We start from the raw sequence: 55,619 nt of genomic DNA, 5'->3' as shown, positions 1-55,619 counted from the left end.
CTCCCGCACCGCCGGGACGCACACCGCCGCCATGGACAGGCTCGTCACCCCCAGGCCCACCAGCAGCGGCGCGAGCAGCGGGTCGCCCGCCGCCTCGCCGCACACCCCGACCGGCTTGCCCGCCTGCCTGCCCGCCTCCGCGCACAGCGCGATCAGCTCCAGCAGCGCCGGCTGGCGCGGGTCCAGGAGGTCGGCCAGCGCCGAATGCTGACGGTCGGCGGCGAAGGTGTACTGGGCCAGGTCGTTGGTGCCGATGCTGAGGAAGTCGACCTCCTGCAGCAGCCTGCCCGCACGCAGCGCCGCCGCCGGCACCTCGACCATCACGCCCACGTGCGCGATCCCCTTGGCCCGGGCCCGGCGGGCGAAGTCGCTCGCCTCCCCGACCGTGGTGACCATGGGCGCCATCACCCACGGCTCGGCGCCCGCCCGGCGCGCCGCCTCGGCGATCGCGTCGAGCTGGGTGTCCAGCACCTCGGGCAGCAGCCGGTCCACGCGCAGGCCGCGCACGCCCAGCGCCGGGTTCTGCTCCTGCGGCAGGCCGAGGAAGGGCAGCGGCTTGTCGGTGCCGGCGTCGAGCGTGCGCACGATCACGTGCTCCGCCCGTCCGAACACCTCCGCGTACGCGGTCACCTGCTCCTCGAACGACGGCGGCTGCCTGCGATCGAGGAACAGGAACTCCGTCCTGAAGAGCCCCACCCCTTCAGCACCCGTCCCCCCGACGCCCGCTTCCGCCCCGCCCGTCTGCTCGGCGCTGGTGCCCCCGGAGGCCGGTTCCGGGTCGTGCGGTGCCAGGTCCTCGGCTGAGCCGATGTTGAGCAGGAGCTTGACCGCATGCCCGTCCGCGGTCCGGCCCGGGCCCCGGCTCGTGCGGAGGCGGGCTCTGCGGGCGGCCTCGGTCCGGGCGACCTCGGCGGTCTCCCGCTCGGACAGGCCGATCGCGATCTCGCCGGTGCCGCCGTCCACGCCGATCACCGTGCCGTCGGCCAGGCCGGTGACGCCCGCGCAGGCCACGACGGCGGGCAGGCCCCTGGCCCGGGCCAGGATCGCGGTGTGGCTCGTCGGCCCGCCGCGCTCGGTGACCAGCGCCAGCACGTCGCCGCCCAGGCCCGCGGTGTCGGCGGGGGAGAGGTCCGTGGCCACCAGCACGTACGGATGGCCGGGCGAGGGCAGGCCCGGCATCGGCAGGCCGAGCGCGGAGGCCACCGCGCGGTGCTTGAGGTCGTCGAGGTCGGCGGCCCGCTCGGCCAGGTAGCCGCCGAGCTGCGCCAGGGCCTCGCGGTGGCCGGAGAAGGCGGCGTCCAGGGCGTGGGCGGCGTCGGCGCCGCCGGCGGTGAGCCGTTCGGCCTCCTCCAGCAGCACCGGGTCCTCGGCGATCATGGCGAGCGCCTCCAGGATCTCGGCCGCCTCGCCGCCGGCGGCCAGGGCGCGCCGGTTCAGCTCGGCCGCGACCGCCTCCAGCGCCTTGGCCACGGTGGCGGCCTCGGCGCCCGGGTCGGTGACCGTCCTGGGCGCGGGCAGCTCCGGCGGATCGGCCAGCCGGATCACCGGCCCGGCCGCCCGCCCCTGACTGACCCCCAGCCCGACGAGCCCCCCGGCACCCCCCTCCCACGGCCCGCCACCCGGGGTCGCTGGGGCGGCGATGTCAGGCATCGAGGGCCTCGTCCGCGTCCAGGTCGCGGGCCAGCAGCGCCGCGAGCGTGTCCAGCGCCTCCTCCGCGCCCGGCCCCTCGGCCTCCAGCGTGACCTCCGTGCCCTGGACGACGCCGAGCGACAGCACCCCCAGCATGCTCTTGGCCGGCACCGCCTTCTCCCCGGCCCGGATCGTCACCGGCACCCCCGACTTCACCGCCGCCTGCACGAACAGCTTGGCGGGCCGGGCGTGCAGGCCGCTGGCAGAGGCCACGGCCACCGTTCGCTGCGCCATCACAACCTCCTCCTAGGGTTCAATGGTGACCTTGATGGCCGCGCCCCGGCTGACCAGGTCGATCCCGTCCAGCACGCGCGGCAGCGGCAGCCGGTGGGTGATCAGGTCCGACACCGGCACGGCGCCCTCGGCCACCAGCCGCAGCGCCTGGGCGTTGTGGGCCGGGCTGGAGCCGTTCGCGCCGACGATGGTCAGCTCGCGGTAGTGCACGAGGTTCGAGTCGAGCGCGATGATCGGGTCGTCCTTGGGCAGCCCGCCGAAGAAGCTGATCCGACCCTGCCTGGCCGCCATCCGCACGGCCTGCTCCTGCGCGGCGCCGGAGGCCGCCGCCGTGATCACCACGTCGGCGCCTCGGCCGCCGGTCAGCTTCAGCACCTGCTCGGCGGGGTCGGCGTCGATGGCCGCGTCGGGACGGACGAGCTCGGCGGCCATCGCCAGGCGCTCGGCGTTGACGTCCACGAGGAACACCCGGTTCGCCCCGCGCGCCCGCGCCAGCCGCACGTGCAGGCAGCCGATCGGGCCCGCGCCCATCACGACCACGTCGTCCCCGGGCCCCACGCGGGCCAGCTCCTGGCCGTTCAGCACGCACGCGAGCGGCTCGGCCACCGACGCCTCCGCGAAGCCGACGCCGTCGGGGATGGCGTTGACGCCGTCCACGGCCAGCACCTTCGCGGGGACGATCATGTACTCGGCGAACCCGCCGTCGTAGTGGTAGCCCATCGACTCCTGGTTCGGGCACACCGTACGGCGGCCCGCCACGCAGTCGGGGCACGTGCCGCACGGGATCGCGGCGATCACCTGCACCCGGGCGCCGGTGTCCACCACCTCCCCGGCGATCTCGTGGCCCATCACGCGCGGCGGCACGATGTGGTGGTGCCCGAACTTGAAGATCTTGGCGTCGGTGCCGCAGGTCGAGCAGTTGCGTACCCGGATCTTCAGCTCGCCCGGGCCGGCGACCGGCTCGGGCGCGTCCTCGATCCTGATGTCGCCGGGCGCGTGGAAGCGCGCGACCTTCATGCTGTCAGCTCCTTGATGACGTCGGAGACCTCGGCGGCCTCGCGTAGTGCTCGTGCCCGGTCCGGGTCGAGCAGGATCTCGGCCAGCGCCGCCAGCAGCGGCACGTGCCCGTTGTCCCTGGCGGCGATGCCGACGCAGAGCGTGACGCGCATGCCGTCCCAGTCGACGCCGCCGGGGAAGCGCACGACGCAGATCGCGTCGCGTACGACGTCCCCCTTGGAGGCGTTCGTGCCGTGCGGGATGGCCACGCCCTCGCCGACGTAGGTGGAGATCGACCGCTCGCGCTCCAGCATCGCCTCGATGTACGGCTCCCCGACCGCGCCCACGTCGACGAGCGCCCGCCCGCACCGGCGGATGGCCGCGGTGCGGTCGGGGGCGCTCTCGTGCAGCAGTACGGCGCGCGGGTCGAGCAGGTCGTCACGCATCGACCGTGCCGCCGTTCTTGATGGTGTTCACCAGCCGGGTCACCGCCGGGTCGCCGAGGAAGATCTGGAACGAGACCAATACCTTCCCCGGCGCGGCCGCTTTCGCACGCGCGGCCAGGCCCGCGTGGCACAGGACGACGTCGGCGTCGTCGGGGATGGAGTTGACCGGGGTGTGCTCCACGGTCACGCCGGTCTCCTTGAGCTGCTTCTTGAGCTGGGAGGCGAGCATGACGCTGCTGCCCATGCCCGCGTCGCAGGCCACGATGATCTTGTGGATGTCCTTGCTGTCGATGCCTGCCATGGCTCAGCTCTCCTTCTGGGTGGTTTCTGCGGTTTCGGCCTCTGCGGGCTCGGCCTTCTCGCCCCTGCCGAAGCCCATCAGGACGGCGGCGACGACGAACGTCACGCCGGTCGCCACGAGGATCCCCAGGCTGGAGCCGAGCCAGCCGCCCTTCGGGGTGACCGCGAGGTAGGCGAAGATGCTGCCGGGTGACGGCGTGGCGACCAGGCCGGCGCCGGTGACCATGAACGTGAACACCCCGGCGGCGCCGCCCGCGATGACGGCCAGGATGAGGCGGGGCTTCATGAGCACGTACGGGAAGTAGATCTCGTGGATGCCGCCGAAGAAGTGGATGATCATCGCGGCGGGCGTGCTCGGCCGCATCGCGCGCGGGCCGAACAGCAGGAACGCCAGCAGCAGGCCGAGCCCGGGCCCGGGGTTCGACTCCAGCATGAACAGGATCGACTTGCCGGTCTCGGCGGCCTCGGCCACGCCGAGCGGGCTCAGCACGCCGTGGTTGATGGCGTTGTTCAGGAACAGCACCTTGGCCGGCTCGATCAGCACGGAGGCGATCGGCAGCAGGTTGTTGGTGATCAGCCACTCCACCGCGTTGCCGGCGGCGGTGGTGACGGCCTGGACGATCGGGCCGATGCCGTAGAAGCCGACCACGGCCATCGCGCCGCCCACGATGCCGGCGGTGAAGTTGTCCACCAGCATCTCGAAGCCGGCCTTGGTCCGCTCCTCCGTGAACTTGTCCACATATTTCAGGATCAAGGCGGTGAGCGGGCCGATGATCATGGCGCCGAGGAACATCGGGGACTCCGTGCCCACCACGACGCCCATCACCGCCACCGCGCCGACGACCGCCCCGCGCTGCCCGTGCACCATCCGGCCGCCGGTATAGGCGATGAGGACCGGGAGCAGCGTCCCGATGATGGGGCCGACCAGCTTCGCGAGGTCCTCGTTGGGCAGCCAGCCGGTCGGGATGAACAGGGCGGTGATCAGGCCCCAGGCGATGAACGCGCCGATGTTCGGCATGATCATGCCGGCCAGATGGCCGCCGATGCGCTGGATGGTGGCCTTGACTCCGGTCCCGGTGACCGGAGGGGTGTAGGTGTCGGCCATGGACGTGCTCCTTCTGGGGGGTTGAGCAGCCGCTTTCTTATCGGGGGAATGCCGTGGTGAGAAGGCGGGCGGGGTCGGTGGGGCGGATGGCGACGGCGGCCGGGTCGATGTCCGCGGGGCCCGGCATGCGGCTGCCGGGCAGCCGTACGGCGGCGGCGCCCCAGGCCAGGGCCTGTTTCAGCGCCTCGGGCCCGGAGCCTCCCGCGGCGAGGAAGCCGGCCAGCATGGCGTCGCCGGCGCCGACGGAGCTGCGCGGCTCGGTCACGGCGGCCTCGCCGTACCAGCTGCCGCCGTCCTCGACGAGCACGGCGCCGTCGGCGCCGAGGCTGGCCAGCACCGTACGCGCGCCGGCGGCCCGCAGCTTGCCCGCGGCCTCGGCCACGTCGCCCAGGCTGCGGATCGGCATGCCGGTGGCCGCCGACAGCTCCTCCAGGTTCGGCTTGACCAGGGCGGGGGCGGCGGCCAGGGCGCAGGAGAGCGCGGGGCCGCTGGTGTCGACGGCCACGTGGATGCCCGCGCCGGCGAACCTGCGGCACAGCCGGGCGTACACGTCGGCGGGCACCTCGGGCGGCAGGCTCCCGGATGCCACCACCCAGTCGGCGCCCTGCTCGCCGGCGTGGGCGGAGGCGAGCACCGCGTCGGCGATCGTGTCCAGCTCGGCGGGCGACAGCGCGGTGCCCGGCTCGTTGATCTTGGTGACGGTGCCGTCGGGCTCGGCGAGCGTGACGTTCGACCGGGTCGCGCCCGTCACCGGGACGGTCACCATGTCGAGCCCCTCGGCGGCCAGCAGGCGGACGAGCTGCCTGCCCTCGTCGCCGCCGTACGGGATCACCGCGCGGCTGGCGACGTCGTTGGCCAGCAGGGCGCGCGAGACGTTCACGCCCTTGCCGCCGGGGTCGAGGTGGGCCGCGGCGGCGCGGATGACCGCGCCCCGGTCGAGGGAGCCGATCTCGATGGTGCGGTCGAGGCTGGGGTTCAGGGTCAGGGTGAGGATCACGCCCGGATCACCTCCGGGCCCGCCCCCGCCAGGTCGGCGGCCAGCGACACGTCCAGCCCGGTGTCGGTGATCACCACGTCGATCTCGCCCAGCTCGGCGAACGTGGACAGGTACGTGTTGCCGAACTTCGTGTGGTCGGCCAGCAGCACGCTGCGCTGCGCGGCCTTGACCATGGCCCGCTTGATCGCCGCCTCCGCCGGGTCGGGCGTGGTCAGGCCCCGGCTCAGCGAGCAGCCGTTGGTGGCCATGAACGCCACGTCCACGTTGAGGTAGGCCAGCGGGCGCAGCGCCCAGTCGTCCACCGTCGCCAGGGTCTTGCCGCGGACCCGGCCGCCCAGCATGATCACGTGCAGGTTGGCGCGGGCGGCCAGCACGGTGGCCAGCGGCGGGGAGTTGACCACGACGGTCAGCTCCCGGTCGGCGGGCAGCACCTGCACCAGGCGGCCCGTCGTGGTGCCCGCGTCGATGATCACGGACCCGTCCTCGGGCAGCTCGGCCAGCGCCGCCTTGGCGATGCGTTCCTTCTCGGCCGTCATGACCTCGTCACGGGTGGCCAGCGCGGGCTCGAACCCCAGCCGCTCCACGGGGATCGCGCCCCCGTGCACGCGGCGCAGCACGCCCGCCCGCTCCAGCGACGTCAGGTCGCGGCGGATCGTCTCTGTGGTCACGTCGAGCTCGGCGGCCAGCGTCACCACGTCGACGCGGCCCGCGGCCCGCGCCCTCCGCAGGATCTCCTGCTGCCGCTCCTCGGCGTACATGATGTTGATTCACCGCCGTTTCAGGTTGGTTTCTCCTGTGTTTATACCCGCTTTCGTTGGTCGGTCAAGAGTGGGCAGGCGAAATCTGGTAGTTATAGGCGGGTGCGAATCAAGCCCCTGGCCGTAGTCCCCGTTGTCATGGCCGCGCTCACGGCCCCCGCCCACGCCGCCGGGGCGGCCGCGCCGCCCCGGGTCCCGGCCGGCACGACGGCGGCCTGGGTGGTGTTCGACCGGCAGGCCGGCAAGATCGTCGCCACCCGGAACGCGCACAGGAAGTACCGCTCGGCCTCCGTCGTCAAGATCCTCATCGCGATCGACTACCTGGAGCGGCGCAAGAGCGTGCCCGCCGCCGACGCCAGGCTGCTGAAGATCATGCTCCGATCCAGCGACGACGACGCCGCCTCCGCGTTCTGGGACCGCCTCGGCAAGGGGCAGATCATCGTCAGGCAGGCGCGCAAGCTCGGGCTGTCCGACACCACGCCGCCGCCCGCGACCCATCCCGGGTTCTGGGGGTACACGTCGCTGAGCGCGTACGACATCGTGCGCACCTACCGCTACCTGCTCGACAGGGCCGAGCCCCGGATCAGGGACACCATCCTGGGCCACCTGCGCCGGTCCACGCCGTGCGGCACCGACGGCTTCGACCAGACCTTCGGCATCCCCGACGGCGTGCCGCGGCCGTGGGCGGTCAAGCAGGGCTGGTCCGGCTTCGGCACGACGCCCCCGGTCAAGTGCGACAACAGGACGGCGGCCGTCTCGTACCGGAGCGACGCCGCGGCGACCGGGGCGCCCATCTCGTGGGTCGCCCAGCGCGCCACCGGCTCGGGCGTGCCCGACTACGGCCGGCCCGTCCTGCACTCCACCGGCCTGGCCGGGCAGGGCGACCGCTACGTCATGGCCGTGCTGACCGCGCACCCGGCGGGTGGCACCTGGAGCTCCTCGGTCAAGCGCATCACCACGCTCACCCGCGACCTCTACCGCAGCGTCGCCCGTTGATCATCGTACGAAGGTGAACATCCGCGCGCCGGGCTCCAGTGCCACCGGGGGCCCGGCGTAGCGATGCACCCCGACCCCGTACTCGGTCCCCTCACCCTCGGCCGCGACCCGCTCGAACCCGTGGCCCTCGAACCACTCGCAGATCACCGGCACCAGGTCGGGCTCATGCCGCCCCCTGGTCCAGATCACCATCGCGCCGGGCGCGCAGAGCTGCGGCAGCACGGCGACCGTGCGCCGGATGTCGTCGTCGGTGATGTTCCCGAAGATCCCGCACGCCAGCACGAGGTCCGCCGGCACGGCGCCCGCGTACGCGTCCGTCACCGACGCGTCCCCGCACACCACCTCGACCCCCTCGGGCGCGGCGCTCCTGGCGGCGGCGGCGTTCCGCTCGTCCAGCTCGACGAGCCGCGCCCGCACCTGCCCGCGCCGGGGGTGGGCCGCCAGCACGGGCAGCAGGTCGCGCCCCTGCCCGGCGCACAGGCTCACGACCTGCGACGCCCCCTCGTCGAGTGCCGTCCCGGCCCACCTGCGCACGATGTCGAGGCGGTCCTTCAGCGACGAGCCCGGCTCGTCGTAGCCGTCGTGCCATCGCACCCAGTCCTGCCGCGTCATGATCAAGATCCTCGCGCAGGACGGCGGCGCGATCAAGCCCGTCAGTGCCGCCCGGCGGCCAGCTCCTGCTCCAGCCGCACCTTCCTGGGCACGCACATCCGCCAGGCCTCCAGCACCAGCTCCCGCATCTCCGTGACGTCGATGGCGGCAGTCCGCGCCTCCACCCAGTGGAAGCGCAGGTCGGACTCCCGGGGCAGGAGGAACTTCGCCGGCTCGGCGGCCACCAGGGCCGCGCGTTCCTCCTTCGGGAACCCGAATCCCATCAGGCTCTCGTCACGCGAGAACGCCACGTAGACGATCTTGCCTACGCGGAACTTCACGCGGTCCCTGATGAGGTGCTCAGAGGAGCGCGGGAGCGTGCGCGCGAACTGCCGTACATCATCGACCGTCACCACACGGCAGACGGTACTACCGGTTGCCCTCCGCTGCCGAGATGTCCGCGAGCGCGGAGTTCGGGTCACGTTCGACGGCCAGGTCGCCGAGGCTGACGACGCCGACCGCGCGGCCGTCCTCGACCACCGGCAGGCGGCGTACGGCGTGCGTGCGCATGAGCTGGACGGCCTGGTCGATGCTGGTGTCGGGGCCGACGGCCTCGACGGACGGGCTGCACGCGTCGCGGACCGGGGTGTCGGGGCCGCGGTCGTCGGCGACCACGCGCACCGTGATGTCGCGGTCGGTGACGATGCCCTTCATGCGGCCGTTGTCGTTGACGATGACCGCTCCGGTGTCGTTGTCGCGCATGAGCGACGCCGCGACGGACACCGGCTGGTCCGCCTCGACCGTCGCCGGGTGAGAGGTCATCACATCTGCCACGGTCTTCGCCATGGGATCCTCCTGTAGATCGGTCCGGCCGACCCTCTACCCGGGCGAATGCGCATTTCACGGGACATCGCCGGTTCGGCTACAGGGCCTTGGCCGCCAGGCGGATCTCGTCCAGGAGCACCACCAGGTCCTGCTCGGTGGTGTCCGGGTGCAGGATGCAGGTCCGCAGCGCGTCGCGCCCGCCCAGCCGGGTGCCGGTGAGGAACGCGTTGCCGCGCGCCTGGACGGCGACCGGGATGGCCCGGTTGAGCTCGTCCAGCCCGTCGGCCCGCGGCGTGTGGCGGAACGCGGTGATCGAGGTGGTGACCGGGGCGAGCAGCTCGAAGTCCGGGGCCGCCTCGACCATCGCGCCGAGCGTGCGGGCCAGCCCGGTCGTGTGCTCCACCAGGCGCTTGACGCCCGACCTGCCCAGGTACGACAGCGTCGCCCACGTCTTCAGCGCCCGGAACGGCCGGGTCTGCTCGGGCCCGTACTCGGCGAACCAGCCCAGGTCGCCGGCGTTCTCGTCCACCAGGTACGACGGCACCAGGCTGAACGCGGCCCGCGCGGCGCCCGGGTCGCGCAGCAGCGCGCAGCCGCAGCCCACCGGCACGCCCAGCCACTTGTGCGGGTCGAGGGCCAGCGAGTCGGCCCGCTCCAGCCCCGCGTACTGCGCCGCCGCGCCGTCGTCCAGGACGCCGAGCGCGCCGTACGCGCCGTCCACGTGGAACCAGAGCCCGTACGCGGCGGCCACGTCCGCGATCTCGTCCAGCGGGTCCACGGCGCCGGAGTTCACCGTGCCCGCGCTGCCCGCCACGCAGAACGGGCGCAGCCCCGCGTCCAGGTCCTCGGCGATCATGGCGCGCAGCGCGCGCACGTCCATCCGGTACGTCGCGTCCACGGGCACGAGGCGCACGTTGCGCGCGCCGAGGCCGAGGAGCTGGGCCGCCTTGTGCAGGCAGCTGTGGCCCTCCTCGGTGACGTACATGACCATGGAGGGCCGGCCCGACAGCCCTTCCTCGCGGGCGTCCCAGCCGTCCGCGAGTGCCGCCTGCTGGCGGGCGGTGGCCAGGCAGATCACGGTGGCCATGGAGGCGCCGCTGGTCAGGAGGCCGCCGCCGGGCGGGTGCGGGAAGCCGACGAGCCCGGCCAGCCAGCGCACCACCGCGCGCTCCAGGTGCGGCCCCGCGTGGTCGCCGCCCGCGCAGCTCGGGTTCAGCGCCGCGGCCAGCGGTTCGATGAGGACGCCGGCCGGGTTCGGCGGCGAGTTCACCCAGCCGAAGAAGCGCGGGTGCCCGTTGCCCATCGGGTACGGCAGCACGTGCTCGCGCGCGTCCTCCAGCAGCTCGTCCAGCGCGCGGCCCGTCTCCGGCAGCTCCTGGCGGGTGAGCCAGGCCAGCTCGCCGTCCGGCACCGGCCGCCACACCGGCCGCTCCGCGACGCCCTCCAGGTGGTCGGCCATGATCTCGGCCGCCTTGGCGCCGGCCTGACGCAGGTCATGCATCGGGGGATTCCCTCCGTGGTTCGTGGTGCCCGACTCCACTCACCTCCATGGCGAGGTAGAAGACGCAGTCGGTGGTGCCGTCGTTGGCGTAGGCGTGGCGGCAGTCGCCGGGGTAGTAGGCCGAGTCGCCGGCCGCCAGCTCGTACGGCCTGCCGTTGATCGTCAGCCGCAGGCTGCCGTGCTCGACGGCGAGGTACTCGCGCGAGCCGGGGGCGTGCGGCGCGAACTCGCCCGCGTCCACGCCGGGGCCGATGGTCGTGCGCATGAACTCGAACTCCACCTCGCCCAGGACCGGCGACAGCACCCGCCGTTCCCATCCGGACGGGTCGCGCAGCACCCGCTGCTCGGTGTGGCGCAGCACCCGCATCGCGCTGTGCGCGGGCTCGTCGAGCAGCCGCGCGATCGACGTGCCCAGCGCCGTGGCCAGCCGGTCGAGCACCAGCACGCTCGGCGTCTTCGTGCCCCGCTCGACCTCGGAGACCATGCTCCTGCTGATGCCGCTCAGCTCGGCCAGCCGCTCGATGGACAGCCCGCGCGCCTGCCGCTCCCCGCGGATGCGCTGCCCCAGCTCGGCCATGGACAGGCCGCTGGACAGGACCCCTTCGCCTTCCATTCCTCCACTATAGCGATGCTTTATCCGCTTTAGTGGATTCCTGGGGCCTTGTGGATTCCTGGTACGCCGCCAGCACCTGCTTGCGCCGCTTGGCCGGCAGGCGGTCGATGTAGAGGTAACCGTCGAGATGGTCGGTCTCGTGCTGCAGGCAGCGGGCCAGCAGCCCGGTGCCCTCGACCGTCACGGGCTCGCCGGCCGCGTCGAAGCCGCGCACGGTGGCGCGGTCGGGGCGGGGGAGCGGCGCGTACTGGCCGGGCACCGACAGGCAGCCCTCGTCGCCGGCGTCCAGGTGCCGCTCGCCGAGGCCGGGAACCTCCAGCTCCGGGTTCACGACGACGCCCTTGTGGCGCACGCCCTCGTCGTCCGGGCAGTCGTAGACGAACACGCGCAGCGGGACGCCGATCTGGTTGGCGGCCAGGCCGACGCCCTCGGCCGCGTACATGCTGGCGAACATGTCGTCCACCAGGGCCGCCAGCTCGCCGTCGAACCGGGTGACCGGCTCGCACGGGTGATGCAGCACCGGGTCCCCCACGGTCACGATCGGCCGGACCTCTCCCACCATCAACGTCCCTTCCTCGGATGACTCGCCGACAAGTGTATGCATTCCGTCACGTCTCGAAATATAAGACATTTTCTCTTGAATGGTGAGACGCACGCTAGGGTGGGCAGCATCGCCGAACCGAAGGGGTTTTCCGATGGCCGCCGTCTACACGCATGGTCACCACGAGTCCGTGCTGCGCTCCCACCGCTGGCGCACCGCCGAGAACTCGGCCGCGTACCTGCTGCCCCACCTCAAGCCGCACATGAAGATCCTGGACGTCGGCAGCGGCCCCGGCACGATCACCGCCGACCTGGCCGCCCGGGTGCCCGACGGCCACGTGACCGCCTCCGAGGTCACCGCGGACGCGCTGGAGCTGGCCAGGGCCGAGGTGGCGGGCAGGGGGCTGGCCAACGTCGGCTTCGCCGTGGCGGACGTGCACGCGCTCGACTGCCCGGACGACACGTTCTGCGTGGTGCACGCCCACCAGGTGCTGCAGCACGTGGAGGACCCGGTGCGGGCGCTGCGGGAGATGCGGCGGGTCACTAAGCCGCGCGGGTTCGTGGCGGCGCGCGACAGCGACTACACCGCGTTCACCTGGTGGCCGCGGGTGCCGGCGCTGGACGAGTGGATGGCGCTCTACCAGCGGCTCGCCCGGAGCAACGGGGGCGAGCCGGACGCCGGGCGGCGGCTGCTGTCCTGGGCCCGGGCCGCCGGCTTCGAGGACGTCACCGCCACCTCCTCCACCTGGTGCTTCGCCAGTCAGGACGACCGGGCCTGGTGGGGCGGGATGTGGGCCGAGCGCATCCTGCGCTCCGCCCTGGCCGAGCAGGCGCTGGCCACCGGCGCCGCCACGGAGGCGGACCTGCGGCGCATGTCGGACGGGTGGCGGGAGTGGGCGGCGGCCGAAGACGGCTGGCTGTCCGTCCTGCACGGCGAGATCCTCTGCCGCGTCACGGACACCGCCTGACCATCCCGCCTGGGGGGTGCGGCGTGAGGTGCTTCGGGGTGCGGGTCAGAGGCCGAGGGTGCGGACGCGCTGCCACTGCGGGTCGCGGTAGAGGACCATGTCCGTGCCCACCATCTCGTCGGGCGCCGACAACATGGCGATCTCACCGGCCGCCTGCAACTGCAGCAGCAGGTCGCGCACCCGCGGCCCGACCGGCAGCCGCCCCGCGGGCAGCCCCAGGCCGCTGCGCACCGTGTCGGCGATCTCCGACAGGTGGAACGGGCCGTCGAACCCCGCCACGACCCCGCGTACGACCGTCATCGTGATCAGGTGCTCGGCCTCGGCGTGCGCCAGCTGCCAGGTGACCTGCTCCCTGCGCCGCCCGCTGCCCACGCAGGAGTTGCAGGGGCGCCGCAGGCCGGGCGCCACCTGCTCCTCGGTAGAGCCGAGGCAGGCCGAGCACAGCCCGTTCTCGGCGGCGTGCAGCTCGGCCGCCATCCGGCCGCCGAGGATCACGCCGCAGCCGCAGGCGTACGCGTCACCCAGGATGCCGGTCTGAGGGGAGATCGCATGCTCGCTCATCGAGCCGACTCTACCGGCTCAACCCCGCAGGTCGGCCAGCCCGCGCAAGCGCCGCAACGCCTTGCGGGCGGCCGCCGCCACCCGCTCGTCCGGATGGTGCTCGATGAACACCCGCAGCACCTGCCCCGTCCACGGATGATCCCCGAACGCCAGGATCGCGATCGTCCCCGCCTGCTCCTCCGCCTTCATCCCCATCGCGATCGACTCGATCACCTCGCCCGTCTCCCCGCCGAACTCCAGCAGCGCCGCCGCCATGTCCACCAGCACCCAGGCGATCTCCTCCGGCGACGGCTGCCGCTCCTCCCGCCCGAGCCTGGCCGCGATCACCGCCCCGAGCTTGGGCTCCTCCAGCAGCCGGTCCAGGGCCCGCCGTCCCTCCTCGCCGAACGCCGCCGACAGCAGCTCCACGCCGACCGCCCGGCTCAGCGGGCTCACGGCGGCCAGCACGGACGCGATCTCGTCCACCGCCGCCCGCTCGTCGCGGTCCTTGAGCCACCCGGCCAGCTCCTCGCCGCGCTCGCTCTCCGGGTACGAGCGCAGCCCGTGCAGCAGCGTCGCCGCGTCGGCGCCGGCCAGCGACCCCATGACCGGGATGTCCTGCCCGGTGGTCTCGGCGATGATCTGCCGCGCCACCCACAACCCCAGCCAGCTCAGCGTGTACGGCTCCGCCCCCCGCACCAGCCCGAGCCCCGTCAGCGTCTCGGACGTCTCGCCCCTGAGCGGCTCCCTGGACAGGAACAGCCGGACCAGCTCCAGCAGCAGCCCCTCGTCCTCGGCCAGCCGCTCCCTGCAGTGCTCCGCCCACAGGGCCAGTACCTCCGCGTCGTCGCCTTCCGGCTTCAGCTCCTCAGCCAGGGGGGCGGCGCGCACGGCGGCCGCCAGCGTGGCCTTGCCGGGCAGCCGGATCGGGGGCTGGAGGGGCAGCGTGTCGTCGTTGTAGGAGCTCACCCGCCCATCCTGTCGCGAGATTTCCGCTACAGTGCCCGCTGACGCCGAAAAGTCGGAAGAAAGGAGGCGCAGCGAGATGTACGGCCTGTCCCCGGGCGCTCGGCGCGCCCGCTTCTGCTTCTCGGAGGACCCATGCGTTTCCGTCCCGCCGTCGAGGACGATCTAGACCGCCTGCTCGGCTGCGTCGTCGACGACCACATCAGCTGGTCCCACCCCGACCGGCTGCTGTCGTTCCTGGAGAGCGGCGACTACCGCTTCGACCGCGTCTGGCTCGCCGAGGCCGAGCCGGGCGGTGAGATCATGGCCCGCGCCGTGTGGTGGGGCTTCCCCGGCGGCGACCGGCCGCTCGCGCTCGACTGCCTGTACGCCGCCCCCTCGGTCCCCGACCGCGTGGGCCTGGCCGCCGAGCTGCTGCGCCGGGCCCATGCCGCGTACGGGGAGCAGCCCGCGTACCACGTCTTCGTCGGCAGCGGCCGGCGCGACGACCCGAGGGCGAGGGCGGCGCTCGCCTGGCGCTGGGAGGCCGCCGGCCGCGCGGGGCTGACCGACGAGCTCGAACGCCTCCGTTACGCGTGGACGGCGGCGGACGCGCCCGTGCCCGAGCCGTCCGGCCGGCTGGTCTTCCGCGCCGAGGACGACGACGAGGCGTTCGTGGCCGCGTTCGCACGGGTGGCGGCGGGAACGCTCGACCACCACACCCGCCAGGCCGTGGCCGCCATGGGACCGGAGGCGCAGGCACGCGAGGACGTCGGCGACTACCGGGCGATGCCGGGGGAGCGGGCCTGGTGGCGGCTCGCCTACGACCAGGCCGGAGAGCTGGTGGGCGTCGCCCTGCCGTCGGCGAACCACGCCGGGCCCGTCGTCGGCTACCTCGGGGTGGTGCCGGAGAAACGCGGCCACGGGTACGCCGGCGACCTGCTCGCCGAGATCACCCGCAGCCACGCGGGGCGCGGGGTCCAGCGGATCGTGGCCGACACGGACGCGGGGAACGGGCCGATGGTGCGGGCCTTCGAACGGGCCGGGTACCGAAATTTCGCGACAAGGCTGGTCTTGTCGGCAAATCCCGTGAACACGTGATGCGCGGCGGCCCCCGTTACCGCCACAGTTGATCACATGACTTGGGACATCGAGAAGCTCGACCTGGACGCCTACCTGGGACGGATCGGGTACGACGGGCCGCGCGCCCCGACGGCGGGCACCCTGCGCGCCGTCCACCTGGCGCACGTCCGCGCCATCCCCTTCGAGAACCTCGACGTGCTGCTCGGCCGCGGCATCTCGCTCGACCTGGGCAGCCTGCAGGACAAGATGGTGACGGGCGGGCGCGGCGGCTACTGCCACGAGCACAACCTGCTGTTCGCCGCCGTCCTGGAACGCCTCGGCTTCACCGTCACCCGGCACCTGGCCAGGATCCGCCTGGGCCGCTACCACCTGCCCCGCTCCCACGCCATGCTCACCGTCGTGGCGGAGGGGCGCACGTGGCTGGCGGACGTCGGGTTCGGCGGTGAGGGGCTGGTGGAGCCGATGCCGTTCGAGGAGGGGGCGTCGCTGGAGTCGGGGCCGTGGCGGTGGCGGCTGGGGCGGGACGAGGACTTCTGGGTGCTGCACGCGGGGGGGACGGAGCTGTACGCGTTCCGGCCGGACGAGCCGCACTTCCCGAGCGACTTCGAGGTGGCGAACTACTATGTGTCCACCCACCCGAAGTCGCCGTTCACCCGCCACGTGCTCGCCCAGCGGACGACCGCAGGCACGCGGGTGCGGCTGGAGGGGATGAGCTTCGCGACGGGGGAGGAGCTGGCGGGGTGGCTGCGGGGCGAGCTCGGCCTCGAGATCGCCGAGGCCGACGCGCGGGCCCTGCTGCCGATGCTCGCTGACTGACCCCCGCGTCAGGGGGCGGGCGGCTCGTGGGCGAGCGCCTGGCGGGTCAGCTCGACCCGGCTGTTCACGCCCAGCTTGGCGAAGGCGTGGCGGAGATGGGTGTCGATGGTGTGCGGTGACAGGAACAGGGCGGCGGCGGCCTCCCTGTTCGTCATGCCCTGAGCGACCAGCCGCACCACCCGCAACTCGGCCCCCGTCAACGCCGCCCACCCCGACCCCTCGCCCGCGGACGGGGCGCTCACGGGTGGGGCGGCGCCGCAGGACCGGTACACCTCAACGGCCTCCTCCCGCCGCCCCGCCTCCTCCAGGGCCGCCGCCAGGCCGAGCGGTCGCGGGCCCGCCCGGTACAGCTCGATCGCCTCCTCCAGCCGCCCTTCGGCCTGCGCGGCCCCCGCCGCCAGGGACACCTGGCCGGGGTTGCGCCGCGCGAGGTCCCGCACGCACTCCACCGCACCGGGCACCACCCGCCGCAACCGCGCCGCCGTCCACGGTTCCTGCACCACCAGGTACGCCAGCACCCCGGCCGAGGGTGCCTGCCCGCTCCGCCACCGCAGTTCCTCGGCCACCAGCCCCGGCCCGTCGCCGGCCAGGCCCCGTCCCCGGGCCAGGAGCTCGCGCGCCGCCCGCGCCTCGCCCCGCAGCAGCGTCACCTGTCCGAGCACACCCAGCAACGCCGGTGCCAGCGCCATCGCCGAGAGCTGCTCCGCCACCCGCAGGCCCGTCTCGGCCTCGGCGTACGCGTCGTCGAGCCGCCCCCACGCCAGCAGCAGCTCGGCCCTGAACCGGTGCAGCAACGGCAGCGCCCACGCCGTACCGAGCCTGCCGCACTCCCGCTCGACCACCGCGTAGACCTCTTGCGCCTCCTCGAACCTGTCCAGCGCCGTCAGCGCGGCCCCCAGCCACAACCGCGGATGCCGATGCGCCGTCTCCCCGCCCGCCCCGTCCGCCAGCTCCACCGAACGCCCGGCGTAACGCAACGCGTCACCCAGCTCGCCGCGGAAGATCGCCACGGTGGACCGCGCCTGCAACCCCACCACCTGAGCGAACACCTCCCCGCCGGACCCCGCTGCTCTCTCCGCGGTCGCCTCCTCGCCCGCGACCGCCTCCTCGACCGGGTTCGCCGCTCGGCCGGTGCCCGCCTCGCCGTTGGCGATGGCCTCGCGTGCCGCGTCGTCCGCCGCGTCGATCCGGCCCGTCATCATCAGCGCGTGCGCCCGGACGGCGAGCAGCCGCGCCCGCTCCCGCACCGGCACGCCGGACAGCTCCAGCGCCCGGCCGGTGCGGGCGATGACGGTCCGGTCATCCCCGGCGTGCTTGAGCGCCTCCGCCAGCCCGAACGCGATCCCGGCCCGCTCGGCCGCGTCACGAGGAGCACCGTGCGCGTCGGCGATCTCCCGCGCCTCGTCCAGCCGCCCCGCCGAAGCCAGCAACCGCACCACCCCGGCCACCAGCCCTGCAGCTCCGGGCGGCGGCTCGCCGGTCCCGGCCGCCGGTCCTCCAGCTTCGGGCGGCGGCTCGCCGGCTCCTGGCGCGCCGGTCCCGGCCGCCTGTGCTCCAGCGGTGGGGTCTGGGCCTGGGTGGTGCCGGCCCGACAGTTCGAGAGCCCGCAGCATCAGGTCCGCGGCGGCCGACGGGGCCACGGCGGTCATCTCCTCGGCGGCGGCCCTGAGCTCGCGGACGGCGGCCACGTCCCCCACCCGAGCCCCGTGGCGCAGGTGCTCGGCCAGCTCGGCCGGTGGACGTCCCTCGCGCCGGAGGACCAACGCCGCCTCCCGATGCAGCGCCGTCCTGATGGCGGCGGCCAGCCCGCCGTACACGGCCTCCCTGATGAGGTCGTGACGGAACGCCAGCCGGTCCCCCTCACCGACCAGCGCCCCCGCGCGTACGGCCTCCTCGACGTGCCCGACCAGCGTTCCCGGCGCGGCCCCGAGCAGCCCGGCGGCCTCGTGCACGGTGAACGGCCGCCGGAGCACCGCCCCCGCCTCCAGCACCCGCCGCGCCTCACCGGACAGGTCGCTCAGCCGCCGCTCGACGGCCGCGACGAACCCCGCCGGCAGTTCCGGCTCCCGCACCACCGCCACGCCGCCGTCGCTCACCGCGATGCGGCCCTCCTCGCGCAGCGCGTTCAACACCTCCTCCAGCAGGAACGGGTTCCCACCGGCGGCCCGCGCCAGCTCCAGCACCGACGCCCCGGGCGCGGCCCCCAGCAGCCGCCGGCACAGCTCGGCCGCCTCCTCCGGGCTGAGCGGCGGCAGCGGGACCCGGCGCGCGCCCTCCGCGATCAGCCGGTCCACCGCCTCCTGCTCGGGGAGCGGACGCCGCGCCAGCAGCCACACCACCGGCGACCCGGCCAGCCCCGGCACGAGCTGCCGCAACGCCAGGCACGTCAGCTCGTCCGCCCACTGCACGTCATCGAGGACGATCGCCACCGGCCGCACCCGGCTGAACCGCTCGATCGCCTCCCCGGCCCGCTCGATCGCCAGGAACGCCCCATACTCCAGCGAAGCACCCGAATCGCCCAAGGCCCGCGACAGCGTGGACAGCGGCGCCACCCGATCCAGCTCCGTGGCCCGCCCCAGCGCCACTGCCAGCCCCCCGGCCCGCGCCACCGCGGCCGCCTCCTCCAGCAACCGGCTCTTGCCGATCCCCGCCGGTCCCTCGACGACCACGCACCCGGCCCCGCCCAGCACCACCTCGGAGACGGCCGCCAGCGCGTCCTGCCGGCCCACCAACGTCACGGACGACATCATCCCCGCCGAGACAGGTTCTCCTCCCGCACCCCCACCAGGAACTCCTCCACCCGCCCCCGATCCGGCCGCTCGGGCAGCACGCCCGGCTCGGCCGCCAGTTCGGCCGACAGCGCCGCCCGCCAGGCGATCAGCGAGTCCCAGGACACCTCGCCGCGCCGCACCGCCAGCAACCGCTCCCGGTGCGCCTGCATCCCGACGAGCGGCTCGCCGTGCCGCATCAGGTGCAGGCCGCTGAGCAGCAGCCGGATCATGTGCATGGCCTGCTTCCAGTTGGGCCGTTCCGGGTCGAGCCGCCGTAGCTGCGCCTCGGCGTACCCGGCGAAGGAGCGGTGCGCCCGTTCGGACAGGAAGGCCTCCCGCAGGTCCCGCAGCCGCTGCCCGGCAGGCGTGATCACCTCCACGAGAGGGGACCACAGGCACTCCAGGACGGTGGGGTTCGCGTCCAGGGCCAGCCCGCAGAAGCGCTCCACCTCCCAGGAGAACTGCTCGGGCAGCGGCCCGTCCCGGTGCGTGGCCGGTTTGTCCAGCCGCCAGAACGCCCGGGTCGGCACCACGAACACGCCGCGCCGGTCGGTGTCGGAGTCGTCGGTGTCCAGCCCGTACGCCCTCGACCCCACCACCACGGAAAAGATCACGTCATCGCTCACCTGGATATCTTGCGTCATGGGGCCGCAGGCTGTTCTGATCGACGGGTGAGCGGTTTCGACGAGGTCTACCGGCGCAGCATCGAACAGCCCGAGCGGTTCTGGGGCGAGGCGGCCCGCGGGATCGACTGGGACGTACCCCCCGCGACCGTGTACGGCGAGGGCCGCTGGTTCCCCGACGGCCGGCTCAACACCTGCCACAACGCCGTGGACCGGCACGTCGAGCAGGGCCGCGGCGAGCAGCCCGCGCTGATCCACGACAGCCCGGTCACCGGCACCACCCGCGTGTACACCTACGCCGAGCTGCTGGACGAGGTGGCCAGGACGGCGGGCATGCTGCGCGGCCTCGGCGTGACGGCGGGCGACACCGTGGTGATCTACATGCCGATGGTGCCCGAGGCGGTCGTCGCGATGCTGGCCTGCGCGCGGCTCGGGGCGGTGCACTCGGTGGTGTTCGGCGGGTTCGCGGCCAGGGAGCTGGCGGTGCGGATCGACCATGCCAGGCCCAAGGTGGTGCTGTCGGCGTCCTGCGGGATCGAGCCGGCGCGCGTGGTGGCGTACAAGCCGCTGCTGGACGACGCGCTGGAGCAGGCGGAGCACCGGCCCGACCGGTGCGTGATCCTGCAGCGGCCGCAGTGCGCGGCGGAGCTGCGCGAGGGCCGCGACCTCGACTGGGCGCCGGCCGTGCGGGACGCCGAGCGGGCGCCGTGCGTGAGCGTGGCCGCGACCGACCCGCTCTACATCCTCTACACCTCCGGCACGACCGGCGTGCCCAAGGGCGTCGTGCGCGACAACGGCGGCCACGCGGTGGCGCTGCACTGGAGCATGTCCCACGTGTACGGCGCCGCCCCCGGCGAGGTCTACTGGGCCGCCTCCGACGTCGGCTGGGTGGTCGGCCACTCCTACATCGTGTACGCGCCGCTGCTGGCGGGCTGCACCACGGTCCTGTACGAGGGCAAGCCCGTCGGCACCCCGGACCCGGGCGCGTTCTGGCGGGTGGTGGCCACGCACGGGGTGCGGACGCTGTTCGCCGCGCCGACCGCGATCCGCGCCATCAAGAAAGAGGACCCCTCCGGCAATTTCGCGAAAAAGTGGGACCTGTCGGGGCTGCGGTACCTCTTCCTGGCCGGCGAACGGCTCGACCCCGACACCTACCACTGGGCCTCCGGCCTGCTCGGCATCCCCGTCATCGACCACTGGTGGCAGACCGAGACCGGCTGGCCGATCGCCGCCAACTGCGTCGGCATCGAGCCGCTGCCCCTCAAGCCGGGCTCCCCGACCAAACCCGTGCCGGGCTGGGACGTGCACGTGCTCGACCGTGACGGCAACGACTGCCCGCCCGGCACCGAGGGCGCGGTCACCGTGAAGCTGCCGCTGCCGCCCGGCGCGCTGCCCACCCTCTATCGCGACGAGGCCCGCTTCACCCGCTCCTACCTGGAGCGCTACCCCGGCCACTACCTGACGGGCGACGGCGGCCACCTCGACGAAGACGGCTACCTCTACGTCATGGGCCGCATCGACGACGTGATCAACGTGGCCGGCCACCGCCTGTCCACCGGCGCCATGGAGGAGGTCATCGCCTCCCATCCCGACGTGGCCGAGTGCGCGGTGATCGGCGTGGCCGACGAGCTGAAGGGCCAGCTCCCGATGGGGTTCGTGGTGCTGAAGGCGGGCGCGGAGCGCGACCCTCAGGAGATCGAGCGGGAGCTGGCCGCGCTGGTGCGCGAGCGCATCGGGCCCGTCGCCGCCTTCCGCCGCGCCGTCGTGGTGAACAGGCTGCCGAAGACCCGCTCGGGCAAGATCCTGCGCGCCACGATGCGGAACATCGCCGACGGCGGCCCGTACGACATCCCGTCCACCATCGAGGACCCGGCGGCGCTGCCGGAGATCGCACAGGCCGTGAAAGGAACGTGACGCGCGGATAACGTCTCGGTCGTCCTGGCGAACAAGCCTGCGCGGATCGGGGCGTACAGCGCATGATGGGACATCCCAATCCCCGGGAGAAGGCCATGATCGACACCCCGAACTACGCCGACGCCCTGAGGATTCTCGGATGCAAGGACGGCAGGCTCGTCAAGGTGATCGGGTTCGCCGCGGAGGCCGAGCGTACCGGCTGGGCGCTGGCCGGCGGCACCCGCCTCACCTCCAGCCTGCGCGACATGCGCGACGGCGTCGTCGCCTACGGCGAGGACGTCGTGCGCCGCATGCCGGAGCTGAAGGGCGGCGTGGACCGCTTCACCCGCACCCAGCGGCTGGCGGCGGCGCACGCCGCGATCGTCGTGGCCGCCTGGTTCGAGGCGCTCGGCGAGGCCAAGCTGCCGTTCACGCTGGACCAGCTCGACCGCGGCGAGCGTATCTCCCACGGCGTGCCGACGGCCGAGCGGTACGCCAGGCTGGTGGCCGGGCTGCTGCTGGAGCGGCTGCCCACACCCGAGCCGCACGTGCCCTACGGCGAGACCCGCGCCGCCGTGGAACGTGCCTACGCGCGCATGTCCGAGGCCCTGACCGGCTACGTCGGCGGTCTGTCCGTCTGGGACGAGCTGGCCGTGGAGGACCAGCTCCTGCTGCCCCGCGTGCTGTCGGAGGCGCCCACCGCGCACGCGCTGCGCATCTACGACGAGGACTACCGCTCGCTGGCGCTCGACAGCCACGAGTTCGGGGTGCGCAGCCTGGTCACCGAGCGGCCGCCGCCGGCCACGGCGCTGTCGCGGGTGGCGTGGCTGCTGGCCGAGCTGGCCCCGCCCCGGGTCGGCGACCGCCCGATGATCCACCAGGTCAGGATGGCCGCGAACGCCCTCGACCAGCCGCTCCTGCTGGCCGGCAAGCTGCCGGAGGACGTCTACCTGCCGCTGCTCGGCGAGGGCTACCTCAGCCCGCGCTGCCGGGTGGCGGAGCTGACCCGCGAGTCCTCGCCCGCCGAGCGGAGCTGGTGGGACAGGCAGCGGCTGCTGCCCGACCCCGAGGCGTTCCTCGTGGGGCACCTCACCTCGTTACGCGCCACGCAGGCGCCGCTGCTGGTGCTGGGCGAGCCCGGCTCCGGCAAGACCAAGCTGACCGAGGTGCTGGCCGCCCGGCTGGCCAGGTCGGAGTTCCTGCCGTTCAGGGTGGAGCTGCGCGCCGTACGGGCCCGGGCGGACGTGAGCGGCCAGATCGAGCAGGCCGTCGGCGAGGTGCTGGGCGAGGAGGTGCCCTACGCCGACCTGGTGGCGGCCGGCGACGGCGCGATGCCGGTGATCCTGCTGGACGGGTTCGACGAGCTGGTGCAGGGCGGGCTCAACCGCTACGACTACCTGGAGCGCGTGCGCGAGTTCCAGGCCAGGGAGGCCGGGCTCGGGCGCCCGGTCGCGGTGATCGTGACCAGCCGCACGGTGGTGGCCGACCGTGTGCGCTTCCCCGACGGGCTGCTGGCGTTGCAGCTCCTGCCGTTCGACGACGACCAGGTACGCCAGTGGCTCGACATCTGGGACCAGGCCAACCGCGCCCTGCTGGCCAGGCGCGACCTGAAGCCGCTGCCCGCCGAGGCGGCGCTGGTCCACGGCGAGATGGCCAGGCAGCCGCTGCTCCTGCTGCTGCTCGCGCTCTACGACGCCGGCGGCAACGCGCTGCAGCACGACCACAGCCCCCTGCGCCGGTCCCGCCTGTACGAGGTGCTGCTGCGCGACTACACCGAACGCGAGACGGGCGGCGCCCGCCGGGTGGCCATCGACCAGGAGCTGGTGCTGCTCGGCGCGGTGGCGCTGTCCATGCTGGCCCGCGGCAGCCAGGTCATCACCGACGAGCAGCTCGACCGCGACCTGCCCGCCCTGTGCCACGGCGGCGAGGACGACCAGGACGACGAGGAGGAGCGCGTCGACTGGGCCCGCAAGGCCACCGAGCGCTTCTTCTTCGTGCGCAGGAAGGGCCACGCGTTCCTGCACTCGACGTTCGGCGAGTTCCTGGTGGCCTGGCTGACCCTGTACGCGCTGCGCGACCTCGACCGGCGCCGCCGCCTGGCCGGCGACGAGCCGCTGGCCGTGGTGCAGGCCGTGGACGACGACCTGCTGTACGCGGTGACGTCCCACTCGTGCCTGGCCGAGCGGGGCCCGGCCGTCGGCTTCGTCCTGGAGCTGCTGGAGGAGGTCCCGGCGGCCGTGCGGGCGCGCTGCGCCGAGCTGCTGGCCGGGCTGCTGCGCCGGGCCCTGTACGAGCGGCCGCGCCGCCACTTCACCGGCTTCCGCCCGGTGCGGCACACCGTGACCCGCCGCCTGGCCGCCTACTCGGCCAACCTCACCCTGCTCATCGTCGCGGCCTCCGAGGAGCCCGTCGCGGTCTCGTCCATCCTGCCCGGGCCCGACCACCTGGAACGCTGGTCGGCCCTCACCCACCTGTGGAAGGGGCAGCTCGGCGCCGACGGCTGGACCGGGCTGGTCACCGCCCTGTCCGCGCACCGGGTGGTCACGGACGGGGTGGAGGACGTCGTGCTCGGCGGCGCGGAGCCCAGCGGGATGGGCGACGTGGTCGTCGCGGTCGCCACCGGGCACGCGCCCCGCCACCGCAGGCTGCTCGACCTGCTGCTGCGCGCGCTGGGGGAGGGGCAGGCGCTGCCGTTCCGCGACCGCGTGGGGATCCTGGAGGAGCTGCTGCGCACGGTGGCCGTACGCTCGCCCGCGATGCACCGGGCGCTGGGCATGATGTGGCACGAGGAGGGAGCCGACCGGGCCGCGCTCAAGCTCCTCCTGCGGGCGATGCTCGCCGACCCGGCCGACCGGATGGCGACGTGGGAGCTGCTCGTCAAGTCCGGCATCCCGGAGTCGGCACTGTGGGAGATCCACCAGGACGTCCTCCACCCGGGCGGCTCCTGATCCGCCGGGGGATTCAGACTCCGGACCCGTCGGCGGGCAGCTCCACCGTGATCGTCAGCCCGCCCTCGTCGCGCGGCCTGGCCAGCACCGTGCCGCCGTGCGCCTCCGCGATCACCCGGACGATCGACAGCCCGAGCCCGCTGCCCCGATCCGACCGCAGCCGGTCGCCGTGCAGGCGCCGGAACGGCTCGAAGATCGTCTCGATCTCGTACGGCGGCACCTGCAACCCGGTGTTGGCCACGACCAGCTCCACCCGGTCGGCCCGCGCGCGCGTCGTCACCCACACCTCGCCCTTGGCATGGTTGTGCCGGATGGCGTTCTCCACCAGGTTCTGCACCAGCCGCTCCACCAGCACCGCCTCGCCCGCCGTCGGGGCGGAGTCGAGCAGCCGGTGGATCGTCACCTCCCGCTCGGCCGCCTCGCCCGCCGCCTGGTCGAGCACGTGCTCGGCCACGTCCGTCAGATCGAACGGCCGCCGGTCCAGCACCGCCTGCTCGCCCTCGGCCAGCGCGAGCAGGCCGTCGATGAGCCGCTCGTGCCGGGCGTTGACCAGCAGCAGCGACTCGCCGAGCCGCTTGACGTCCTCGGTCGCGTCGGGCCGCCGCACGGCCACGTCCACCAGCGTGCGGTTGATCGTCAGCGGGGTGCGCAGCTCGTGGGCGGCGTTCGCGACGAACCTGCGCTGGCCGTCGAACGAGCGGGCCAGCCGGGTGTGCATCGTGTCGAAGGTGTCGGCCAGCTCCTTGATCTCGTCACGCGGCCCCTCGAACCCGATCCGCTGCTTCAGGTCCTGACTCAGCAGGACCCGCTGCGCCGTGCCGTTGACCGACCTGAGCGGGCGCAGCACCCATCCGGCCGACCGCCAGCCCAGCCCGAAGGCGAGCCCGGCCCCGCCCAGCACGCCGACGGCGCCCCAGAGGCGGACGTTGCCCAGGGTGTCGGCCTGGTAGACGGCGCGGACCTGGTCGGCCCGCTTCCTGGCGACCTCGTAGGGCTGGGAGAACCGCTCGTACCAGCCGGGGCCGTACTGCGCCGGCACCTCCACCTGGATGTGCGACGGCGTGAGCAGGCCGTTGCGGTACTCGAGGCTCTGCCGCACCACGAAGTAGACCACGGCCACGACGACGACGCCGAGCACCAGGAACACCCCGGCGCAGGCCAGGGCGGAACGCATGCGCACGCTCATGGGATGCGGTACCCCGATCCGGGAACGGTCTCGATGACCTGGGGCTCGCCGAGCTTCCTGCGCAGCTTCATCATCGTCGTGCGCACCGTGTTCGTGAACGGGTCGATGTGCTCGTCCCACACCTTCTCCAGCAGCGTCTCCGCCGAGACCACCGCGCCCTGCGCGCGCAGCAGCTCGGCCAGCACGCCGAACTCCTTTCGGGCCAGCGGCACGTACCGGCCGTCGCGGAACACCTGCCGGTGCGCCCAGTCCAGGCGCACCCCGGCCCGTTCCAGCATCGGCGGGTCCGCCCTGCGCGCCCGCCGCCCCAGCGCGTGCACGCGCGCCACCAGCTCCTCGAACGCGAACGGCTTGGGCAGGTAGTCGTCGGCCCCCAGCGACAGCCCCGCCACCCTGGCCCGCACGTCGGACGCCGCCGTCAGCATGAGCACCCGCACCAGCCAGCCGTGCTCCACCACGGCCCTGCACACCTCGTCGCCGTGCGTGCCCGGCAGGTCCCGGTCGAGGATCAGCACGTCGTAGTCGTGCACCCCGAGCCGCTCCAGCGCCGACTCGCCGTCGTAGGCCACGTCCACGGCCAGCGCCTCCCCGCGCAGACCCTCGGCGATCGAGTCGGCGAGCATGCGCTCGTCCTCGGCGATCAGAACACGCACCGCGCCCCCAAGTCTTCAAGTGCCGATCAGTGTGGCCGTACCGGCATAACGCCGGCATAACCATTCCACCCGGCAGGTTAGCGGTGTTCGCGTCAGAGCCAGCCGCGTTCCTCCGCCATCCGTACGGCCTCGGCGCGGTTGCGCGCCCCCGTCTTGCCGATGGCCGACGACAGGTAGTTGCGCACCGTGCCCTCCGTCAGGAACAGCCGCCTGGCGATCGCCGCCACCGTGGGCTCGCCCGCGGCCACCCGCAGCACCTCGGACTCCCGCTGGGTGAGCGGGCTCGGGCCGGTGGTCAGCGCCGTCACGGCCAGCTTGGGATCGATGACCCGCTCGCCGGCCATCACCCTGCGCACGGCCGCGGCCAGCTCGGCGGCCGGGGCGTCCTTGACCACGAATCCCGCCACGCCCGCCTCCAGCGCCCTGCTGAGGTAGCCCGGCCGGCCGAACGTGGTCACGATGATCACCTTGCGGTCGCCCAGCCGTTCGGCGACCTCCAGGCCCGACAGGCCGGGCATCTCGATGTCGAGCAGGATCACGTCGGGGTCGTGCGCGCGCGTCGCCGCGGGCACCTCGTCGCCGCGGCCGACCTCCGCCACCACCTCGATGTCGTCCTCCAGGCCGAGCAGCGCGGCCAGCCCGCCCCTGACGAGGTCCTGGTCGTCGGCGATGAGCACCCTGATCATGACGTCTCCACCGGGACCTGCGCGTAGAGCCGGTAACCGCCCTCGGGCAGCGTGCCGACCTCCAGGCGCCCGCCCGCGGCGCCGAGCCGCTCGGCCAGCCCGGTCAGCCCGTTGCCCCTCCCCCCGGCCGTCGCCTCGCCCCTTGCCGCGCCTTCTCCGGCTTCCCCGATGTCTCCGGCCGGCGCGTCGCCGCTTCCGGCGGTGGCCCTGGCGGGGCGGCCGTCGTCGCGGACCTCCACCGCCGCCGAGGTGCCGTTCACCAGCAGGCGGATCCGGCAGCGGCGGGCGCGGCTGTGGCGCAGCACGTTCGTGGCGGCCTCCCGTACGGCCCAGGCGAGCTGCGCCTCGGCGGCGGCCGGGATGGGCCCGTCGGCGGGGGAGACCGCCACCTCGATCCCCGCCACCCCCAGGTTGCGGGTGGCGCTCTCCAGCTCCTGCGACAACGACGGCGCGCGATACCCGGTGATGGCGTGCCGCACCTCGTCCAGCGCCCGCCGCGCGGCCCCCTCCACCTCGGCCATCTCGCGGGCGGCTCGATCGGGCTCGCCCGGGGCCAGGCGGGCGGCGAGCTGGCTCCTGATCGTGATCGAGGTCAGCGTGTGCCCCAGGGTGTCGTGCAGGTCCCTGGCGAAGCGCAGCCGCTCGTTCTCCACGGCGAGCTGCGCCATCTCCACGCGTGCGGCGTCCAGCTTCGACACCAGCAGCCCCATGCTCTTCGTCGCCGCCACGACCACCGACTGCACGCCGATGGCCGGCGGCACCCACCAGAACCGCGACGGCGGCACGCCGGCCGCCACCAGCGTCAGCACCTCCACCGCCGCCGTCGCGACGGCCGCGGCGGCGAAGGCCGGGACGGGCATCGAGGCGGCGAACGCGCTGATCATGAACACGAACGACGTGTACGCCCACGGCGCCCCGAACAGCGGCAGCAGCGCCAGCCACGCCCCGGTCGCCCCCGCCAGCGCCCACGGCCGTGGCGTGCCCGCCAGCCGGCTCAGCATCCGCCACATGACCATCAGCCAGCAGAGCGCGAACACCGCCACCAGCCCCAGCGCGGCCACCGCCGCCAGCGGCCCCGGCCCGGACTCCAGGAACGACCACAACGGCCAGCCGACCAGCAGCAACCAGACGCAGGACCCCACCCGGGCCGCCGTCCGGCCCCTGCTGAAATCGAGCTCCCCGAGCTTCGGAACCGTCATGCTGCCCGACGGTAACGCCACAGGGCCAGCCCGGTGAAGAGGAGGGTCCACCCCGCCAGCACGGCCAGCGACATGCCCGTCGGCGCGAGACCGTCCAGCGCCCGCCAGCCCAGCGCTCCCGCCTGGTAGGCCGGGCTGTACTCGGCCACGGTGCGCATCCCCTCCGGCATGGACTCCACCGGCAGCCACAGGCCGCCCAGGATCGTCAGCAGGAAGAAGACGATCATCATGGCCAGGTTCGCGCCCTGCCCCTGGATCGCGTACCCGAAGGCCGTGCCGAGCGCCGCGAACGGCAGCACGCCCACCCAGATCAGCACGACCAGCAGCGGCCAGGTGCCGAGCGGCAGCCGTACGCCGGACAGCAGCGCCCCGCCGGCCAGCACCACGAGGATGCTCGGCAGCACCATGATCGCGCCGCTGACCAGCTTGGCGGTCACGTAGCCGTGCGCGGGCAGCGGCGTGATCGCGAGCTGTGCCAGCCACCCCTTGGAGCGTTCGAGCGCGATGGCGCCCCCGATGAACAGCGCGGAACCCATCGCGCCGTACGTGGCCATCGACACCATCGCGTACGCCGCGAAGTCGTCCACCCCCGCCGGCGCGACGTCGAGCAACCGCGTGAACACCAGATAGAGCCCGAGCGGGAAGACCGTCGTCATGACCAGCCCCATCGGGTTGCGATAGCCGCGCGCCAGCTCCAGCCGCAGGTACGATCCCATCAGCCCTGACCCCCCGTCAGGCTCACGAACGCGCTCTCCAGATCCGCGCTCTCCACCCGCACGTCCCTGACGTCGTCGAACATCGCGAACAGCCCGCGCAGCGTCGCGTCCGAGTCCTTCGTGCGCAGCGAGACGGAACGGCCCTCCACGCTCACCCGCAGCACCCCCGGCAGGATCTCCAGATCGGACAGGTCCGGGTCGTACAGCGTGCACCGCACCTCGCTCCCGCCGACCAGCGCCTTCACGGTGGCCACCGGGCCGTCGGCGACGACCCTGCCGCCGGCGAGCAGGACGACCCGGTCGGCGTAGTCGTCGGCCTCGGCCAGGTAGTGGGTGGCGAAGATCGCCGTGCGGCCCTGCCCGGTCCTGGCCCGCAGCTCCTGCCACAGGGCGCGGCGGCCCTCCACGTCCAGGCCGACCGTCGGCTCGTCCAGCACCAGCAGGTCCGGATCGCCCACCACGCACAGCGCGAACCGCACCCGCTGCCGCTGCCCGCCCGACAGCCGCCCGACGCGCCGCGCGGCAAGGTCCTCGACGCCCGCCGCCCGCATCGCCCGCTCCGGCGTCAGCGGCTCCGGGTACATCCCGGCGACCGCCGCCACCAGCTCGCCCACCCGCACGTCCTCCAGCAGCCCGGACTCCTGCAGCAGCACCCCGACCCGGCCCGCCCGCAACGCCTCCAGCGGCGGGCGGCCGCGCACCGCGACGGTGCCGGAGCCGGGGGCGCGCAGGCCGAGCGCGATGGACAACAACGTGCTCTTGCCCGCCCCGTTCGGGCCGAGCAACGCCACCGTCTCGCCCTCGCCGACGTCCAGATCGACGTCCGCCAGCGCGGTGACCCGGCCGTAGTCCTTCGTCACGGCCCTCATCTCCAGTGCGCTCTGCGTCATGCGACCAGCCTGCGGGAACGCCTCCCGGCCGGTGTAGTGCCGTACGTCAGCCGGGCCCGCATGACGAACGTCATGGGTACGGCGGCAGGACTACCCCGGATACCGCGCCGGCGGTATCGCCCGGCGCGGAGATCGTGCACTACCGTGCCACCATGCGGACGATTGCCCTGGTGTGCGGCATGGGCGTGGCCGTCTTCTCCTCCACCGCCATGGCGTTCGGCAACCAGCCCGACGCCAGGCCGCTCGACACGGCCGGCTACGCGCTGCTGGCCGTCACGGTGCTCGGGCTCGCCTGGCAGCAGCGGCGGCCGGAGGCGGCGCTGGCGGTGTGCGCGGGGTCGGCGGCGGCCGTCTTCACGCTCGGCTACGCGCTCGCGCTGTGGCCGATCCCCGCGCTGATCGCCCTGTTCACCACGGTCGCGGACGGGCGCCGGGCGATCGGGTGGGCGGGGGCGGCGTTCCTCGTCGCGGTGCCGGGGGCGGTGGCCGTCGTGCGCGGCGAGGCCGACGTCGTGATCGCCGTGATCGTCTGGACGCTGGTCGTGCTGGCCGCGGCCCAGGCGGCGGAGGTGTCGCGGGCGCGGCGGGCGTACACGGCCGAGGTCGAGCGGCGGGCCGCCGACGCCGAGCGGACCCGCGAGGAGGAGGCGCTGCGGCGGGCCCAGGAGGAGCGGCTGCGGGTGGCCAGGGAGCTGCACGACGTCACCTCGCACACGGTGTCGGTGATCGCCCTGCACGCGGCCGTCGCCGCCGAGGCCGTCGAACGCGCCGGCGGCCCGCCGGAGGCCGCCACGGCGCTCCGGGTCATCCGCACCTCCAGCCGGCAGGCCCTGTCGGAGATGAGGGCCGTGCTCGGCGTCCTGCGCGACGGCGGGGAGACGGCTCAGGGGCGGCCCGGCGAGGGCGGTCACGTCCCGCAGCCCGGCTCGGCGCAGCTTCCCCGCCTCCTCCGGGACGCGGGGCTGCCGGTGACCCTCGACGTCGAAGGCGAGCGCCGCCCCCTGCCTCCCGCCGCCGACCTGACCGTCTACCGTGTCGTGCAGGAGGCGCTGACCAACACCCTGCGCCACGCCGGCGCCACCACGGCGCGCGTGACGCTGACGTACGAGGCGGGAGCGGTGACCGTACGCGTGGACGACGACGGGCGGGGGGACGACGGGCGGGGGGACGACGGGCGGGAGGACGACGGGCGGGGCGGGCGGGGCGGGCGGGCGCCGCGCGGGCACGGGCTCACCGGCATGGCCGAGCGCGTCGCCGCCGTGGGCGGCCGGCTCACCACGGGGAACGCCCCGCAGGGCGGCTTCCGCGTCACCGCCCGGCTGCCCGCGTGATCACCATCCTGCTCGCCGACGACCAGCCCCTCGTCCGGGCCGGCCTGCGCGCGCTCCTGGACACCGAGGACGACCTCACCGTGATCGGCGAGGCCGCGGACGGCGCCCAGGCGGTACGGCTGGCGCGCGAGCTGCGGCCCGACGTCGTGCTCATGGACATCCGCATGCCGGAGCTCGACGGACTCCAGGCCACCCGCGCCCTGGCGGGGACCGGCGTGCGGGTCGTCGTGGTCACCACGTTCGACCTGGACGAGTACGTGTACGAGGCGCTGCGTTCCGGGGCCGGGGGCTTCCTGGTCAAGGACGCGGAGCCGGCAGAGATCCGGCACGCCGTCCGCGTGGCCGCCCGGGGCGACGCGCTGCTGTCGCCGGGGGTCACGCGGCGGCTCATCGAGGAGTTCACCGCGCGGCCCGCCGCCCTGGACGACGACCGGCTGGGGGTGTTGACGGGGCGGGAGCGGGAGGTGCTGGCCAGGGTGGCCAGGGGGCAGAGCAACGCGCGGATCGCCGAAGAGCTCTTCATGAGCCCGCTCACCGTCAAGACGCACGTCAACCGGATGATGGCCAAGCTGTCGGCGCACGACCGCGCCCAGCTCGTCGTCATCGCCTACGAAACCGGCCTCGTCCGCCCCGGCGACCCCACCTGACCCCGCACCGGCCCCGGACGCTCCTTCGCCGGGCCAGGACGCGGGCGCGGCGGGCCCGGCGTGGTCACCCTCGGGTTTCGGGCGCCGGGTCGGCGGGGTGTGGTGCGGGGGTGGCCGGCGCGATGCGGGCGTCCGGGAGGGCGGTACCGCGAGCGGGGTAGCCGGCCGCCCGCGCCGGGACGACGACCGCGGGCGCCCCGCCTTCCTAGCGTCGCCGCATGATTCGTTTCTGCATCCGCCACAGACGGCTCGTCGCCGTGCTGTGGACGGCACTGACCGCCGCCCTCATCGGGGCCGCCGCCACCTGGCCGGGCCCCACCGCCGACGGCTTCTCGCTGCCGGGCTCCGAGAGCCAGCGTGCCGCCGAGCTCCTGGACGGCGCCGCCCACGAACCCCCGGGCGCGCTGGTCGTCTCCGCCCCGTCCGGCCTCCCGCCCACCCTCGCGCGAGACCCCGCCACCGCAGGAGGCGCACCCACGCGCGCCCCCGCCCCCGCGGAAGGTGACGCACCCGCGCAAGATCCCGCCACAGCATCCGCACAACAACCCACGTCACCGCAGGACCCCGTCGCGGGGCTGATCGCCAGGATGAACGCCGTCCCCGGCGTCCACGTGTCCCCCGACGACCGCCGCGTCTCCCCGGACGGCACGATCACCTCCATCCCCATCGACTACCAGGACCAGGCGGCCGCGACGCAGCTCAAGAAGCTCCGCGACGAGTTCCGCCCGCCCCCCGGCACGACCGTCGAGCTCTCGGGCGACGACTTCGCCGACTTCACCCCCGGAGGCGTCACGGAGCTCGTCGGGCTGCTGGCCGCGGCGGTGGTGCTGGTGTTCGCGTTCAGGTCGCTGATCGCGGCGGCCGTGCCGCTGATCGTCGGCGTGATCGGCGTGGCGTGCGGCGTCGCGCTGTTCACGCTGCTCGGCCACGCCTTCAGCGGCCCCGCATTCTCCGTCTACCTGACGATCATGCTCGGCCTGGGCGTCGGCATCGACTACGCCCTGCTGATCGTCACCCGCTTCCGCACCGCGCTGGAGGAATCGAAGGAGGTGGAGGAGGCCGTCGAGGAGGCGATGCGCACCGCCGGCAGGTCCGTGCTGTTCGCCGGGCTGATCGTGATCGCCACCGGCGCGGGGATCCTGCTCCTCGGCCCGTCGCTGGGCGGCGGGGTGGCGCTGGCGGCCGGGTGCGGGGTGCTGATGGTGATGCTGGCCGCCCTCACCCTGCTGCCCGCGCTGCTGGGCATGATCGGCAGGCGGATCGACAGGTTCGCGCTGCCGAGGCGGGCCGAGGGGGTGCCGCTGTCGTACCGGTGGAGCCGGGTCGTCCAGCGCAGGCCCTGGCTGGCCGGGACGGCGGCGCTGGTCGCGCTGGTGGCGCTGGCCCTGCCCGCGACGCAGCTGCGGGTCGGCTGGTCCGACGCGGGCAACCGGCCGGTGACCGACACCACGCGCCGCGCCCACGACCTGCTCGCCCAGGGCTTCGGCCCCGGCGTGGCGGGCCCGCTGATCCTGGTGTCCGCGGGCGCGGACCTGGGCGGGGCCGTCGAGCGGGCGGCCCGCACGCCGGGCGTCGCCCAGGCCTTCCCCACCGGCGGCCGGACGGCCGTGGTGATCCCGCGTACCGGCCCCCAGGACGAGCGCACCGACGACCTGATCCACCGCCTGCGCGCCGGCCTGCCCGGGCCGGTGCTCGTCACCGGCTCCACCGCCGCCGCCCTCGACTACGCCCGGCACACCGCCGACCGGCTCCCCTGGGTGGTCGGCATGGTGCTGCTGGCCGCGTTCGCGCTGCTCGTGCCCGTGTTCAGGAGCCTGGTCCTGCCGCTCAAGGCGATCGTGGTGAACCTGCTGTCCGTCGGCGCCGCCTACGGCGTGGTCGTGGCCGTCTTCCAGCTCGACGTGCTGGGCCTGGGCACCGGCGGCCCGATCGACGCGTGGGTGCCGATGATGCTGTTCACGATCACGTTCGGGCTGTCGATGGACTACGAGGTGTTCCTGCTGTCCCGCGTCAGGGAGGAGTACCTGAGGGACCGCGACAACTCCCGCGCGGTCGCCGCCGGGCTCGCCAGGACGGCGAGGGTCATCACCGCGGCGGCCACGATCATGTTCTGCGTGTTCGCCGCGTTCGGCGCGTTCGACGATCGCGCGCTGCGCGTCATGGGCGTCGGATTGGCGGTCGCGGTGCTGGTGGACGCCACTGTGGTGCGCCTGGTCCTGGTGCCCGCCGCCATGGAAGTGATCGGTGAACGCAACTGGTGGTTCCCTGAACTGACCTTTCGGAGGCTGACACCGAGGCGGAATCGTACGTAATATCCAGACATCACAAGCGTTGGGGGCGCCAGGGTGCCAGGACAGAACGTGGGTGTGGTAGTAGATCCGCAGGTGCCACGCGAGGTGGCCGGACTGTTACGCGCCAACGCCCCCTTACTGTCCAGGGTCAGAGCCGGATGGCGGCCCCCCGCGTCCGAGTCCCCGGCGCGCCGCCGCAGCCCGTCCAGCGCGGTGCTGCTGGCCGCCACCCCGCTGGTGATCGCGCTGATGGCCGTCCTGCTGGCCTCGCAGGCCACGGCGGCGGGGTTCGTGCTGCTCGGCACGTACGTCCTCATCGTCCTGGTGAAGATCGCGTCCATCAGCGAGACCGCCGAGGACGAGCGGCCGCAGGACCGCGGCGTGTACGAGCAGGCCCGCTGGTACGACGGCCGCTTCCTGCTCCCCGAGGACTTCGACCACGACGCCAGGCTCGTCCTGTCCAGGGCGCAGCGCGCCATCGGGTCGGTGCTGCGCTCGCACGTCAACGCCGAGGGCCTGCTCGACGACGCGCGCAACGCGGTGATGCTGCCCGCGCAGGAGTGGGAGATCGCCCGCCTGCTGGCCAAGCTGTCGGCGCTGCGCCTGGAGCACCGCGAGCTGCTGGCCAGGGGCATCGCGCCCGAGGTGGCCGCGGTGATCGAGCCGCTCGAACGGGCCCTGGTCAACAGCGAGGCCGCCGTGGTCGCCCGCGTCGAGGCGCTGGAACGTTACGCCGGTCACGTCGCCGAGGCCGAGCGCGCGTACCACGCCCGCGGCCAGATCGAGGAGCTGCGCGCCCGCCTGCCGCGCTACGAGGAACTGCTCGCCGAGTCCGGCGCGGACCGGCTCGGCGTGGCCGAGATCGAGCGGCTGGCCGAGGACGCCGACGTGCTGGAGCGCACCTTACGCCGCAGTGTCGAGTCCGCCCACGAGGCGTTCCGATACCTGGAGAGCTGACACACGGACACAACGCTGCAGAGGATCGAGAAGGTGCCAGGACGTCCTGCGAAGGTGATAGTCGATCCCACGGTGCCTAGCGACGTCGCGGCCCTGCTGCGTGAGCATCGCAAACTTCTCCTGCGCATCGAGTCGGGCTGGGTGCCCCAGCACAGGAAGCACTCTCCCGCGGTGAGCGCCGCGGCCAGGCTGGCGGCCGCCGTGACGGCCCTTGCGGCGGCGGTGTACGGGCTGGCGCTGTTCGTCGCCGAACGCTGGACGCCCTTCGTGGTGATCATGACCGGGTCGGCGCTGCTGATGGTCGGCGTCCTGCTGCGGCCCCGTCCCGACGCCGAGGTGGAGCGGCGGCACGCCCGCGAGCGGGAGGTGTACGAGGCCGCCCGCCGCCACGAGGGCCGCTACGTCCTCCGCGAGCGCCTCGACGATCCCGCCAGGGCCCTGATGGCCCGCGCCCAGGCCGCCGTCGACCAGGTGATGGACTCCAGCGTCAACGCCGAAGGGCTGCTCGACGACGCCCGCAACGCGGTGATGCTGCCCGCGCAGGAGTGGGAGATCGCCCGGTTGCTGGCCAAGCTGTCGGAGCTGCGCGCCGAGCACCAGGAGGTCGTCTCCGAGGGCGTCACCCCCGAGGTGGCCGCCGTGGCCGAGCCCCTGGCCCACGCGCTCGACAGCAGCCAGGAGGCGGTGCTGGCCCGCGTCGAGGCCCTGGAACGGTACGCGGGACACGTGGCCGACGCCGAGCGGGCCTACCGCGCCAGGAGCCAGATCGAACGCCTCAGCGCCAGGCTGCCCCGCTACGAGGAGCTGCTCGCGGAGTCGGGCGCGGACGGCTCTGCGGTGCCGGAGCTGAGCCGGCTGTCCGACGACGCCGACGCCCTGGAGCAGGCGCTGCGCGACAGCGTCAGCTCGGCGCACGAGGCTTTCCGCCACCTTGACGGCTGACTTCGCTTAGGATCCGGTTTCGTGGCGGATGTGGTAGTTGACCCCGAAGTACCACCGGACGACGCCCAGCTTCTGCGGGAGAGCCGTCAGGTTCTGCTCAAGATGCGCCGGGGCTGGACACCCCGGCCACGACGGTCCGTCTCCGGCGCCCACCAGCGCATGGTCATGGCGTTCGGCGCTGCGGCCTTCTTCGGCCTGTTACTGGGCTTCGGCTCGCTCGGCCGCGGTTTCGGGCTGCTGATGGTGGTGCTGTTCGGCATCCCGCTGATGATCGTGGCCTTCGTGCGCAACGACTCCGCCGAGGAGGACGACGACGCCTACGAGCGGGAGGTCTACGAGCAGCTGCGCTGGTACGAGGGCCGCTACGTGCTCACCGACGACCTCGACGAGTCCTCGGCCAGGATCCTGGCCCGCGCCCAGCGCGCCATCGCCACCGTCACCGGCTCCCGGGTCAACACCGAGGGATTGCTCGACGACGTACGCAACGGGGTGATGCTGCCCGCGCAGGAGTGGGAGATCGCCCGCCTGCTGGCCAAGCTGTCCGCGCTGCGCGCCAAGCACAGGGAGACCGTCTCGCAGGGCCTCACCCCCGAGGTGGAGGCCGTGGCCTGGCCGCTGGCGCGGGCGCTGGACAGCAGCGAGGAGGCCGTGCTGGCCCGGGTCGAGGCACTCGAACGGTACGCGGCCAACGTCGCCGACGCCGAGCGCGCGTACGTGGCCCACCACCAGATCGAGGAGCTGCGCGGCCGGGTGCACCAGTACGAGGAGCTGGTGGCCGAGACGGGGGCCGACGGGTTCGCCGTGCCGGAGCTGGAGCGCCTGGCCGCCGACGCCGACCGCCTGGAGCAGGCGCTGCGGCGCAGCGTCAGCTCGGCCCAGGAGGCCTTCCGCCACCTGGAGCCCTGAAAGGCCGGGCGCCCCGAAGGGCCCGGGCGCCCTGAAGGGCCGTTCAGGCGGCGGAAGGCGGTCAGGCGTAGTGGGCGGCCCGCAGCAGCACGTCGCACAGCGCGTCGGCGGCGTCCACGCGCCCCAGCTTGGCCGCCGCGTGCCCCATCGCCTGCCGCAGCCCGGGATCGGCCAGCAGCGGCATCAGCTCGGCCAGCAACATCTCGGCCGTGGGACGCGGCTCCAGCAGCGCCCGCGCCGCGCCCGCCGAGGCCAGGTAGCCGGCGTTCTTGCGCTGCTCGTCACCGCCGGTCGGGATGAGCGGGATCAGCACCGACGGCTTGCCGATCGCGGTCAGCTCCGACACCGTGCCCGCCCCGCTGCGCGAGATCACCACGTCGGCCGCCGCGAACAGGTCGGCCAGCTCCGCGCCCACGTACGGCACCGGGTGGTAGCGGTCGGCCAGCTCCGGCGGCAGCGTCACGGCCCGCATCTGGTCGATCCACGCGGGCCCGCACTGGTGCACGATCTGCGCGTGCGGCAGCAGCCGCGGCAGGACCTCCGCGATCAGCGTGTTGATCTGCTTGCTGCCCTGCGCGCCGCCGGTCACGTAGATCAGCGGCACCTCGAACGTCAGCCCGAAGTGGTCGTAGGCCGCCGCCCGGTCGCCCCGCAGCAGCTCGGGCCTGATCGGGTTGCCCGTCACCACGGCCTTCGACCGGGCCGAGGCGGGCAGGTACTCCAGCGACGACTCGTGCGACAGCGCGATCCTGGTCGCCAGCCTGGCCAGGATGCGGTTGGCCAGCCCCACGACGGTCGTCTGCTCGTGCATCACCAGCGGCCGGCGGATGATCTTGGCTGCCACGCCGATGGGCACCGCCACGTAACCCCCCGTCGACAGCACCACGTCGGGCAGGTAGCGCGCCGCGTGCCCGATCGCCTGCATCACCCCGACCGGGATGCGGAACACGTCGGCGATGTTGGTGCCCAGCTCCTTGAGGTTCGGACGGCGGCGCAGCTTGCCCGTGGTGATCGCCTTGAACGGGATGCCGTGCTCGGTGGTGATCCGCGCCTCCAGGCCGTTGGCGGTGCCCACCCAGAGCACGTCGTGCGGCACCTGGCGTCGCTGGACGGCCGACAGGGTCGTCAGGGCCGGATAGGTGTGACCACCGGTGCCGCCGCCGGTGATCAACAGTCGCAGGGTTCGTGACATGCGATCAGATTAGGGCCGCGCAGCGGAACCCGGTGTGCCCGGTCGAGGAGTCGGGCGTGTTAGAGGTGCGCGCGGCCACCCGGTAGCGGTTGCAGTAGGAGTCGTGGCACAGGTACGACCCGCCGCGGATCACCTTGGCCGTGCCCCCTGCCGGACCTGCCGGGTTGTCGGCGAACGGCTCCCACTCCACGCCCCACCAGTCGGCCGTCCACTCCCACACGTTGCCGGAGACGTTGTAGAGCCCGTAGCCGTTCGGCTGGAACGACTTGACCGGCATCGTCCCCTTGCTCGGCGCCGTCGGGAAGCGGCCCTGCCAGATGTTGCACCGCTGCCGCCCCTTGGGCGCCAGCTCGTCGCCCCACGGGTAACGGCGGCGCTCCAGCCCGCCCCTGGCCGCCATCTCCCACTCCGCCTCGGTGGGCAGCCGCTTGCCGGCCCACGCGGCGTACGCGGTGGCGTCGTTCCACGAGACGTGTACCACGGGATGGTTCTGCCGGTTGCCGACCGTCGAGCCGGCGCCCTCGGGGGAGCGCCACGTGGCCCCCTCGACGCCCGCCCACCAGGGGGCGCCGGGCACCGTGGCCTCCATCACGCCGACCGTGGCGAACTGGCGGAACACGAACGACCAGCCGATCCGCTCGGCCTCGGTGACGTACCCGGTCTCCTTGACGAACGTGGCGAACTGCGCGTTCGTCACGCACGCCGGGTCGATCCAGAACGGGTCGACCCGCACCTCGCGCACCGGCCCCTCGCCGTCCTCGGGGCGCCCGTCGGGGTCGTCGCCGCCCATCAGGAACGTGCCCCCGGGGACGCGCACCATGCCCTTCGGCGGCCCGCCGGGCGCGGGACGCCGCGCGACGAGCTCCATGGGCTCCATGGGCTCCTTGACCTGCCCGGCGGCGGAGTCGCGGCTCGGGCCACAACAAGCGCTCAACTATCCCCCCAAAGTGTCACGACACCAAGGAAGGGTAGTCCCTGGAACATGGCCACGATCACGCGCCCGGCCCGGGTGACACCCGCCGAGGCGCTGGCGGTGGCCACCACGCTCGCCCTGCCCGCCCTGGTGCAGGGCGTCGTCATGCCCAGGCCGCGGATGGTGCGCCTGGCCGTGCTCACGGGCGCCGACCGCCACGCGATCGGGCTGCTGGGCCGGCTGCGCACGGCGTACGGCGGCGGGCCGCTGCTGGTGCGCGCGGCGGGCCGGCACGTGCTGCTGCCGCTGGCCTCGCAGGACGTGCGCGCGGTGCTGGAGGACCGCGCCTTCACCCCGGCGGGACGGCTCCAGCGCGGGTCGCTGGCGCACTTCCAGCCCGACGGCGTGCTGATCACCGCCGAGCCCGGCCTGCGCGAGCGGCGGCGCGAGCTGAACGAGCGGGTGCTGTCGGCGGACTTCACTCCGTACGCGCGCATCGTCGAGGAGGAGGCGGCCACGCTGCCCCGCTCGGGCGTGCTGACCTGGCCGCGCTTCCACGCCGCCCACCGGCGGATCGTGCGCCGCGTGGTCCTCGGCGACGGCGCCCGCGGCGACGTGACGCTCTCCGGGCAGCTCGACCGGCTGCGCCGCGACGCCAACTGGGCGGGGCTGCGCGGCCGGCGTACCGACGTGCGCGGGGCCTTCCAGCGGCGGCTGGACCGGCACCTGGCACGGGCCGAGCCCGGCAGCCTGGCCGGCGTGCTCGCCGGCGCGCGCGCCGGCCCCGACGTGCACGCCGAGGGGCAGGTGCCGCACTGGCTGTACTCCTTCGACGGCGGCGCCGCCGTCTCCTTCCGCGCCCTGGCCCTCCTGGCGTGCCACGGGGGCGTTCCCGGCCGGGACCATCTGCGCGCGGCCGTGCTGGAGTCGGTCCGGCTCTGGCCCACGACGCCCGCCATCCTGCGCGACCTCACGGGCTCCGCGCGGTGGGACCTCCCGGAGGGCACGACGGCGGTGATCTACTGCCCGTACGTGAACAGGGCGGAACCGGGTGACTCCTACCGGCCGGAGCTGTGGCTCGGCGGCGGGGGAGACGCCTGGGCAGGGGTGCCCTTCGGCGCCGGGTTCGCCGGCTGCGCGGGGGCGGAGCTGCTGCTGTTCACCTCGGCCACTCTGCTGGGCGCGCTCCTGCGTGAGCGCTCAGTCACCCCGTCCGTCACGTTGGAGGATCCCGTGCCCGTCACGCTCGACCACTTTCGACTCAGTTTCGCCGTAAAAGCCGCAGACCGGTAGCTTTCTGTCATGCGACTCGGCGTGCTGGACATCGGCTCGAACACCGTCCACTTACTGGTCGTCGACGCCCATCGCGGCGCCCGGCCCATGCCTGCCTACTCCCACAAGGTCGACCTGCGCCTGACCGAGCACCTGGACAAGGACCAGAAGCTCGGCAGGGACGGCATCGAGCGGCTCGGCAGCTTCGTCGAGGAGGCCGTGCACCTCGCCGAGGACAAGGGGGTGGAGGACCTGCTGGCCTTCGCCACCTCGGCCGTACGCGAGGCCGCCAACGGCGAGCAGGTGCTCGCCGCGATCGACAAGCGCTGCGGCGTGCACATCGCGGTCCTGTCCGGGCGCGACGAGGCGAGGCTGACGTTCCTGGCCGTGCGGCGGTGGTTCGGCTGGTCGTCGGGGCGGCTGCTGGCCTTCGACATCGGGGGCGGCTCGCTGGAGATCGCCGCGGGGGTGGACGAGGAGCCCGACGTGGCCGTGTCGCTGCCGCTGGGGGCCGGGCGGCTGACGCGCGACTGGTTCACCGGTGACCCGCCGGGGCCCGACGAGGTGCGCAAGCTGCGCAAGCACGTACGCACCGAGATCGCCCGCACGGTCGGCGACGTCGTCAGGTACGGCGAGGCCAACCGCGCCGTGGCCACGTCGAAGACGTTCAAGCAGCTCGCCAGGATCGCCGGGGCGGCGCCCTCCAGCGAGGGCCCGTACGTCTCGCGCTCGCTGTCGCGCCAGGACATGGCCGACTGGGCCGCCAAGCTCACCTCGATGAAGTCGGCCGAGCGGGCGCAGTTGTCCGGCGTGTCCGAGGGGCGGGCGGCGCAGCTCGCGGCGGGGGCGCTGGTCGCCGACGCGGCCATGGACCTGTTCGAGGTGGACCGGCTCGACGTGTGCCCGTGGGCGCTGCGCGAGGGCGTGATACTGCGCCGGCTCGACCTGCTGCCGGGGCGGCTCGACCAGCTCAACGGGTCAGAGTAAGGTCGATATATCCCCAAAAAATGGCATAAAGCGCTGGTGGACGGGCATTCTCCGCCGAATGATGACAGTGCTCGGCGCGATCGGAACCCTGGCAGTCGTCCTGCTCCTCATCGTCCTGGCGGTGCTGCTCGTCTCGGCCGTCGCGATGGTCACGCTGCTGGCGATGGCCGCCTCGATGACCCACTGGAGGAGGCTCTGGCACCGGCTGACCCGGCGGGAGCCCCGGCTGGAGCTGAAGCTCAGCGGGGAGGCGGTGCCCGAGCGGCGGCGGGCGGAGCTGAGCGGTGGCGAGCCCCGGGTGCGCCGCCGCTTCCTGCTCGGCGGCGCGCGGCCCGGGGACTCGATGCCCGGGGAAATGAGGGCCGGGGAAATGAGGGCCGGGGAAATGAGGGCCGGGGAAATGAGGCGGGGCAACGGCGCCCCGCCCGGCTACCGGGTGCACCGGCAGCCGGTCGGGCCCCGCACCAAGGTGTAGAGGAGATCGGGCGGGCAGCCTTCATGGCCACCTCGTGGCCGTCAGGGGGCCTCAAGTGGTCATGAGGTGCTGCCCGGCCGCGCCCGGCGCGTAGCGCAGGCGCTTCTCCAGGCAGACCACCGCTCCGTGCTCCCGCCGGTTGGTGAATCGGATGTCGTCGGCGAGCGCTCGCATGATCTGCAGCCCGCGCCCGTGCTCGGAGCCCGGCTCGGGCTCGACCACGTCACGAGGGTCGAATCCGTCACCGTTGTCGACCACCTTGATCACGCACAGGTGGTCGTGGACGGACGCGCTGACCGTGTAGTCGTCGCTCGGTCCCGCATGCTTGATCACATTGGAGCACGCCTCGGTGAGCATGAGCTCGATGTCGTCGCGGACCTGTGGCTCGACGCCGAGCGACCGCAGCGTGCCGTCCAGCATCTGCCTGATCAGCGGGACGCTCGCCGCATCCCTGGGCAGTCGGAGCGCCATCGTAGCCTCCACTGCGCCTCCTCCCGTCTGGATGCGTGCGAGCCCTCTGCCCCCGAATCCGTGTCCCAATCGTGCCTTTTCGGATGGGAGGGGCCCGAAACCCGCTACCGCTCCAGCAGGCGGTGCGCCACCTCCAGGCAGGCCTTGTGGATCTCCTCGTCGGAGAGCTCGCCCTCCTTCATCAGCCACTTGCCGGCGTGCAGGGCGAACAGGGCGAGCGAGTGGCTGATGCGCTCGGCGGGCGGCGCCCCCGGCTCGCTGATCTCCGAGGTGAGCTGCATCATCCGCTCGCGGATCTTGATCAGCGTCGGGTGGTCGCGCAGCGCCGTCTGGTTGCGCTCCAGGAACCTGGCGATGCCGAGATGCCGGGTCGCGCGGATGTTGTCGGCGTAGCGGTCGACCAGCTCGCGGCGCGTCTCCGGGGTCCTGGGCCGGCTCCTGACCCAGGCGAGCAGCTCGTCCAGCTCGGTGAGGCGCTTCTCGACCAGGCTCGCCACGATGTCGTCCTTGGTCTTGAAGTGGTAGTAAAGAGCGGCCTTCGTCACGCCGAGCTCCTCGGCGATCTCCCGCAGGGAGGTCGCCTCGTAACCCTGCTCCGTGAACAGCCTCAGCGCGACCTCCTGGATCCGGGTTCGCGTGTCTTCCCGCACTTCGCACCTTTTCTACTTGACGGCCGGCAAGTAAGTATCTACCTTATTCTACGCTTGCCGGTCGGCAAGTAAGCCAATGTTCAACCATATGGGGGTAAAGGGTGGCGGAGGCTGGCGGACGCCGCCGTGAGGTCATGGTCGTCCTGCCGGGGCTGATGCTCGCGATGGTGCTGGCCATGCTGGACAACATGATCGTGGGCACGGCCATGCCGCGCATCGTGGGGGAGCTCGGCGGGCTGACCTACCTGTCGTGGGTCGTGACGGCGTACGTGCTGGGCACGACCGTCTCCACCCCGATCTGGGGCAAGATCGGCGACCTGTACGGGCGCAAGAACATCTTCATCATCTCCATCGTCATCTTCATGGCTGGCTCCGTGTTGTGCGGCCTGGCCGGCTCGGCGATGTTCGGCGGTCCCGAGGGCGGCATGGCCGAGCTGATCGCCTTCCGGGCGGTGCAGGGCCTGGGCGCGGGCGGCCTCATGGTGAACGTCATGGCCATCATCGGCGACCTGGTGCCGCCCCGCGAGCGCGGCCAGTACCAGGGCATCACGGCCGGTGTCATGTCCCTGGCCATGATCGCCGGCCCGCTGGTCGGCGGCTTCATCACCGACCACCTCGACTGGCGCTGGGCCTTCTACGTGAACCTGCCCGTCGGCGCCGTCGCGCTGGCGCTGATCGTCGCCAAGCTGCACCTGCCGCCCGTCGCCAGGACGAACGTGCGCATCGACTGGGCGGGCGCGATCCTGCTGTCGATCAGCATCACCGCGATGGTGCTCATCACCACCTGGGGCGGCAACGACTACGCCTGGGGCTCCTGGCAGATCCTCGCCCTGGCCGCGCTCGCCCTGCTCTCGCTGGCGGCGTTCATCCTGGTCGAGCGGCGCACCGCGGAGCCGATCATGCCGCTGCAGCTCTTCCGCAACCGCAACTTCACGCTGATCTCCGTCATCGGGTTCCTGCTCGGCTTCGCCATGTTCGGCGCGATCAACTTCCTGCCGCTGTTCCAGCAGCTCGTGCAGGGGGCCACCGCGACCAACTCCGGCCTGCTGATGCTGCCCATGATGGGCGCAGCCATGGTCGTGTCGATCTTCGTGGGCCGGGCCATCACCAGCACCGGCCGGTACAAGATCTACCCGGTGATCGGCGGCGCCGGCATGGTCGCCGGCATGTGGCTGCTGTCCACCATGCACGTCGCCACGCCGTCCTGGGAGACCGGCCTCTACATCGCGGTGCTCGGCCTCGGCATGGGCTTCCTCATGCAGACCACGATGCTCATCGCGCAGAACAGCGTCGAGCAGCGGGACCTCGGCGTCGCCAGCAGCGCCAGCACGTTCTTCCGCTCCATCGGCGGCTCGTTCGGCGTCTCCCTGTTCGGCGCGATCTTCAACAACCACCTGCTGTCGGAGCTGACCGCCCGGTTCGGCGAGCAGGCGGCGGAGGGCCTGGCCGGGAACGGCGCCAGGATGGACCCCGCGGCGGTCGCCCACCTCCCCGCCGCGACGCGTTCCGGGCTGCTGGAGTCGCTGGCGGTCTCCATCTCCGGCGTGTTCTGGTGGGCCATCGCGTTCGCGATCGTCGTGCCGGTGGTGGCCGTGTTCATCAAGGAGATCCCGCTGCGCGGCGCCGGCCCGTCCGAGGAGAAGGCGGCCACCTCCGCGGCCGGCTGAAGAACGCGGCCGGCTGAAGAACGCGGCCGGCCGATGGCGCGGCCGGCGGAAAATGGGAGGCGCGCGGAGGGCGCCTCCAGGACAATCCCTCCCATGCACACCATCCGCCGGCCCCGCGTGGACGACGCCGCGGCCATCCACGCGCTCGTCGCCACGTGCGACACGGCCGCCATCGGCGCCCCCGACTCCACCCTGGAGGACATCGCCGACGAGCTGGTCGAACCGGGCTTCGACCTCGAACGGGACGGCTGGCTGGCCCGCGACGCCGACGGCCGGCTCGACGGCTGGGCCTGGGCGTGCCGCAACGGCGACAGCGACCTCGTCGACGTGGAGGTCATCGTCCGGCCCGGCGTGAGCGGCCTGGCGGGCGAGCTGTGGCCGACGGTTCTGGCCCGTGCGGCCGAGCAGGGCAAGGAACGCGGCCACGACGCCGTCACCCTGCACATCGGCGTCTACCGAGGCGACGAGGCCAAGCGGGCACAGGTGGAGGAGCTGGGCTTCGAGCCGGGCACGAGCTACCACCGCATGCGCATCGACCACCACGGCCCCGTCGAGCCGCCCGCCGCGCTCCCCGGCCTCACCCTGCACACGGGGGAGGACGAGGAGGTGCGGCGCGAGGCGCACCTGGTGCACCAGGAGGGCTTCGCCGAGCACTTCGGCTTCGTCCCGATCGGCTACGAGCAGTGGTACGAGCGCAGGCAGGCCTCCAGCGCGACCGACTGGAGCCAGGTCACGCTGGCCCGCCTCGACGGGCGGCCCGCGGCGGTGCTCATCGGCAACAACCAGTTCGCGCTCGACGAGGGATGCGGCTACGTGGCCACGCTCGCCGTGCTGCCCGACTACCGGGGCAGAGGGCTGGGGCGGTTCCTGCTGAGGCACGCCTTCGCCGCCGACGCCGCCCGCGGCCGCAAGGGCACGATCCTGCACGTCGACTCCAACAACACCACCCCGGCGCTCGGCCTGTACGAGTCGGCGGGCATGCGCCTGGTCATGGCCATCGACGTCTGGCAGCGCCGCCTGCCCTGACCCCACCGGCCAGGGCCGGTCAGACGCGGTGCCTGGCCAGGTGCTCCAGCACCGACTGGTTGGCCTCCCAGCCGTCGGGGAACTTCACCGGCACGCCGAGCTGCACCGGCTCCGCCGACGGGTGCGCGTCCAGCAGCTCGGCGATGCCCGCCCTGGCCACCACCACGCACGCGTGCCGGTGCCGGGACGCCAGCACGCACAGCCGCCCCGACTCCAGGTGGAAGGCCGTGGCGTCCCTGCGGCCCGACAGCGGGTGCAGCACGATCGTCACGTCGTACTCGCGGCCCTGCAGCCGGTTGGCCGTGTCCACGGTGATCTCCGCGGGCAGGCCCGCCGCCCGGATAGCGGCCACCTGATCCCGGTGGGCCGCCCCGACCGCGATCCGGTCCGCCGTCACCGGTCGTTCGCCCTGCTCGGAGCCGGCCACCGCGCCCCGCTGCAGCAGCCGCCCGGCCAGCTCCGCCACCGCCTGGACGGCCTCGCCGTCGGTGCGCACGGTGTGCCGGTTCGGCAGCTCCAGCAGCGCCCACCCCGACCGGGCCGCCTCCTCCAGCGCCCGGTCGTGCACGCCGCCCAGGCCGCCGGTCGACAGCTCCAGCCACCGGTCCCCGTGATCGGTGCCAGAACGGAACCCGGTGAACGGGTAGAACGCCTGCGACACCACCGGCGCCGCCGACGCGGGCAGCCGCCACGAGACCGGCAGCCGGTGCACCGGCAGGTCCGGGTTGTGCCGCAGCAGCACCGACACCGCGCTCTGCAGCGGGTCCCACGACAGCCCCGACCAGCGGTCGCCGTCCACGATCGAGAACGGGTCGAGCTGCCCGGGATCCCCCACGAACAGCGCCCGCTCGAACAGCCCCGCGATCCGCAGCAGCTTGTCCGAGCGCATCTGGTACGCCTCGTCCACGATCGCCCACGGCCACACCCGGTCGCCGATCCACGCCCACTTGTCGGCCGTGGCGATGACGATGTCCGGGTCGCCCAGGTCCTGGATGCGGGTGCCGACCCGGACGCCGGGCAGCTCCAGCATGCGCAGCGGCGGCACGTACCCGCCGGCCGACAGGCGGCCCACGGTCAGGTGCGGGTGCTTGTCGCTGATCCTGGCCACCAGGTCGTCGACCTGCTCGTTGGTCTGCGCCACGATCATCAGCGGCTCGCCGGTGGCCGCGATGTGCGCCGCCGCCCGTACCACCAGGGTGGACTTGCCCGCCCCCGGCGGCGAGTCGACGACCACGCCGCGATGGCGGGGCAGGTCGGCCAGCACGTTCCTGATGACCTGCTCCGGGCTCTCGCCGGTCACGACCACTCCTCCTGGGCGTCCTCGTCGTCGGGCACGTACTCCTGCGGCGGGCCGCCGTGCGTCCACGGCGTGGCCTCGGGCTCCGGCAGGGCGGGCGAGCCCTGGAAGTCGTCGGTCAGCGAGGTGTAGCAGACCCGCTCGCCGACCTCGGGCACCGCGCCGGGCGCCGCCGTCTTGCCCCGGCCCATGCCTTTGGTGATCTTGAGGGTGACCAGGCCCTCGGCGGCCTCGACCAGCTCCGCGCCCTGGCCGCGGCGCTGCGGGGTGCCGAGCGAGGTGCCGGGCGGCAGCCGTACGGGATCGTCGGTCTTGATCACCACCAGCGGGCGGAGCTTGCGCGAGCGGCCCTCGCCCTCGGTGTTGTCGGGCACCGTCTCGATCACCTCGCCCGCGAACGCCTCGCCGGTCAGCCGGTACTCGGCCATCACCAGGGGGTCGTCGTAGGCGCGCTGCACGTCGTAGGCGGCCTGGGCGCGTTCCATGCGGGCCAGCCTGGCGGCGGCGGCGACCGCGCCGTCGCGCCGCGCCTGCGGCGGCGCGCCCTCGGCGATGTGCACCGCCATGCCGCTGAACGAGCCGCGGTCCTGCTCCCACCGCTGCGCCACGCTCGCGCCCGCCGGCAGGCCGGCCAGCAGGTCGATCGCCTGCCACATGAGCCGCCACGTGGGCTCCAGCTGGGTACGCAGCGTCTCGGTCATGCGCCCGGTGAGGAGTTCGGGCGACTCGCTGTCCATCGCCGGGGCCAGCACCTCCGCGTCGAATCCGGGGTCGGTGGCCGGGCCGGCGGGCGGCCAGACCAGCGGGTCCTCGGCCTCGTCGCTCGGCCCCGTGGTGATCCAGGCCAGCAGCGCGGCCAGGTTCGCGTCCTCCAGCGAGCTCTGCCCGCTGGCCCAGTGGCGGCCCAGCTCCTCGGTCGCGGCCAGCATCAGCGACGAGCCCGGGTACGCCGCCCGCTCCCCGAGATACGTCAGCCACCGCCCGAGCAGCGGCACCGACTCGGGCACCGGGTAGGGGCCGTCGGTGCGGCGGAAGCGGGTCGAGCGGCCGAGCAGCCGGGTGAAGGCCACGCCACCCTGGTTCGGGACGATGAGCTGCGGCGCGTCGATCGCCCGCTCGTACGGGTCGGCGTTCTTGCGCTCCACCGTCTCGGTGTCGTTCGTGAAGCCCTCGATGTACGGCAGCAGCACCCCGGCCACCTCGGCGGCCCAGGCGAAGCGCAGGTCGCGGTTGCGCGGCTGGGTGACCACGAGCAGCCGCGGCCGGTCCCGGTCGGTGCCGAGCATCGCGGCCAGCGGCGCGGCGGCCTCGCCCGACAGCTTCAGCGGGATGAACACCATGGGACGCTCGGACAGGTGGCAGTGCCTGACGGTCGCGACGGGCTGCGCGACACCCTCGTCCAGGGCGCGCAGCCGGGCAAGCGAGGTCAGCAGGCTCATGTCGGGCGTCTCCGCGACGGGCGGGCGGTCGGCGGCTTCGGCGGCGGGCTCAATTCAGGCACTCCCTGCGCAGGCGTTCGGCGTTGCGGAGCAGCCGGGCGATCTCCTCCTGGCCCTCGGCCGGGTCGCGGGACCCGTCGGCCAGGCCCAGCGCCTCGGCCACCGAGGCGACCCCGCCCAGCTCGTCGCGCACCTGCCGCCCCAGCAGGTCGGACGCGCCCTCCTGCCGGGCCTCGTCGCGGCAGAAGAAGCACAGGTCGCACGTGGACAGGCAGTCGGGCGCGTACCGGGCGGTGGTCCTGTGCAGCGCGTCGGCCAGCTCGGCCACCGGCCTGGTCGGCCGGCCGTCCTCGTCGGGCCGCAGGTCGAAGGTGAGGTCGTCCGGCAGCCCGTCGAGCAGCCGGTCGAGCGCCGTCATGCGGGCGAGCTGGCGGCGCAGCACCGCGAGCTGCTTGCGCACGTCCACGAGCGTCGCGACCGGCCGGTTCGCGAAGTTCTCCGGGCAGACCAGCACCACGTCGTGGGAGACCTGCAGCGGGTCGTGGCCCAGCTCCGCCAGCAGGTTGCGCAGCGCCAGCACGTACACCGCCGCCTGCCGCGCGGCCGCCGCGACGGCCGCCGGGTCGGCCTGCCCGTCGATCACCGCGAACGACTTGATCTCCACGATGTGGAAGCGCCCGCCGAGCTGGAAGGCCACCACGTCCGGCTCCAGGTACGCGGTGTGGCCGGCGATCTGCAGGCTGAGCAGCGGATGGTCGTACAGGGTGCCGGCGTCCTGGCCCTCGCGCGCCGCCCGGTCGAACAGCGCCCTGGTGTGCGCGTGGCGCAGGTGGGCGCCGACGTTCTCCACGTCGTGGTAGGCGACCTCGGCGACGGGCAGGCCGAGCACCTCGCGCAGCATGCGCAGCAGCTCCGCGCAGCCATCGGCCTTGACCAGCGCCTCGAACATGTTGCCGCGCGTGATCGCGAACGGCGACTGGCCGAACGGCGCGGGGAACCCGAGGTGCCGGGCGGCGGCGTCCTTGGCGATGCCGGCGCCGTCCATGAGGGCGCGGCGGGTGCAGCCGGGGTTCGCGGCCAGGGCCGCGATGGCGCGCGCGTCGTGCGGCTGCTGCGGCGTGGTGCCCCGCAGCGCCTCCAGCCGGTACACGTGGTCGCCTTCGCGCTTCAAGCCGCTCACTTGGCCTTCTCCTTCTTGATCGTGCTCAGCGTAGCGGCGCCGAACAGCCGCGCGGCGTCACCGAGCTGCGCGGTGGCGCGTTCTGCCAGCTCGGCGCGATCCCGCGTGTCGCGATCGGCGTGCACGCGCAGCTCCGCGCGGGCCGCCGCGGCCACTCGCGCGGGGTCGGGCGGGCCGAGGGTGCCGTCGGTGGCGCCGGGGATGTTCCTGGCCATCCTGACCAGTAAGCGCAGCGCCCGCTCGTCGTCCGGGTCCCGTTCCGCGATGGCGATGGCGCACGTGAGGAAGTCGACGCGGGGGCTGAGCGGGCCGACCACGCGCCGCTCCAGCGGCCAGGTGCTGAGCGTGAGCAGGCCGCGGGCGGGGGAGAGGCGGTCGGTGAGCGCCGCGGACAGGTAGTACGGGCGCCCGAACGGCGAGGACCGGAACGAGCGCTCCTCGTCCCTGCGCAGGCTGGTGAGCTGGCTGCTGCGGATCGTGCCGCCGAAGAACGCGTCGCTGACGGCCACGATCAGCCTGGGCTGGGCGGCCGCCCCCAGGAGCCGCAGCCCCTGATGCACCTGCTCGCGCACGGTGACCAGCTTCGGCGGCTCCTCCTTGGCCTGCGGCGGGCGGCCGCTGACCAGGGCGTCCCAGGCGCGCTCCGCGCTGCGCAGCTCGGCACGCAGGACGCGGGCGGTCGCGCCGTCCCTGACCCGCATCGCCTTGCGCACGCCGGCCCGCAGCTCGTCGATCCGCCGTTCGAGATCGTCCAGCCGGTCACTCATGGCGCGACTGTACCAGCCGTCCCAGCATTTTCCAGTATTTCTGGAACAATTGGATCTACGTCGTAAAGGCGCCCGGGGCGGTGATCAGGCGGGGACGGCCACCACCCACGTACGGTCCTCGGTGAGGAACCGGTCCAGCCGCAGCCCCTCGGCCTCCAGCGCGAGGGCCAGCTCCCCGTCGGTGAGCCGCCTGGAGGAGAACGACTGGGTCCACACCTGCTCCCCGCCGTCGCTGCCGTACGTGTAGCGCATGGTCGCGTGGAAGAGGCCGGGGGACACCTCCTCGACGGCCGCCATCGTGATCGTGACGTCGCCGTCCTGCCGGCCCATGCCCACGTGCCAGCGGTCGTGCGCCTCGGCGGGCATCCACTGGATCAGCACCGCGCCGCCCCGCTTGACGTGCCGCGCGCAGGCCGCCAGCAGCGCGTGCCGGGCGGTGTCCTCCGGGGTGTTCACGAGCTGGGAGGCCAGCATCACCGTGTCGAACCGTTCGCCGAGCCGCAGCTCCTGCACCCGGGCGGCGACCGTGCGGGTGCCGCGCACCCGCGCCAGCATCTCGGGCGACTCGTCCACGGCCACCACGTCGAAGCCCAGGTCGAGCAGCGGGTGGGTGACCCTGCCGACGCCGGAGCCCAGCTCCAGCACCGAGCCGCCGGGCGGGGTCACCTGCGCGACGATCCCGGGCTCGTCGCCGGCCCTGAGCCTGCTGTAGAACTCGACGGGGGATCCGTCGGGGGTGATCGGGCCGGGGCCCGTTCCTGTGTTCCGCATACGTCGAACCTAGCTCTGGATCAACGCGGCGGCGATCAGCCGCCGATCGGCTCCAGGCACCTGGTCTCGCGCGGGGCCGTGCCGTCCGCCGGGCTCCTGCCGCGTACCCGCAGGCTCAGCAGGGAGCCCCGCTCGCTGCGCTCCAGCGCGACCTCGTCGCACAGGTGCTGGATCATCCACAGGCCGTAGCCGTGCGTGGCGGTGCGGTCGAGCTCGGCCGCGGCGAGGTGGTCGTGGGTCAGCAGGCCGCCGAAGTCGAGCACGTCCACGACGATCTGGCCGCGGGCGGCGCGAGCGGTGACGAGGCCCGCCTTGCCGCCGTGGTCCAGCACGTTGGTGACCGCCTCGTTCACGGCCAGCACCAGATCCTCGAGCCGCCGGTCGGGAAGGCCGCTGTGGCGGCCGTGCAGGCGTACCAGATCCCTGATCAGGCCGAGGTCGGCCGTGATGGGACACCGTAGTTCGAACTCGAAGACCATGACCGTTCTGCCCGCCGAGGGCCGGGAGGATCCGCGGGCCCTGTTCCAGCTTTCCCCGCTGGAGATCCGCAAACGTCGAGCGTCCCGTCCGGTTGCGGCTGGTCAGGTCTCCGCGATGACGTCCGCCGCGCGTTCGCCGGAAGCGGGGGTCAGGACGTCGCGGTAGTGGGCCAGCAGCTCCGCGCACACCGCCGGCCAGGCGCGCCCGGCGACCGGCTCCCGCGCCGCCAGGCCCATGCGGGCGCGCGGGGACGCGTCCGCGGCGAGGAGGGCCACGGCGGCGCGCAGCCCCGGCGGGTCGTCCGGCGGGTGGAGCAGGCCGTTGAGCCCGGGCCGGACGAGGTCGATCGGCCCGCCGGCCGCCGGCGCGACCACCGGGACACCCGAGGCGAGCGCCTCCTGCACCGCCTGGCAGAACGTCTCGTTCACCCCGTGTGCACGAACACGCCGAACGAGGCGACCGCCTCCGCCAGCCCCGCCCCCGTGCGCGGCCCCAGGAACTCGGCCCACGGCAGCAGTCGAGGGCGACGCGGAGGCCGCCGGACGAGGGAGTGACGAAGTCGGCCAGCCGCACGATGCGCATGTCCGGATGGTCGCCCCGGGCGCGACCTCGTTCGCGAATGAGGAATGAAGGGGCCGCCAATCCTGCGTGACAGGTCGGGCGCCGCCGACATCCCTCCGCGTATCCGCACATGTCGGGGCAAGGCTTGGTCAAGGGAGGGTTGTCGCAGGTAGGCGCGGCTATTCTGGGGCTCGGTGAGGCTCGATGTCGAGCACGGATGGTGAAGAGCATGGGCGCACCCGACAGCGCCACCAGAGGGGCGTTCCCTGCGGTCGCCGTGATCGACGGCGAGGGGGTCATGATCGGCTGGACCCGGGCCGCCGAGGAGCTCACCGGCTACCCGGCCGCCGACATTCTCGGCCGCCCGGTGACGACCCTGCTCCCGCCCGGCGCCGCCGCCGCCGCCCCGGACCGCGCCCCAGGGGAGGGAGACACCAGGGCCGGGCTGGTGGAGCTGCGGCGGCGGGACGGCGGCGGGATCGTCGTACGCGCCGAGATCGCCCCGCTGGACACCGCGAGGGCGGGGGAGTCCTGGCTCGTCTCGGCCATCCCGGCCGCCGACGACCTGTCCGGAGGCACGGGCTCCCTGCTGGAGGCGCTCATCAGCCACTTCCCCGTCGCCATGGCCATCTGGGACAGGGACCTGCGCTGCGTCTGGCTGAACGCGGCCGCGAACTACCTGGAGAGCGTCTTCCCCCACTACCACCTCGGCCGCCGCCTGTCGGACCCCATCCCGGGCGTCGACACCGGGGCCGCGCAGGACGCCATGCGCAGGGTCATCGCCGACGGCACCCCCATGATCGACCGCGAGGCCCGCTGGGTCTCGCCCGACGGGCGCGAGGTACGCACGCTGTCCACCTCGCTGTTCCGCCTGGAGGGCCTGGACGGGCAGCCGCTGGGCGTCTGCTCGCTGGCCCTGGACATCAGCCACAGCAGGGCGAGAGACCGCCTGGCCCTGCTCCGCGAGGCCAGCGTGCGCATCGGCAGCACGCTCGACATCAGGAAGACCGCGCAGGAGCTGGCCGATCTGGCCGTGCCGGTCCTGGCCGACTACGTGACCGTCGACCTGTCCGAGGCGACGCTGCCCGACACCGAGCCGCTGCAGCGGCTGGTCGCCACGGAGGCCAGCATCCCCGTCTTCCGGCGGGCCGGCGTGGCCTCGGTCCACGACGGGGTCCCGGAGTCGCTGTGGCCGCTCGGAGAGGCCGTGTTCGTGCCGCCCGGCTCCCCGTTCACCGAGGTGCTGGCCACGCGGCGGCCGCACTTCGAGGCCGTGCTGGACACGTCGCCCAGCAGCTGGCTGTCCCGGGACCCGGACCGGGCGCGGATCATCCACGGCACCGGCATGCACACGCTGATCATCGTCCCGCTGGAGGCCCGCGGCGACATCCTCGGCGTGGCCGTGTTCGTCCGCAACGCCAACCCGGCCCCGTTCACCAGGGACGACCTGGTCCTGGCCGAGGAACTGGTCGCGCGGGCCGCGCTGAGCCTGGACAACGCGCGCCGGTACACGCGCGAGCGCACCACCGCGCTGGCGCTGCAGCGGGACCTGCTGCCGCGGGACCTGTGCGGCGGCACCGCCGTCGAGGTGGCCTCCCGCTACCTGCCCTCCGACGGGCGCGAAGGCGTCGGCGGCGACTGGTACGACGCCATCCGCCTGCCCGGTGCCCGGATCGCCCTGGTCGTCGGCGACGTGACCGGGCACGGCATCAACGCCGCCGCCACCATGGGCCGGCTGCGCACCGCCGTGCGCACGCTGTCGTACCTGGAGCTGCCCCCGGACGAGCTGCTCGCGCACCTCGACCGGCTGGTGGCCGAGGACGCCTGCGGCGATCTGGACGTCACGGGCGCCACCTGCCTGTACGCGGTCTACGACGCCGCCACCCGGCGCTGCACCATGGCCGCCGCCGGGCACCCGCCGCCCGCGGTGGTGTCCCCGGCGGGCGAGGTGACGTTCCCGCAGCTGCCCAGCGGCACCCCGATCGGCCTCGGGCTGGGCTCGTTCGAGTCGTACGACCTCCACCTGGCCGCCGGGACCGTGCTCGCCCTCTACACCGACGGCCTGATCGAGACGCGCCAGGCCGACCTCGACGCGGGCATGTCCAGGCTGGGCACGGCCCTGGCCGGCGCGGTGAGGCTGCCGACGCTGGAGAGCCTGTGCTCCGCCGTGGTCGGCACCATCGTGGGCGACGGCCCCGCCGAGGACGACATCGCCCTGCTCATGGCGCGCACCCGCGCGTGACCGGCGGCCCGCTTCACGGGCTCCTCAGTCGCTGCCGGTGACGAAACTCTGGATGGCGACGACGGCGCCGCCGCGGGCCCACTCGCGGAAGTCGTCTGCCTCGACGACCACGTTCACCGAGCCGGGCACGTCGCGCCGGTCGGCGGCCAGGGCCCGGTCCAGGTCGTCCTTGGCCAGGCGGGCCAGCTCCACGCCCTCGCCCGCCAGGACCACGGTCTTGACCATGGAGACCGTCGCCACCAGCGCGATGAGCCTGCCGAGGGCGTGCGCGGCCTCGCGGACGAGAGTGAGGCACACCTGGTCGCCGGCCGCCGCCAGCCGCAGGACCTCGTCGTAGCCGACCTCCCGCCGCAGCCCCAGCGCCGCGGCGGCCTCGATCGACCCGCTCGACAGGTACGCCGCCGCGCACCCCCGATGCCCCTCCGGGCACATCGGCCCGCCGGAACGCAGCACCAGGTGCGCGAACATGCCCAGATCCGCCTCCGAGGCGGCCACCAGGTGGTCGTGCACGATGAGCGCGTACCCGATGCCCGCCCCGATGGTGACCAGCGCGAAGTCGCGCAGCCCGCGCCCGGGCCCGAACCAGTGGTGCTGGTGCGCCAGCGCCGCGACGTCGTTCTCCACCGCGCACGGCACGCCGAGCGCCCGCTCCATCAGCGGTTTCAGCTCGACCTGCTCCCAGCCCAGGTACGGCGCGTCCACCAGCCGCTCGCCGCCGACCCCCGCCGAGGCGCGGTTGTTGCCGCCGAGCGTGATCCCTGCCCCCACCGGCGGGCCCACCGCCAGCGCGTCCAGCAGCCCGCGCGCCTGGCGGCACACGGCCTCCGGGCTGTGGTCGGTGATCGGCTCGTCGCGGCCCGCGATCACCCCGGCCCGCAGGTCGGTGACGACCGCGTGCACGCGGTCCCCGGTCAGCTTGAGCCCCAGGAAGCGGTGCTCGGCGGCGGCCACGTCCAGCGGCCGGGTCGGGCGGCCGTTGACGGGGTCGTGCACCACCTCGCCCTCGACCAGGAGCCCCGCGTCGACCAGCGGCTTGGTCAGCCGGGTCAGGCTGCCGGTGGACAGGTGCAGGGTCCTGGCCAGCGCGGTCCTGGACTGCGGGCCGTGGATGATCAGCTCCTTGACGATGGAGCGGGCGGCGTCGGGCAAGGCGTCCCACATGCCGCCCCATCTTCGGGGCCCAACCGCCATCAACGCCACCCTTCCTCTCTTGGCTTCACCACAAAACTAACATCACCGAATCGCCGGGGAATCTGTGCACAGGTAGTGACATGCACCTCACTTCTTCTCTATGTTGACTTTTCTGCAAAGCCATCTCCGGGCTTTGCGCGGAAGGAGACGCGGATGCGTATCAGTGGGGTCTCCGGCCCGATCGCGGCGATCGGCCTGGCCGTCATCCTGGCCGCCTGCTCGTCGGGCACGGGCGACGGGACCGCCGCCACGCGGGCGGCGCCGACGGGACCGGTCACGCTGAACTTCTGGTGCTGGAGCGCGGGCCAGAAGGACAAGGTCGCGGCGTTCAACAAGGCCCACCCGGACATCCAGGTCAAGCACACCGACGCCGGCGGCGGCACCGACACCGCACCAAGCTGCTCACCGCGAGCCGGGCGGGCAACGCCCCCGACGCCACCTGCCTGGAGTACCAG

At 73.6% G+C, this 55,619-nt stretch carries 55 protein-coding genes (2 of these 55 running past the window's edge); 19 read left to right on the top strand and 36 right to left on the bottom strand.

What is annotated here, in order from left to right; all coding sequences use genetic code 11:
• The 8 genes in view from HD593_RS33965 to HD593_RS33930 are tightly spaced (at most 37 nt apart) and all read right to left on the bottom strand, a layout consistent with a single transcriptional unit that may run on beyond the window.
• Positions 1-1,650, bottom strand: partial view of a phosphoenolpyruvate--protein phosphotransferase gene (locus tag HD593_RS33965; RefSeq protein WP_185106030.1) — the 5' portion only. The gene continues 60 nt to the left of window position 1, outside the view; 1,650 of the gene's 1,710 nt are visible here — the first part of the coding sequence; the start codon lies at positions 1,648-1,650; the stop codon falls past the left edge of the window.
• On the bottom strand, positions 1,643-1,924 hold the full coding sequence (locus tag HD593_RS33960; protein WP_185106029.1) for an HPr family phosphocarrier protein: 282 nt from the start codon (positions 1,922-1,924) through the stop codon (positions 1,643-1,645). Before HD593_RS33960 ends, HD593_RS33965 begins: the two co-directional genes overlap by 8 nt.
• 12 nt (positions 1,925-1,936) lie before the next feature.
• Entirely contained in the window at positions 1,937-2,941 is a 1,005-nt protein-coding gene (locus HD593_RS33955) for a zinc-dependent dehydrogenase (protein WP_185106028.1), read from the bottom strand.
• The gene (locus HD593_RS33950) at positions 2,938-3,366 is read right to left on the bottom strand and encodes a PTS mannitol transporter subunit IIA (protein WP_185106027.1); all 429 of its coding nucleotides are present in this window, start codon (positions 3,364-3,366) and stop codon (positions 2,938-2,940) included. The genes HD593_RS33955 and HD593_RS33950 overlap by 4 nt, the downstream gene beginning before the upstream one ends.
• Positions 3,359-3,667, bottom strand: a complete 309-nt coding sequence (locus HD593_RS33945) for a PTS sugar transporter subunit IIBC family protein (protein WP_185106026.1) — start codon at positions 3,665-3,667, stop codon at positions 3,359-3,361. The genes HD593_RS33950 and HD593_RS33945 overlap by 8 nt, the downstream gene beginning before the upstream one ends.
• A 3-nt stretch (positions 3,668-3,670) precedes the next feature.
• Positions 3,671-4,771, bottom strand: coding sequence for a mannitol-specific PTS transporter subunit IIC (gene mtlA / locus HD593_RS33940; RefSeq protein ID WP_185106025.1), 1,101 nt, complete (start codon positions 4,769-4,771; stop codon positions 3,671-3,673).
• A gap of 37 nt (positions 4,772-4,808) precedes the next feature.
• Positions 4,809-5,768, bottom strand: coding sequence for a 1-phosphofructokinase (pfkB, locus tag HD593_RS33935; protein WP_185106024.1), 960 nt, complete (start codon positions 5,766-5,768; stop codon positions 4,809-4,811).
• The gene (locus HD593_RS33930; protein WP_185106023.1) at positions 5,765-6,526 is read right to left on the bottom strand and encodes a DeoR/GlpR family DNA-binding transcription regulator; all 762 of its coding nucleotides are present in this window, start codon (positions 6,524-6,526) and stop codon (positions 5,765-5,767) included. Before HD593_RS33930 ends, pfkB begins: the two co-directional genes overlap by 4 nt.
• A gap of 138 nt (positions 6,527-6,664) precedes the next feature.
• Between HD593_RS33930 and HD593_RS33925 the strand changes: the two genes are divergently transcribed.
• Positions 6,665-7,522, top strand: coding sequence for a D-alanyl-D-alanine carboxypeptidase family protein (locus tag HD593_RS33925; protein ID WP_185106022.1), 858 nt, complete (start codon positions 6,665-6,667; stop codon positions 7,520-7,522).
• On the opposite strand, the gene HD593_RS33920 is transcribed toward HD593_RS33925, so the two are convergent.
• The 6 genes from HD593_RS33920 to def form a co-directional block, all read right to left on the bottom strand.
• Positions 7,523-8,134 (bottom strand): SAM-dependent methyltransferase, encoded by a 612-nt coding sequence (locus tag HD593_RS33920; RefSeq protein WP_185106021.1) that lies wholly within the window; start codon positions 8,132-8,134, stop codon positions 7,523-7,525.
• Positions 8,135-8,175: 41 nt separating this feature from the next.
• Positions 8,176-8,526 carry an MmcQ/YjbR family DNA-binding protein gene (locus tag HD593_RS33915; protein ID WP_246546845.1) on the bottom strand — a complete coding sequence of 117 codons (351 nt, stop codon included), beginning with the start codon at positions 8,524-8,526 and terminating at the stop codon, positions 8,176-8,178.
• Positions 8,527-8,542: 16 nt separating this feature from the next.
• The gene (locus HD593_RS33910; RefSeq protein WP_185106019.1) at positions 8,543-8,959 is read right to left on the bottom strand and encodes a CBS domain-containing protein; all 417 of its coding nucleotides are present in this window, start codon (positions 8,957-8,959) and stop codon (positions 8,543-8,545) included.
• Positions 8,960-9,035: 76 nt separating this feature from the next.
• The gene (locus HD593_RS33905; RefSeq protein WP_185106018.1) at positions 9,036-10,439 is read right to left on the bottom strand and encodes a pyridoxal phosphate-dependent decarboxylase family protein; all 1,404 of its coding nucleotides are present in this window, start codon (positions 10,437-10,439) and stop codon (positions 9,036-9,038) included.
• Positions 10,432-11,052 carry a helix-turn-helix domain-containing protein gene (locus HD593_RS33900; RefSeq protein WP_185106017.1) on the bottom strand — a complete coding sequence of 207 codons (621 nt, stop codon included), beginning with the start codon at positions 11,050-11,052 and terminating at the stop codon, positions 10,432-10,434. Before HD593_RS33900 ends, HD593_RS33905 begins: the two co-directional genes overlap by 8 nt.
• Positions 11,053-11,059: 7 nt before the next feature.
• Positions 11,060-11,614, bottom strand: coding sequence for a peptide deformylase (def, locus tag HD593_RS33895; RefSeq protein WP_185106016.1), 555 nt, complete (start codon positions 11,612-11,614; stop codon positions 11,060-11,062).
• Positions 11,615-11,747: 133 nt separating this feature from the next.
• Here def and HD593_RS33890 point away from each other — a divergent pair, with 133 nt between their 5' ends.
• Positions 11,748-12,560 (top strand): class I SAM-dependent methyltransferase, encoded by an 813-nt coding sequence (locus HD593_RS33890; protein ID WP_185106015.1) that lies wholly within the window; start codon positions 11,748-11,750, stop codon positions 12,558-12,560.
• A gap of 45 nt (positions 12,561-12,605) precedes the next feature.
• Here HD593_RS33890 and HD593_RS33885 read toward each other — a convergent pair whose 3' ends face one another.
• Together HD593_RS33885 and HD593_RS33880 are read right to left on the bottom strand one after the other, a co-directional pair.
• Positions 12,606-13,121: a hypothetical protein gene (locus tag HD593_RS33885; RefSeq protein WP_185106014.1), complete on the bottom strand. Its 516-nt coding sequence runs from the start codon at positions 13,119-13,121 to the stop codon at positions 12,606-12,608.
• 18 nt (positions 13,122-13,139) lie between these two features.
• Positions 13,140-14,069, bottom strand: a complete 930-nt coding sequence (locus HD593_RS33880; protein WP_185106013.1) for a hypothetical protein — start codon at positions 14,067-14,069, stop codon at positions 13,140-13,142.
• Between the two features lie 132 nt (positions 14,070-14,201).
• Between HD593_RS33880 and HD593_RS33875 the strand changes: the two genes are divergently transcribed.
• Positions 14,202-15,146, top strand: a complete 945-nt coding sequence (locus HD593_RS33875; protein ID WP_185106012.1) for a GNAT family N-acetyltransferase — start codon at positions 14,202-14,204, stop codon at positions 15,144-15,146.
• Between the two features lie 36 nt (positions 15,147-15,182).
• Positions 15,183-15,944, top strand: a complete 762-nt coding sequence (locus tag HD593_RS33870) for an arylamine N-acetyltransferase family protein (RefSeq protein ID WP_185106011.1) — start codon at positions 15,183-15,185, stop codon at positions 15,942-15,944.
• 8 nt (positions 15,945-15,952) lie between these two features.
• On the opposite strand, the gene HD593_RS63700 is transcribed toward HD593_RS33870, so the two are convergent.
• A complete protein-coding gene (locus HD593_RS63700) occupies positions 15,953-18,682 on the bottom strand; it encodes a helix-turn-helix transcriptional regulator (protein ID WP_185106010.1) in 2,730 nt (909 codons plus the stop codon).
• Between the two features lie 8 nt (positions 18,683-18,690).
• Positions 18,691-19,341, bottom strand: a complete 651-nt coding sequence (locus tag HD593_RS33860; protein ID WP_312903900.1) for a nucleotidyltransferase domain-containing protein — start codon at positions 19,339-19,341, stop codon at positions 18,691-18,693.
• Positions 19,342-19,386: 45 nt separating this feature from the next.
• On the opposite strand from HD593_RS33860, the gene HD593_RS33855 reads away from it, so the two are divergent.
• Both HD593_RS33855 and HD593_RS33850 read left to right on the top strand, forming a co-directional pair.
• Positions 19,387-21,252, top strand: coding sequence for a propionyl-CoA synthetase (locus tag HD593_RS33855; protein WP_185106008.1), 1,866 nt, complete (start codon positions 19,387-19,389; stop codon positions 21,250-21,252).
• Positions 21,253-21,347: 95 nt separating this feature from the next.
• The gene (locus HD593_RS33850; RefSeq protein WP_185106007.1) at positions 21,348-24,179 is read left to right on the top strand and encodes an NACHT domain-containing protein; all 2,832 of its coding nucleotides are present in this window, start codon (positions 21,348-21,350) and stop codon (positions 24,177-24,179) included.
• A gap of 13 nt (positions 24,180-24,192) precedes the next feature.
• Here HD593_RS33850 and HD593_RS33845 read toward each other — a convergent pair whose 3' ends face one another.
• The 6 genes from HD593_RS33845 to HD593_RS33820 all read right to left on the bottom strand — a co-directional run bounded on the left by HD593_RS33845 (position 24,193) and on the right by HD593_RS33820 (position 29,509).
• A complete protein-coding gene (locus HD593_RS33845) occupies positions 24,193-25,353 on the bottom strand; it encodes a sensor histidine kinase (RefSeq protein ID WP_246546843.1) in 1,161 nt (386 codons plus the stop codon).
• A gap of 8 nt (positions 25,354-25,361) precedes the next feature.
• Positions 25,362-26,018, bottom strand: coding sequence for a response regulator transcription factor (locus HD593_RS33840; RefSeq protein WP_185106005.1), 657 nt, complete (start codon positions 26,016-26,018; stop codon positions 25,362-25,364).
• 92 nt (positions 26,019-26,110) lie between these two features.
• Complete coding sequence (locus HD593_RS33835; RefSeq protein WP_185106004.1) at positions 26,111-26,704, bottom strand: response regulator transcription factor; 594 nt, start codon at positions 26,702-26,704, stop codon at positions 26,111-26,113.
• Positions 26,701-27,903 (bottom strand): sensor histidine kinase, encoded by a 1,203-nt coding sequence (locus tag HD593_RS33830; protein WP_185106003.1) that lies wholly within the window; start codon positions 27,901-27,903, stop codon positions 26,701-26,703. Before HD593_RS33830 ends, HD593_RS33835 begins: the two co-directional genes overlap by 4 nt.
• Positions 27,900-28,619: an ABC transporter permease gene (locus tag HD593_RS33825; RefSeq protein ID WP_185106002.1), complete on the bottom strand. Its 720-nt coding sequence runs from the start codon at positions 28,617-28,619 to the stop codon at positions 27,900-27,902. The genes HD593_RS33830 and HD593_RS33825 overlap by 4 nt, the downstream gene beginning before the upstream one ends.
• On the bottom strand, positions 28,619-29,509 hold the full coding sequence (locus HD593_RS33820) for an ABC transporter ATP-binding protein (protein WP_185106001.1): 891 nt from the start codon (positions 29,507-29,509) through the stop codon (positions 28,619-28,621). Before HD593_RS33820 ends, HD593_RS33825 begins: the two co-directional genes overlap by 1 nt.
• Before the next feature lie 152 nt (positions 29,510-29,661).
• Here HD593_RS33820 and HD593_RS33815 point away from each other — a divergent pair, with 152 nt between their 5' ends.
• The 6 genes from HD593_RS33815 to HD593_RS33790 all read left to right on the top strand — a co-directional run bounded on the left by HD593_RS33815 (position 29,662) and on the right by HD593_RS33790 (position 36,583).
• A complete protein-coding gene (locus HD593_RS33815; RefSeq protein WP_185106000.1) occupies positions 29,662-30,840 on the top strand; it encodes a sensor histidine kinase in 1,179 nt (392 codons plus the stop codon).
• A complete protein-coding gene (locus HD593_RS33810) occupies positions 30,837-31,487 on the top strand; it encodes a response regulator (protein ID WP_185105999.1) in 651 nt (216 codons plus the stop codon). The genes HD593_RS33815 and HD593_RS33810 overlap by 4 nt, the downstream gene beginning before the upstream one ends.
• A gap of 218 nt (positions 31,488-31,705) precedes the next feature.
• Positions 31,706-33,799, top strand: a complete 2,094-nt coding sequence (locus HD593_RS33805) for an MMPL family transporter (protein ID WP_185105998.1) — start codon at positions 31,706-31,708, stop codon at positions 33,797-33,799.
• 48 nt (positions 33,800-33,847) lie between these two features.
• Positions 33,848-34,735 carry a hypothetical protein gene (locus tag HD593_RS33800; RefSeq protein ID WP_312903898.1) on the top strand — a complete coding sequence of 296 codons (888 nt, stop codon included), beginning with the start codon at positions 33,848-33,850 and terminating at the stop codon, positions 34,733-34,735.
• Between the two features lie 72 nt (positions 34,736-34,807).
• Positions 34,808-35,677: a hypothetical protein gene (locus HD593_RS33795; RefSeq protein ID WP_312903896.1), complete on the top strand. Its 870-nt coding sequence runs from the start codon at positions 34,808-34,810 to the stop codon at positions 35,675-35,677.
• Between the two features lie 21 nt (positions 35,678-35,698).
• Positions 35,699-36,583: a hypothetical protein gene (locus tag HD593_RS33790; protein ID WP_312903894.1), complete on the top strand. Its 885-nt coding sequence runs from the start codon at positions 35,699-35,701 to the stop codon at positions 36,581-36,583.
• A 61-nt stretch (positions 36,584-36,644) separates the two neighbouring features.
• On the opposite strand, the gene HD593_RS33785 is transcribed toward HD593_RS33790, so the two are convergent.
• Both HD593_RS33785 and HD593_RS33780 read right to left on the bottom strand, forming a co-directional pair.
• Entirely contained in the window at positions 36,645-37,775 is a 1,131-nt protein-coding gene (locus HD593_RS33785) for a UDP-N-acetylglucosamine--N-acetylmuramyl-(pentapeptide) pyrophosphoryl-undecaprenol N-acetylglucosamine transferase (RefSeq protein WP_185105996.1), read from the bottom strand.
• A gap of 4 nt (positions 37,776-37,779) precedes the next feature.
• Positions 37,780-38,652 carry a formylglycine-generating enzyme family protein gene (locus tag HD593_RS33780; protein ID WP_246546840.1) on the bottom strand — a complete coding sequence of 291 codons (873 nt, stop codon included), beginning with the start codon at positions 38,650-38,652 and terminating at the stop codon, positions 37,780-37,782.
• A 105-nt stretch (positions 38,653-38,757) separates the two neighbouring features.
• Between HD593_RS33780 and HD593_RS33775 the strand changes: the two genes are divergently transcribed.
• From HD593_RS33775 to HD593_RS33765, 3 genes are read left to right on the top strand one after another with little or no spacing between them, the layout of a single operon-like run.
• Positions 38,758-39,981 (top strand): cytochrome P450 family protein, encoded by a 1,224-nt coding sequence (locus HD593_RS33775; protein ID WP_185105995.1) that lies wholly within the window; start codon positions 38,758-38,760, stop codon positions 39,979-39,981.
• Between the two features lie 9 nt (positions 39,982-39,990).
• A complete protein-coding gene (locus tag HD593_RS33770; protein WP_185105994.1) occupies positions 39,991-40,947 on the top strand; it encodes a Ppx/GppA family phosphatase in 957 nt (318 codons plus the stop codon).
• A 58-nt stretch (positions 40,948-41,005) separates the two neighbouring features.
• Complete coding sequence (locus tag HD593_RS33765) at positions 41,006-41,422, top strand: hypothetical protein (RefSeq protein ID WP_185105993.1); 417 nt, start codon at positions 41,006-41,008, stop codon at positions 41,420-41,422.
• A 51-nt stretch (positions 41,423-41,473) separates the two neighbouring features.
• Here HD593_RS33765 and HD593_RS33760 read toward each other — a convergent pair whose 3' ends face one another.
• Both HD593_RS33760 and HD593_RS33755 read right to left on the bottom strand, forming a co-directional pair.
• Positions 41,474-41,893 (bottom strand): ATP-binding protein, encoded by a 420-nt coding sequence (locus tag HD593_RS33760; RefSeq protein ID WP_221525128.1) that lies wholly within the window; start codon positions 41,891-41,893, stop codon positions 41,474-41,476.
• A 104-nt stretch (positions 41,894-41,997) separates the two neighbouring features.
• Positions 41,998-42,543: a TetR/AcrR family transcriptional regulator gene (locus tag HD593_RS33755; protein WP_185105991.1), complete on the bottom strand. Its 546-nt coding sequence runs from the start codon at positions 42,541-42,543 to the stop codon at positions 41,998-42,000.
• Between the two features lie 101 nt (positions 42,544-42,644).
• Between HD593_RS33755 and HD593_RS33750 the strand changes: the two genes are divergently transcribed.
• Both HD593_RS33750 and HD593_RS33745 read left to right on the top strand, forming a co-directional pair.
• Positions 42,645-44,210 carry an MDR family MFS transporter gene (locus HD593_RS33750; protein WP_312903892.1) on the top strand — a complete coding sequence of 522 codons (1,566 nt, stop codon included), beginning with the start codon at positions 42,645-42,647 and terminating at the stop codon, positions 44,208-44,210.
• Positions 44,211-44,303: 93 nt separating this feature from the next.
• Positions 44,304-45,236: a GNAT family N-acetyltransferase gene (locus HD593_RS33745; RefSeq protein ID WP_185105990.1), complete on the top strand. Its 933-nt coding sequence runs from the start codon at positions 44,304-44,306 to the stop codon at positions 45,234-45,236.
• Between the two features lie 19 nt (positions 45,237-45,255).
• Here HD593_RS33745 and HD593_RS33740 read toward each other — a convergent pair whose 3' ends face one another.
• The 7 genes from HD593_RS33740 to HD593_RS60570 form a co-directional block, all read right to left on the bottom strand.
• Positions 45,256-46,536: an AAA family ATPase gene (locus tag HD593_RS33740; protein ID WP_185105989.1), complete on the bottom strand. Its 1,281-nt coding sequence runs from the start codon at positions 46,534-46,536 to the stop codon at positions 45,256-45,258.
• On the bottom strand, positions 46,533-47,972 hold the full coding sequence (locus HD593_RS33735) for a hypothetical protein (protein ID WP_185105988.1): 1,440 nt from the start codon (positions 47,970-47,972) through the stop codon (positions 46,533-46,535). Before HD593_RS33735 ends, HD593_RS33740 begins: the two co-directional genes overlap by 4 nt.
• A gap of 49 nt (positions 47,973-48,021) precedes the next feature.
• On the bottom strand, positions 48,022-49,152 hold the full coding sequence (locus tag HD593_RS33730; protein WP_185105987.1) for a hypothetical protein: 1,131 nt from the start codon (positions 49,150-49,152) through the stop codon (positions 48,022-48,024).
• Positions 49,149-49,919, bottom strand: coding sequence for a hypothetical protein (locus tag HD593_RS33725; protein ID WP_185105986.1), 771 nt, complete (start codon positions 49,917-49,919; stop codon positions 49,149-49,151). The genes HD593_RS33730 and HD593_RS33725 overlap by 4 nt, the downstream gene beginning before the upstream one ends.
• A gap of 84 nt (positions 49,920-50,003) precedes the next feature.
• Positions 50,004-50,690, bottom strand: a complete 687-nt coding sequence (locus HD593_RS33720; protein ID WP_185105985.1) for a class I SAM-dependent methyltransferase — start codon at positions 50,688-50,690, stop codon at positions 50,004-50,006.
• 35 nt (positions 50,691-50,725) lie between these two features.
• The gene (locus HD593_RS33715; protein WP_185105984.1) at positions 50,726-51,169 is read right to left on the bottom strand and encodes an ATP-binding protein; all 444 of its coding nucleotides are present in this window, start codon (positions 51,167-51,169) and stop codon (positions 50,726-50,728) included.
• A gap of 102 nt (positions 51,170-51,271) precedes the next feature.
• Positions 51,272-51,598 carry a glycosyltransferase gene (locus HD593_RS60570; protein ID WP_312903890.1) on the bottom strand — a complete coding sequence of 109 codons (327 nt, stop codon included), beginning with the start codon at positions 51,596-51,598 and terminating at the stop codon, positions 51,272-51,274.
• Between the two features lie 362 nt (positions 51,599-51,960).
• Between HD593_RS60570 and HD593_RS33705 the strand changes: the two genes are divergently transcribed.
• The gene (locus HD593_RS33705; RefSeq protein WP_185105983.1) at positions 51,961-53,973 is read left to right on the top strand and encodes a SpoIIE family protein phosphatase; all 2,013 of its coding nucleotides are present in this window, start codon (positions 51,961-51,963) and stop codon (positions 53,971-53,973) included.
• A gap of 24 nt (positions 53,974-53,997) precedes the next feature.
• Here the strand turns inward: HD593_RS33705 and HD593_RS33700 are convergent, their stop codons facing one another.
• Positions 53,998-55,134, bottom strand: coding sequence for an ROK family transcriptional regulator (locus tag HD593_RS33700; RefSeq protein WP_185105982.1), 1,137 nt, complete (start codon positions 55,132-55,134; stop codon positions 53,998-54,000).
• Between the two features lie 183 nt (positions 55,135-55,317).
• Between HD593_RS33700 and HD593_RS62145 the strand changes: the two genes are divergently transcribed.
• Positions 55,318-55,619, top strand: partial view of a hypothetical protein gene (locus tag HD593_RS62145; protein WP_246549838.1) — the 5' portion only. Its footprint extends 16 nt past the window's final position; only the first 302 of its 318 coding nucleotides appear in the window; the start codon lies at positions 55,318-55,320; the stop codon falls past the right edge of the window.

Source organism: Nonomuraea rubra (assembly GCF_014207985.1).
Taxonomy (GTDB): Bacteria; Actinomycetota; Actinomycetes; order Streptosporangiales; family Streptosporangiaceae; genus Nonomuraea; species Nonomuraea rubra.
The sequence above is the reverse complement of the archived record's forward strand: the minus strand, read 5'-3'. Positions and strand labels throughout refer to the sequence as shown.

Bases quoted from the DNA above. Each gene is read 5' to 3' on its own strand.
- HD593_RS33960 (WP_185106029.1), bottom strand. From the start codon at position 1,924: ATGGCGCAGCGAACGGTGGCCGTGGCCTCTGCCAGCGGCCTGCACGCC.
- HD593_RS33955 (WP_185106028.1), bottom strand. From the start codon at position 2,941: ATGAAGGTCGCGCGCTTCCACGCGCCCGGCGACATCAGGATCGAGGAC.
- HD593_RS33950 (WP_185106027.1), bottom strand. From the start codon at position 3,366: ATGCGTGACGACCTGCTCGACCCGCGCGCCGTACTGCTGCACGAGAGC.
- HD593_RS33945 (WP_185106026.1), bottom strand. From the start codon at position 3,667: ATGGCAGGCATCGACAGCAAGGACATCCACAAGATCATCGTGGCCTGC.
- mtlA (WP_185106025.1), bottom strand. From the start codon at position 4,771: ATGGCCGACACCTACACCCCTCCGGTCACCGGGACCGGAGTCAAGGCC.
- HD593_RS33930 (WP_185106023.1), bottom strand. From the start codon at position 6,526: ATGTACGCCGAGGAGCGGCAGCAGGAGATCCTGCGGAGGGCGCGGGCC.
- HD593_RS33925 (WP_185106022.1), top strand. From the start codon at position 6,665: ATGGCCGCGCTCACGGCCCCCGCCCACGCCGCCGGGGCGGCCGCGCCG.
- HD593_RS33920 (WP_185106021.1), bottom strand. From the start codon at position 8,134: ATGACGCGGCAGGACTGGGTGCGATGGCACGACGGCTACGACGAGCCG.
- HD593_RS33910 (WP_185106019.1), bottom strand. From the start codon at position 8,959: ATGGCGAAGACCGTGGCAGATGTGATGACCTCTCACCCGGCGACGGTC.
- HD593_RS33905 (WP_185106018.1), bottom strand. From the start codon at position 10,439: ATGCATGACCTGCGTCAGGCCGGCGCCAAGGCGGCCGAGATCATGGCC.
- HD593_RS33900 (WP_185106017.1), bottom strand. From the start codon at position 11,052: ATGGAAGGCGAAGGGGTCCTGTCCAGCGGCCTGTCCATGGCCGAGCTG.
- def (WP_185106016.1), bottom strand. From the start codon at position 11,614: ATGGTGGGAGAGGTCCGGCCGATCGTGACCGTGGGGGACCCGGTGCTG.
- HD593_RS33890 (WP_185106015.1), top strand. From the start codon at position 11,748: ATGGCCGCCGTCTACACGCATGGTCACCACGAGTCCGTGCTGCGCTCC.
- HD593_RS33885 (WP_185106014.1), bottom strand. From the start codon at position 13,121: ATGAGCGAGCATGCGATCTCCCCTCAGACCGGCATCCTGGGTGACGCG.
- HD593_RS33875 (WP_185106012.1), top strand. From the start codon at position 14,202: ATGCGTTTCCGTCCCGCCGTCGAGGACGATCTAGACCGCCTGCTCGGC.
- HD593_RS33870 (WP_185106011.1), top strand. From the start codon at position 15,183: ATGACTTGGGACATCGAGAAGCTCGACCTGGACGCCTACCTGGGACGG.
- HD593_RS33850 (WP_185106007.1), top strand. From the start codon at position 21,348: ATGATCGACACCCCGAACTACGCCGACGCCCTGAGGATTCTCGGATGC.
- HD593_RS33845 (WP_246546843.1), bottom strand. From the start codon at position 25,353: ATGCGTTCCGCCCTGGCCTGCGCCGGGGTGTTCCTGGTGCTCGGCGTC.
- HD593_RS33835 (WP_185106004.1), bottom strand. From the start codon at position 26,704: ATGATCAGGGTGCTCATCGCCGACGACCAGGACCTCGTCAGGGGCGGG.
- HD593_RS33830 (WP_185106003.1), bottom strand. From the start codon at position 27,903: ATGACGGTTCCGAAGCTCGGGGAGCTCGATTTCAGCAGGGGCCGGACG.
- HD593_RS33825 (WP_185106002.1), bottom strand. From the start codon at position 28,619: ATGGGATCGTACCTGCGGCTGGAGCTGGCGCGCGGCTATCGCAACCCG.
- HD593_RS33820 (WP_185106001.1), bottom strand. From the start codon at position 29,509: ATGACGCAGAGCGCACTGGAGATGAGGGCCGTGACGAAGGACTACGGC.
- HD593_RS33815 (WP_185106000.1), top strand. From the start codon at position 29,662: ATGCGGACGATTGCCCTGGTGTGCGGCATGGGCGTGGCCGTCTTCTCC.
- HD593_RS33805 (WP_185105998.1), top strand. From the start codon at position 31,706: ATGATTCGTTTCTGCATCCGCCACAGACGGCTCGTCGCCGTGCTGTGG.
- HD593_RS33785 (WP_185105996.1), bottom strand. From the start codon at position 37,775: ATGTCACGAACCCTGCGACTGTTGATCACCGGCGGCGGCACCGGTGGT.
- HD593_RS33780 (WP_246546840.1), bottom strand. From the start codon at position 38,652: ATGGAGCCCATGGAGCTCGTCGCGCGGCGTCCCGCGCCCGGCGGGCCG.
- HD593_RS33775 (WP_185105995.1), top strand. From the start codon at position 38,758: ATGGCCACGATCACGCGCCCGGCCCGGGTGACACCCGCCGAGGCGCTG.
- HD593_RS33770 (WP_185105994.1), top strand. From the start codon at position 39,991: ATGCGACTCGGCGTGCTGGACATCGGCTCGAACACCGTCCACTTACTG.
- HD593_RS33765 (WP_185105993.1), top strand. From the start codon at position 41,006: ATGATGACAGTGCTCGGCGCGATCGGAACCCTGGCAGTCGTCCTGCTC.
- HD593_RS33760 (WP_221525128.1), bottom strand. From the start codon at position 41,893: ATGGCGCTCCGACTGCCCAGGGATGCGGCGAGCGTCCCGCTGATCAGG.
- HD593_RS33745 (WP_185105990.1), top strand. From the start codon at position 44,304: ATGCACACCATCCGCCGGCCCCGCGTGGACGACGCCGCGGCCATCCAC.
- HD593_RS33735 (WP_185105988.1), bottom strand. From the start codon at position 47,972: ATGAGCCTGCTGACCTCGCTTGCCCGGCTGCGCGCCCTGGACGAGGGT.
- HD593_RS33725 (WP_185105986.1), bottom strand. From the start codon at position 49,919: ATGAGTGACCGGCTGGACGATCTCGAACGGCGGATCGACGAGCTGCGG.
- HD593_RS33720 (WP_185105985.1), bottom strand. From the start codon at position 50,690: ATGCGGAACACAGGAACGGGCCCCGGCCCGATCACCCCCGACGGATCC.
- HD593_RS33715 (WP_185105984.1), bottom strand. From the start codon at position 51,169: ATGGTCTTCGAGTTCGAACTACGGTGTCCCATCACGGCCGACCTCGGC.
- HD593_RS33705 (WP_185105983.1), top strand. From the start codon at position 51,961: ATGGGCGCACCCGACAGCGCCACCAGAGGGGCGTTCCCTGCGGTCGCC.
- HD593_RS33700 (WP_185105982.1), bottom strand. From the start codon at position 55,134: ATGTGGGACGCCTTGCCCGACGCCGCCCGCTCCATCGTCAAGGAGCTG.